This is a genomic window from Bacillus sp. AY3-1, assembly GCF_008368785.1.
GTDB lineage: Bacteria > Bacillota > Bacilli > Bacillales > Bacillaceae_G > Bacillus_A > Bacillus_A wiedmannii.
Map to the genome: position 1 here is coordinate 1 of NZ_QORZ01000021.1, position 57,671 is coordinate 57,671.

59 protein-coding genes and 3 pseudogenes (1 of these 62 running past the window's edge) are annotated in these 57,671 nt (G+C 39.0%); 4 read left to right on the forward strand and 58 right to left on the reverse strand.

What is annotated here, in order from left to right; translation table 11 throughout:
• Nucleotides 1-342: 342 nt before the first annotated feature.
• From DN389_RS22010 to nuoA, 16 genes and pseudogenes are all read right to left on the reverse strand, one after another.
• A pseudogene (locus DN389_RS22010) lies at nt 343-624 on the reverse strand (fatty-acid--CoA ligase); the annotation flags it as partial.
• Between the two features lie 97 nt (nt 625-721).
• Complete coding sequence (gene spoIID, locus DN389_RS22015) at nt 722-1,741, reverse strand: stage II sporulation protein D (RefSeq protein ID WP_087983291.1); 1,020 nt, start codon at nt 1,739-1,741, stop codon at nt 722-724.
• A 207-nt stretch (nt 1,742-1,948) separates the two neighbouring features.
• Nucleotides 1,949-3,253: a UDP-N-acetylglucosamine 1-carboxyvinyltransferase gene (gene murA, locus DN389_RS22020; protein ID WP_000411269.1), complete on the reverse strand. Its 1,305-nt coding sequence runs from the start codon at nt 3,251-3,253 to the stop codon at nt 1,949-1,951.
• 39 nt (nt 3,254-3,292) lie between these two features.
• The gene (locus DN389_RS22025) at nt 3,293-3,997 is read right to left on the reverse strand and encodes a YwmB family TATA-box binding protein (RefSeq protein ID WP_000767922.1); all 705 of its coding nucleotides are present in this window, start codon (nt 3,995-3,997) and stop codon (nt 3,293-3,295) included.
• Nucleotides 3,998-4,048: 51 nt separating this feature from the next.
• On the reverse strand, nt 4,049-4,285 hold the full coding sequence (locus DN389_RS22030; RefSeq protein WP_000940744.1) for a DUF1146 family protein: 237 nt from the start codon (nt 4,283-4,285) through the stop codon (nt 4,049-4,051).
• Nucleotides 4,286-4,497: 212 nt separating this feature from the next.
• Nucleotides 4,498-6,012 (reverse strand): NADH-quinone oxidoreductase subunit NuoN, encoded by a 1,515-nt coding sequence (gene nuoN / locus DN389_RS22035; RefSeq protein ID WP_048566758.1) that lies wholly within the window; start codon nt 6,010-6,012, stop codon nt 4,498-4,500.
• Nucleotides 6,013-6,019: 7 nt separating this feature from the next.
• Nucleotides 6,020-7,522, reverse strand: a complete 1,503-nt coding sequence (locus DN389_RS22040; RefSeq protein ID WP_064470671.1) for an NADH-quinone oxidoreductase subunit M — start codon at nt 7,520-7,522, stop codon at nt 6,020-6,022.
• Nucleotides 7,519-9,381 (reverse strand): NADH-quinone oxidoreductase subunit L, encoded by a 1,863-nt coding sequence (gene nuoL, locus DN389_RS22045; RefSeq protein ID WP_064470670.1) that lies wholly within the window; start codon nt 9,379-9,381, stop codon nt 7,519-7,521. The genes DN389_RS22040 and nuoL overlap by 4 nt, the downstream gene beginning before the upstream one ends.
• A gap of 29 nt (nt 9,382-9,410) precedes the next feature.
• Nucleotides 9,411-9,725 carry an NADH-quinone oxidoreductase subunit NuoK gene (nuoK, locus tag DN389_RS22050; protein WP_000100078.1) on the reverse strand — a complete coding sequence of 105 codons (315 nt, stop codon included), beginning with the start codon at nt 9,723-9,725 and terminating at the stop codon, nt 9,411-9,413.
• Entirely contained in the window at nt 9,718-10,242 is a 525-nt protein-coding gene (locus DN389_RS22055) for an NADH-quinone oxidoreductase subunit J (RefSeq protein WP_001012824.1), read from the reverse strand. The genes nuoK and DN389_RS22055 overlap by 8 nt, the downstream gene beginning before the upstream one ends.
• Complete coding sequence (nuoI, locus tag DN389_RS22060) at nt 10,239-10,658, reverse strand: NADH-quinone oxidoreductase subunit NuoI (RefSeq protein WP_000677191.1); 420 nt, start codon at nt 10,656-10,658, stop codon at nt 10,239-10,241. Before nuoI ends, DN389_RS22055 begins: the two co-directional genes overlap by 4 nt.
• A 25-nt stretch (nt 10,659-10,683) precedes the next feature.
• On the reverse strand, nt 10,684-11,685 hold the full coding sequence (gene nuoH, locus DN389_RS22065; RefSeq protein WP_064470669.1) for an NADH-quinone oxidoreductase subunit NuoH: 1,002 nt from the start codon (nt 11,683-11,685) through the stop codon (nt 10,684-10,686).
• Nucleotides 11,685-12,785, reverse strand: coding sequence for an NADH-quinone oxidoreductase subunit NuoD (gene nuoD / locus DN389_RS22070; RefSeq protein ID WP_000621434.1), 1,101 nt, complete (start codon nt 12,783-12,785; stop codon nt 11,685-11,687). The genes nuoH and nuoD overlap by 1 nt, the downstream gene beginning before the upstream one ends.
• A 3-nt stretch (nt 12,786-12,788) precedes the next feature.
• Nucleotides 12,789-13,923: pseudogene (locus tag DN389_RS28925) on the reverse strand (NADH-quinone oxidoreductase subunit C).
• Nucleotides 13,920-14,438 carry an NADH-quinone oxidoreductase subunit NuoB gene (nuoB, locus tag DN389_RS22085; protein WP_000236331.1) on the reverse strand — a complete coding sequence of 173 codons (519 nt, stop codon included), beginning with the start codon at nt 14,436-14,438 and terminating at the stop codon, nt 13,920-13,922. Before nuoB ends, DN389_RS28925 begins: the two are co-directional and overlap by 4 nt.
• Nucleotides 14,429-14,797 carry an NADH-quinone oxidoreductase subunit NuoA gene (nuoA, locus tag DN389_RS22090; RefSeq protein WP_000179270.1) on the reverse strand — a complete coding sequence of 123 codons (369 nt, stop codon included), beginning with the start codon at nt 14,795-14,797 and terminating at the stop codon, nt 14,429-14,431. Before nuoA ends, nuoB begins: the two co-directional genes overlap by 10 nt.
• 289 nt (nt 14,798-15,086) lie before the next feature.
• Between nuoA and DN389_RS22095 the strand changes: the two genes are divergently transcribed.
• A complete protein-coding gene (locus DN389_RS22095) occupies nt 15,087-17,816 on the forward strand; it encodes a putative bifunctional diguanylate cyclase/phosphodiesterase (protein ID WP_046955512.1) in 2,730 nt (909 codons plus the stop codon).
• Between the two features lie 16 nt (nt 17,817-17,832).
• Here the strand turns inward: DN389_RS22095 and DN389_RS22100 are convergent, their stop codons facing one another.
• The 19 genes from DN389_RS22100 to DN389_RS22190 all read right to left on the reverse strand — a co-directional run bounded on the left by DN389_RS22100 (nt 17,833) and on the right by DN389_RS22190 (nt 32,378).
• Nucleotides 17,833-18,486, reverse strand: coding sequence for a DUF975 family protein (locus DN389_RS22100; RefSeq protein ID WP_060487974.1), 654 nt, complete (start codon nt 18,484-18,486; stop codon nt 17,833-17,835).
• A 47-nt stretch (nt 18,487-18,533) separates the two neighbouring features.
• Nucleotides 18,534-19,316, reverse strand: coding sequence for a DUF975 family protein (locus DN389_RS22105; protein ID WP_060487973.1), 783 nt, complete (start codon nt 19,314-19,316; stop codon nt 18,534-18,536).
• Between the two features lie 131 nt (nt 19,317-19,447).
• A complete protein-coding gene (atpC, locus tag DN389_RS22110) occupies nt 19,448-19,849 on the reverse strand; it encodes a F0F1 ATP synthase subunit epsilon (RefSeq protein WP_060487972.1) in 402 nt (133 codons plus the stop codon).
• A gap of 20 nt (nt 19,850-19,869) precedes the next feature.
• The gene (gene atpD, locus DN389_RS22115) at nt 19,870-21,279 is read right to left on the reverse strand and encodes a F0F1 ATP synthase subunit beta (protein WP_048542681.1); all 1,410 of its coding nucleotides are present in this window, start codon (nt 21,277-21,279) and stop codon (nt 19,870-19,872) included.
• Nucleotides 21,280-21,641: 362 nt separating this feature from the next.
• Entirely contained in the window at nt 21,642-22,502 is an 861-nt protein-coding gene (atpG, locus tag DN389_RS22120) for a F0F1 ATP synthase subunit gamma (protein WP_149237628.1), read from the reverse strand.
• 290 nt (nt 22,503-22,792) lie between these two features.
• Nucleotides 22,793-24,301, reverse strand: coding sequence for a F0F1 ATP synthase subunit alpha (atpA, locus tag DN389_RS22125; RefSeq protein ID WP_000027510.1), 1,509 nt, complete (start codon nt 24,299-24,301; stop codon nt 22,793-22,795).
• An 11-nt stretch (nt 24,302-24,312) separates the two neighbouring features.
• Entirely contained in the window at nt 24,313-24,855 is a 543-nt protein-coding gene (atpH, locus tag DN389_RS22130) for a F0F1 ATP synthase subunit delta (protein WP_000064683.1), read from the reverse strand.
• Complete coding sequence (atpF, locus tag DN389_RS22135; protein ID WP_001142625.1) at nt 24,852-25,358, reverse strand: F0F1 ATP synthase subunit B; 507 nt, start codon at nt 25,356-25,358, stop codon at nt 24,852-24,854. The genes atpH and atpF overlap by 4 nt, the downstream gene beginning before the upstream one ends.
• 129 nt (nt 25,359-25,487) lie before the next feature.
• Nucleotides 25,488-25,706, reverse strand: a complete 219-nt coding sequence (gene atpE, locus DN389_RS22140; RefSeq protein ID WP_000052064.1) for a F0F1 ATP synthase subunit C — start codon at nt 25,704-25,706, stop codon at nt 25,488-25,490.
• 56 nt (nt 25,707-25,762) lie between these two features.
• The gene (gene atpB, locus DN389_RS22145) at nt 25,763-26,482 is read right to left on the reverse strand and encodes a F0F1 ATP synthase subunit A (RefSeq protein ID WP_000399874.1); all 720 of its coding nucleotides are present in this window, start codon (nt 26,480-26,482) and stop codon (nt 25,763-25,765) included.
• 7 nt (nt 26,483-26,489) lie between these two features.
• Nucleotides 26,490-26,882, reverse strand: coding sequence for an ATP synthase subunit I (locus DN389_RS22150; protein ID WP_000567600.1), 393 nt, complete (start codon nt 26,880-26,882; stop codon nt 26,490-26,492).
• Nucleotides 26,882-27,106, reverse strand: coding sequence for an AtpZ/AtpI family protein (locus tag DN389_RS22155; protein WP_001171220.1), 225 nt, complete (start codon nt 27,104-27,106; stop codon nt 26,882-26,884). The genes DN389_RS22150 and DN389_RS22155 overlap by 1 nt, the downstream gene beginning before the upstream one ends.
• Nucleotides 27,107-27,132: 26 nt before the next feature.
• A complete protein-coding gene (locus tag DN389_RS22160) occupies nt 27,133-27,246 on the reverse strand; it encodes a DUF4024 domain-containing protein (RefSeq protein ID WP_000232961.1) in 114 nt (37 codons plus the stop codon).
• Nucleotides 27,247-27,618: 372 nt separating this feature from the next.
• Nucleotides 27,619-28,248 (reverse strand): uracil phosphoribosyltransferase, encoded by a 630-nt coding sequence (gene upp / locus DN389_RS22165; protein WP_000517539.1) that lies wholly within the window; start codon nt 28,246-28,248, stop codon nt 27,619-27,621.
• Between the two features lie 270 nt (nt 28,249-28,518).
• Nucleotides 28,519-29,760: a serine hydroxymethyltransferase gene (gene glyA / locus DN389_RS22170; protein ID WP_000349796.1), complete on the reverse strand. Its 1,242-nt coding sequence runs from the start codon at nt 29,758-29,760 to the stop codon at nt 28,519-28,521.
• A gap of 253 nt (nt 29,761-30,013) precedes the next feature.
• Nucleotides 30,014-30,631, reverse strand: coding sequence for a TIGR01440 family protein (locus DN389_RS22175; RefSeq protein WP_098189310.1), 618 nt, complete (start codon nt 30,629-30,631; stop codon nt 30,014-30,016).
• 21 nt (nt 30,632-30,652) lie between these two features.
• Complete coding sequence (gene rpiB, locus DN389_RS22180; RefSeq protein WP_000869917.1) at nt 30,653-31,096, reverse strand: ribose 5-phosphate isomerase B; 444 nt, start codon at nt 31,094-31,096, stop codon at nt 30,653-30,655.
• A gap of 96 nt (nt 31,097-31,192) precedes the next feature.
• Nucleotides 31,193-31,633 carry a low molecular weight protein arginine phosphatase gene (locus tag DN389_RS22185; RefSeq protein WP_048542685.1) on the reverse strand — a complete coding sequence of 147 codons (441 nt, stop codon included), beginning with the start codon at nt 31,631-31,633 and terminating at the stop codon, nt 31,193-31,195.
• Nucleotides 31,634-31,880: 247 nt separating this feature from the next.
• Nucleotides 31,881-32,378 carry a PTS sugar transporter subunit IIA gene (locus DN389_RS22190; protein ID WP_087985978.1) on the reverse strand — a complete coding sequence of 166 codons (498 nt, stop codon included), beginning with the start codon at nt 32,376-32,378 and terminating at the stop codon, nt 31,881-31,883.
• 386 nt (nt 32,379-32,764) lie between these two features.
• Here DN389_RS22190 and DN389_RS22195 point away from each other — a divergent pair, with 386 nt between their 5' ends.
• The gene (locus DN389_RS22195) at nt 32,765-33,151 is read left to right on the forward strand and encodes a DoxX family protein (protein WP_087985979.1); all 387 of its coding nucleotides are present in this window, start codon (nt 32,765-32,767) and stop codon (nt 33,149-33,151) included.
• 159 nt (nt 33,152-33,310) lie between these two features.
• Nucleotides 33,311-33,922, forward strand: a complete 612-nt coding sequence (locus DN389_RS22200) for a flavin reductase family protein (RefSeq protein WP_000949076.1) — start codon at nt 33,311-33,313, stop codon at nt 33,920-33,922.
• A gap of 69 nt (nt 33,923-33,991) precedes the next feature.
• Here DN389_RS22200 and DN389_RS22205 read toward each other — a convergent pair whose 3' ends face one another.
• From DN389_RS22205 to spo0F, 15 genes are all read right to left on the reverse strand, one after another.
• Nucleotides 33,992-34,270: a DUF3935 domain-containing protein gene (locus DN389_RS22205; RefSeq protein ID WP_000197467.1), complete on the reverse strand. Its 279-nt coding sequence runs from the start codon at nt 34,268-34,270 to the stop codon at nt 33,992-33,994.
• Between the two features lie 81 nt (nt 34,271-34,351).
• Nucleotides 34,352-34,483 (reverse strand): hypothetical protein, encoded by a 132-nt coding sequence (locus DN389_RS28930; RefSeq protein ID WP_001037624.1) that lies wholly within the window; start codon nt 34,481-34,483, stop codon nt 34,352-34,354.
• Nucleotides 34,484-34,502: 19 nt separating this feature from the next.
• Nucleotides 34,503-35,051, reverse strand: coding sequence for a manganese efflux pump MntP (locus tag DN389_RS22210; protein WP_098189309.1), 549 nt, complete (start codon nt 35,049-35,051; stop codon nt 34,503-34,505).
• A 74-nt stretch (nt 35,052-35,125) separates the two neighbouring features.
• The gene (locus tag DN389_RS22215; RefSeq protein WP_098189308.1) at nt 35,126-36,169 is read right to left on the reverse strand and encodes an L-threonylcarbamoyladenylate synthase; all 1,044 of its coding nucleotides are present in this window, start codon (nt 36,167-36,169) and stop codon (nt 35,126-35,128) included.
• A 108-nt stretch (nt 36,170-36,277) separates the two neighbouring features.
• Entirely contained in the window at nt 36,278-36,736 is a 459-nt protein-coding gene (locus tag DN389_RS22220) for a GNAT family N-acetyltransferase (protein ID WP_088608232.1), read from the reverse strand.
• 49 nt (nt 36,737-36,785) lie between these two features.
• Entirely contained in the window at nt 36,786-37,652 is an 867-nt protein-coding gene (gene spoIIR, locus DN389_RS22225; protein WP_098189440.1) for a stage II sporulation protein R, read from the reverse strand.
• 112 nt (nt 37,653-37,764) lie between these two features.
• Complete coding sequence (prmC, locus tag DN389_RS22230) at nt 37,765-38,616, reverse strand: peptide chain release factor N(5)-glutamine methyltransferase (protein ID WP_001267076.1); 852 nt, start codon at nt 38,614-38,616, stop codon at nt 37,765-37,767.
• Nucleotides 38,616-39,683 (reverse strand): peptide chain release factor 1, encoded by a 1,068-nt coding sequence (prfA, locus tag DN389_RS22235; protein ID WP_002096180.1) that lies wholly within the window; start codon nt 39,681-39,683, stop codon nt 38,616-38,618. Before prfA ends, prmC begins: the two co-directional genes overlap by 1 nt.
• Before the next feature lie 191 nt (nt 39,684-39,874).
• Entirely contained in the window at nt 39,875-40,459 is a 585-nt protein-coding gene (locus tag DN389_RS22240; RefSeq protein ID WP_000281084.1) for a thymidine kinase, read from the reverse strand.
• A 110-nt stretch (nt 40,460-40,569) separates the two neighbouring features.
• Nucleotides 40,570-40,815, reverse strand: coding sequence for a type B 50S ribosomal protein L31 (locus tag DN389_RS22245; RefSeq protein ID WP_000643447.1), 246 nt, complete (start codon nt 40,813-40,815; stop codon nt 40,570-40,572).
• 443 nt (nt 40,816-41,258) lie between these two features.
• Nucleotides 41,259-42,530, reverse strand: coding sequence for a transcription termination factor Rho (gene rho, locus DN389_RS22250; protein WP_001053898.1), 1,272 nt, complete (start codon nt 42,528-42,530; stop codon nt 41,259-41,261).
• 516 nt (nt 42,531-43,046) lie between these two features.
• Nucleotides 43,047-44,012, reverse strand: a complete 966-nt coding sequence (glpX, locus tag DN389_RS22255; RefSeq protein WP_000442336.1) for a class II fructose-bisphosphatase — start codon at nt 44,010-44,012, stop codon at nt 43,047-43,049.
• Nucleotides 44,013-44,128: 116 nt separating this feature from the next.
• Nucleotides 44,129-45,418 carry a UDP-N-acetylglucosamine 1-carboxyvinyltransferase gene (murA, locus tag DN389_RS22260; RefSeq protein ID WP_000413258.1) on the reverse strand — a complete coding sequence of 430 codons (1,290 nt, stop codon included), beginning with the start codon at nt 45,416-45,418 and terminating at the stop codon, nt 44,129-44,131.
• A 332-nt stretch (nt 45,419-45,750) separates the two neighbouring features.
• Nucleotides 45,751-46,608, reverse strand: coding sequence for a class II fructose-bisphosphate aldolase (locus DN389_RS22265; RefSeq protein WP_001131858.1), 858 nt, complete (start codon nt 46,606-46,608; stop codon nt 45,751-45,753).
• 211 nt (nt 46,609-46,819) lie between these two features.
• The gene (gene spo0F / locus DN389_RS22270; RefSeq protein WP_000398593.1) at nt 46,820-47,188 is read right to left on the reverse strand and encodes a sporulation initiation phosphotransferase Spo0F; all 369 of its coding nucleotides are present in this window, start codon (nt 47,186-47,188) and stop codon (nt 46,820-46,822) included.
• 202 nt (nt 47,189-47,390) lie between these two features.
• Here spo0F and DN389_RS22275 point away from each other — a divergent pair, with 202 nt between their 5' ends.
• A complete protein-coding gene (locus DN389_RS22275) occupies nt 47,391-47,915 on the forward strand; it encodes a DUF2529 domain-containing protein (protein ID WP_000912405.1) in 525 nt (174 codons plus the stop codon).
• A 32-nt stretch (nt 47,916-47,947) separates the two neighbouring features.
• Here the strand turns inward: DN389_RS22275 and pyrG are convergent, their stop codons facing one another.
• The 8 genes and pseudogenes from pyrG to DN389_RS22315 all read right to left on the reverse strand — a co-directional run.
• The gene (gene pyrG, locus DN389_RS22280; RefSeq protein WP_046958551.1) at nt 47,948-49,555 is read right to left on the reverse strand and encodes a CTP synthase; all 1,608 of its coding nucleotides are present in this window, start codon (nt 49,553-49,555) and stop codon (nt 47,948-47,950) included.
• Between the two features lie 257 nt (nt 49,556-49,812).
• Nucleotides 49,813-50,343, reverse strand: a complete 531-nt coding sequence (gene rpoE / locus DN389_RS22285; RefSeq protein ID WP_048542705.1) for a DNA-directed RNA polymerase subunit delta — start codon at nt 50,341-50,343, stop codon at nt 49,813-49,815.
• A 154-nt stretch (nt 50,344-50,497) separates the two neighbouring features.
• Nucleotides 50,498-51,127 (reverse strand): TetR/AcrR family transcriptional regulator, encoded by a 630-nt coding sequence (locus DN389_RS22290; protein ID WP_048542708.1) that lies wholly within the window; start codon nt 51,125-51,127, stop codon nt 50,498-50,500.
• Nucleotides 51,128-51,193: 66 nt separating this feature from the next.
• Nucleotides 51,194-52,333 (reverse strand): acyl-CoA dehydrogenase AcdA, encoded by a 1,140-nt coding sequence (acdA, locus tag DN389_RS22295; RefSeq protein WP_088064870.1) that lies wholly within the window; start codon nt 52,331-52,333, stop codon nt 51,194-51,196.
• Nucleotides 52,334-52,354: 21 nt separating this feature from the next.
• Nucleotides 52,355-53,485: an acyl-CoA dehydrogenase gene (locus tag DN389_RS22300; protein ID WP_087985984.1), complete on the reverse strand. Its 1,131-nt coding sequence runs from the start codon at nt 53,483-53,485 to the stop codon at nt 52,355-52,357.
• Nucleotides 53,486-53,557: 72 nt separating this feature from the next.
• Nucleotides 53,558-54,409, reverse strand: coding sequence for a 3-hydroxybutyryl-CoA dehydrogenase (locus DN389_RS22305; protein ID WP_149237629.1), 852 nt, complete (start codon nt 54,407-54,409; stop codon nt 53,558-53,560).
• Nucleotides 54,410-54,465: 56 nt separating this feature from the next.
• Nucleotides 54,466-55,750 (reverse strand): annotated as a pseudogene (locus DN389_RS22310) (acetyl-CoA C-acetyltransferase).
• Nucleotides 55,751-55,759: 9 nt separating this feature from the next.
• Nucleotides 55,760-57,671, reverse strand: the 3' portion of a protein-coding gene (locus DN389_RS22315; protein WP_001086763.1) for a (Fe-S)-binding protein. It continues 200 nt past the right edge of the window; the window shows 1,912 of its 2,112 coding nt (coding positions 201-2,112); its start codon lies beyond the right edge, outside the window; its stop codon occupies nt 55,760-55,762.

Sequence of the window (57,671 nt, forward strand, 5' to 3'; positions counted from 1 at the left end):
TTTAGGATTTAACCTTGCACCATCTGATTGATTTTTTCTGCTTTCGCGACATTCACGCTCGCTATTTCTAGCCACGTTGTAGTTCAATCAGCTTTAGGGATTGCCCGCAGTTAACCCTCACTACCAGCCAATCACTTGACTAGCAGGGCTTACTGATATATTTAATTAACTTTCGTTATAATTGGTTAAATAAATCGTAACAGTTAGTTTCCCTAATTGTTTCAACTCCAATAACGCCATTCTGTCTCCCCCAAATACTTTTTATCCTATTATACCAAACAGTTAATGGAAGATTTAGATATTTTATGAAGTACCATAAAAAGAAGGCTATCCAAATGAAAGGATAGCCTTCTTCTCTAATTTTTCATGCGGCACCGCCACAACAGATGCTTCTAACACTTTATCGTGCGACACTAAAGCATTTTCTAAATCTACGGAAGAAATCCATTCACCTCCACTTTTAATCCAGTCTTTCGTACGATCAGCAATCTTAATACATCCTTCCGAATCAACCGTGACAATGTCTCCTGTATAGAGCCAACCGTCTTTCATTGATTCTTCTGTACGTTCATCCTTATAATAGCTTCCAGCGATCCATGGGCCCTTTAAACAGAGTTCTGTCATCGCTAAACATTGACGATTTTTTTAATATATCTATTAACCTATCCACTAACAAAAGAAAACCGTCCCAATATACCTCTTGGAACGGTTTCTTTTCCCCCTACTTCTTCACCATTAACTTTCCTTCATAATCATTCATCGACTTTATTTCGACACCTTTATAATAATGAGCAACGATATCTGTATATTTCTTACCTTCCGCTGCCATGCCATTTGCTCCGTATTGGCTCATGCCAACGCCGTGACCGAATCCCTTCGTTGTAACGACGATTTTATCTCCCTCTTGTTTCCATGTGAAGTCAGAAGAGCGTAAATCTAACTTTTCACGAACTTGCTTTCCTGTTAATGTTTTCCCTTGAAATGCTACATCTTTTACTCGCTTTCCTTCCGTAAGATCTTTAATATTCCCAACCTTCCCGTCTGCCAACACCTTCACACCGAGACGCTTTTGAAAGTCAGCTACTGTAAAGGTTTGCTCGCTCGTAAATTTTGGAGAGGCTTGATCCCACGGACTATCTACGCTCTTTAAGTACGGATAATCATTTCCCCAATAATCAGCTGCATTTTCTGTCCGGCCATTACTCGTTGAGAAGAAGGATGCTGAGATTGGTTTTCCATCATACGTTAAAACTTGTCCTGCGGTTTTCGAAACGGCTTCTTCGATTTTCTTCAAATTATTTTCGTAGTTATTGCCCCATTGTTTCTTCAATTCTTCTTTACTTTTGTACACTTGATCTTTCACCGTATCGGTCACGTCCGCATTGTTTTTCTTACCTCCGCTTAGCATACGCTGTACCACAAATGTTCTCGCTGCTAATGCCTGCGCCTTTAGCGCCTCTATTTCAAAGCTGGCATTCATCTCAGAAGCTACTACACCGGTCACATACTCCTCCATAGGTAATGTTTCTACCTTCTTTTGCTGATCACGATATACAGCAACTTGAACCGCTGTATCCACTTTCCCTGGAGCAGGTATACTTTCTATCGCTGGAGGAGTTTTAGAAGCTGCTTCTTCCCCTACTTTTGCTTTCGCAAACGGAATAACAAGAGCAGCAGGTACAATGATAACGAGCGCTATTAGAAGCGCTACTGTGATAAAAAGTGGCTTTGAAAATTTCATCTTATTTCCCCCAATATCCAAAAGCTTTACTCCATTCATTCTTATGGAACAACTCTTTCTTTTAGAACATACTTAAGGGGAACCAGCTAAAACGAAAATTTTCTAAATATTTTTACTGGTACGTGCATAAGTATAGAATTTATTGACTATAACAGTAATAACCCAAAAAAATAGTCCCTACGTCAAAAGACGTAGAGACTATTTCAATTAAGCATGAAGATCAGAAACTTCTTGTTCTTTCACTTCTTCTACTTTTTCGTTTACACGTTCAATAGTTGCACCTAATGCAGCTAATTTCTTATGGAAATCTACATAACCACGGTCAAGATGCTTTAACTCAGTTACACGAGTGTAACCTTCAGATACTAAACCAGCTAAGATTAATGCAGCAGCAGCACGTAAGTCAGTTGCGCCTACTTCAGCACCTTGTAAGCTATTTGGACCGTTCATAATAACAGAACGACCTTCGATTTTAATATCAGCATTCATACGACGGAATTCTTCAACGTGCATAAAGCGGTTTTCGAATACCGTTTCTGTAATCATACTTGTTCCATCAGCTTGTAGTAATAATGCCATCATTTGTGATTGCATGTCTGTTGGGAAACCTGGGTGAGGCATAGTTTTAATATCAACCGCTTTTAACTTATCTGGGCCGATAACACGTACACCTTCATTTTCCTCAATAACTTTAACACCCATTTCTTCCATTTTCGCTGTAATTGAGCGTAAATGTTCAGGTACAGCATTTTCAATTAAGATGTCTCCACCAGTAATTGCCGCTGCAACCATGAATGTTCCCGCTTCAATACGGTCAGGAATAATAGAGTGGTTTCCACCATATAATTTATCAACGCCTTCGATACGAATCGTTCCAGTTCCAGCTCCGCGTACTTTCGCTCCCATCGCATTTAAGAAGTTAGCTAAGTCAACGATTTCTGGTTCTTTCGCTGCGTTTTCAAGGATTGTTGTCCCTTTTGCTAATGTAGCTGCAGACATAATGTTTTCTGTCGCGCCCACGCTTGGGAAGTCTAAATAAATTTTAGCCCCTTTTAGTTCTCCCTCAACGTATGCCTCAACAAAACCATTACCAACCTGTACTTTTGCTCCCATTGCTTCGAAGCCTTTTAAATGTTGGTCAATTGGACGTGAACCAATTGCACATCCACCAGGAAGTGCAATACGAGCACGGCCGTTACGTGCAAGTAATGGTCCCATTACTTGCACAGATGCACGCATTTTACGTACATATTCAAATGGTGCTTCAATGTTTAGTTCTTTAGAAGCATCGATTGTTACTTGGTTATTTTCAAATACGACTTCAGCATTTAAATGACGTAATACCTCATTAATTGTGTATACATCAGACAAAACTGGTACTTCAGATAGTACATTCTTTCCATCACTCGCTAATAGGGCTGCAGCGATTATAGGTAATACAGCATTTTTTGCGCCCTCAACACGCACTGTGCCGTTTAACCGCTTTCCGCCACGGACGATGATCTTTTCCAAATTATTCCCCTCCGTGTCCTTTTTTCAGTATCTATTCACTCAATACTCAGAAGTTATGATCGGTGTGCCAACCACAATTGTATCTTTGTTGTCTGTAGAACGTATTGCTATTTGCACATTTATTTTCTCTCTATTTGTTGAAAGAGCGTCATCCCACTTTTTATTGTATGCGGAGACTGACACAAATGCTCTTTCTTCTATCTGTTCGATCGCTCTTGCTGAAAGATCTTTCAAAAACTGATTGGTTTTATTTTGCAAAACACCTTCAATCTTATCATTCAGTACACCTTGAACACAAGTGTAAATTATAGGTTTTTCACTAAAAATTTTATTTGTTTTCTGAATGTACTTCGGGTCCCATTTCGCCCCGCTTACTTCAAAAATAATGAAAGTGTTTTCTTTAGTATTTTCCTTACTCCATGTTACTACTACTCGTTCTTCATAAGAAGAAAACTTTTTATAGGATGTAGCTTTATATCCATCTGGAGATTGCTCTAATTCCCACTTTTGAATATTCGCCTTGTCCTTCACATCGTTTAACAACTTTTGAAACATATGTATATTAGAAATTGTTTTTGTTTCTCGTGCTAACCATGACCACTTCTCTACTTTAGCATCATTTTTCTCTAAAGTTGCAATCATGCTCTCCATTTTCTGTTCATCGCTGATCGGTTTCATCTCTCTATATCCAACCAAAAATAAAACAACACTTATCACAACAATAAGAATGGCTTTAAGCTTCAATTTCATCCCCTCCTATCCCCATTGTTAACGGAGATATGAGGTTCTATACACTTACTTTACTAAATACGTTAAACTCTTTGAATAGCCTAAATAATCAAGGAAAAAGTTACTTACAGATGTCCCAATTGCAATTGTAATTAGGATGAGTAACACTCGCGTCTGCATCACCTTTCCAGACTTCATTAAACGCTCAATGTGAACACCTTGTAAGGCCCACCACGTAATGGTAATAAACAATAAATGCGAAACAATGGCAATCAGTGCTTGTTGCCCTAAAAGATGTGCCAAAAAATCGACCCCTTTTTACCCAGCTACTACTTACGAAATACTATAAAAACGATACCATAATAAGTAGGCGCCACACTTTTTCAAATACAAATAAGCATCTTACATTTCACATCATAATTTGCTCTCAAAAAACATATACCTACATGCATTTTCAATTGTAATTCACACAAAATAAAAAGCGCAGAGTAACAACTCCACACCTTTTATTTTCACTATTGTACCACGTTCCCTAAGAAGAAGAAATCCTTCATTAATGGAAAATATTCATAAAAGAAATTGTATCCAATCATCGGCATAATCCCTAGTATTACAATCGAGATTGCACAAAGGCTCATAACAACCTTTATATTCAATGGCAAACGAATTTTCTCTTCCACTCCTCCCGTCCGGAAAAACATTTGCTGTAGAATACGGAAATAATATACGAATGAGATGACTGTCGTCCCCATCATAATAGAAGCTAGTACGTAATGAGCTGGCTCTACATGCAGTGCACCTAAAAAGATGTTAATTTTCCCGATGAAACCAGCTGTTCCTGGTATCCCAGCCAACGATAATATAAAAATCGTCATCACTATCGCTGTAAATGGCGATCGCTTATATAATCCGGTAAAAATGGTAATGTTTTCTTTGTTACTTTGTAAGATTAAGCCGTGAATAATTGCAAATGCGCCTATATTCATAAGCATATACGCAAGCATGTAAAACCACATGCTATCCATCGTAAATGGTGATAATGCTACAAGCGGAACGAGTAAATACCCCGCATGTGCGATTCCCGAATAGGCAAATAGGCGTTTTACGTTATATTGCTTTAACGCTACTACGTTTCCAATAATCATCGTAATACTCGCTAGTACTGCAATGTATATGCTCATACGTCCGTATAAAGATTGCATGTCTCCTTGCACCGATACACTTGCAAAAACCATGAGAAACAGACGAATAATGAGTAAGAATCCAGCAATTTTAGAAATCGTTCCGAGAAAAGCAGTAACAGGTGTAGCCGCTCCCTCATACACATCTGGTGCCCACATATGAAACGGCACTGTCGCAATTTTAAACGAGAGTCCAACGAGTAATAGTAGAAATGCGAGAGCTAACAATAACTGAATACCACCAGCAAGCTCCCCTGCGAATACTTTTTGCATATCCACGATATTAGTTGATCCTGTAATACCGTATAAATAACTCATTCCAAAGAGCGTAATTGCCGTGCCAATACCTCCATTAATGACATATTTCATGGCCGCCTCGTTTGACGCACGGTTCCTTTTTCGTATTCCTACTAAAATATATGAAGAAAGTGAAAGCAATTCTAAACCGACGAAAAGTGTAATGAAGTCGATACTAGAAGCCATAAACATAGCCCCAAGAAGCGCCATTAAAAATAAGTAATAATATTCTCCCTTATCTTCAATTGGATTCTTCTTATCATCGCTCATGGCGGTGCATAAGATGAGGGCCGCTCCGCCTAATAACAACGTTTTAAACCCTTTTGAAAACCCATCTAACACAAACGATCCATTTAAAATATCTCCTGTCGGTTCACCGTATAGCGTGATTAACGACACGATTGCTAATATGACGGCTGCGATTGCACTAAGCGCTACATATCTATGATTCAACTTAAAAAACAAATCACATATGGAAAGAAGGATGGCAGCTCCGAGAATAATGAATTCTGGCACCATGAGATGCCATGATAAGCTAAGTAACGTATTCATATCCATCCTACTTCACCCCCAATGTTTTCAATGTATTTTGAAGCGGATCCCCTAGTATTTCTGGCATTACTCCAATTGCAATAATGCAGAAGATAAGTAGCAATATAGGGACATACTCCCATCCGTGTATATCAGCTTTCGCCTCCCACTCTTTCTTACCAAAAGTTACTTGAAGCGTTGCTCTCAATACGTATACAGCGGTTAAAATGATGCCGAGCACACCGACTGCAGCAATGACTGGCTCCCCTTGGAATAAACCGAGAAAGGCAAGAAACTCGCTAACAAATCCAGACATTCCTGGCAATCCAAGCGATGCCATTCCTCCTGCTAAGAAGAATCCGCTAAGTACCGGGACACTTTTTGCGAGTCCGCCAAGCGCTGTAATATCCGACGTTCCAAAGCGCTGTTCTATAACGCCCAGTAAGAAAAAGAGTAAGGCTGCAATTAAACCGTGAGAGACAACTTGGAATAGTGCCCCTTGTATACCTGGTGCATTTAACGCCGCAAGGCCCATTAATACGATGCCCATATGCGAAATACTAGAGTAAGCAAGCACCTTCCGAAAATCCGTTTGAATGAGCGCTAAGAAGGCTCCGTACAATAAATTGATGACTCCTAAAATCGCAATAAGCGTTGCAAACTCGCGAAAGTATTCCGGGAATAGCCCCTTTCCGAAACGAATCATACCGTATGCCCCAATCTTCAGTAAAACGCCCGCGTGAAGCATAACTACAGCCGGATGCGCTTCAATATGCACATTGACCATCCAGCGATGTAACGGGAAAACGGGTAGTTTAATCGCAAAAGCAATCATTATGGCAAGAAACAATCCGAACTGTAAGCTACTTGAGACAGCCATTCCTCCCCCAGCACCTACGCTCGTTAATATTTCTTTAAGCTCTGTAATATTTGTTGTACCTGTTTTTGCAAATAAAACTGAGAAAACGATGAGTAAAATAGCGGAGCCAATACCGTTATATATTAAATAGCTATAAGCAGCCTTTTCACTCGACAATTTCCCCCACTTTCCAATTAATAAAAACATTGGCGGCAACGTAATTTCAAAGAAGATAAAGAACAACATTAAATTTTGAGCAGCGAAGACGCCGAGCATCCCTATTTCTAATATGAGTAGCAGCATATAAAAGGCTTTCAAGTTTCTTTTAATAGTAAATGCCGCAATTGCTGCAAGCATCGCTAGAAGGGCTGTCAGCACCATCATAACGAGCGATAAACCATCAATGCCGAGCTCGTAATAAATGGAAAACCATCTTTTATCCACCGCTGCAAAATCCCCAAATTTAATCCATTTCACTTTTTCATCGAATAGCGACAAACTCTTTCCAGAAGCATATGTACAAGCGAGGACGATAGCGATTCCAAATGGAAGCGCCGTCCCAAATAAACCAAGTGCTCGCACAGTACGCGATTCTTTTTTTGGCGTTAATACAAGTAAGAGAATTCCTAAAAGCGGGGAAAAAATGAAGAACGTTAATAACAAATCATTCATCGTAAATCCCCTCCCGTATAGAGCAAAATAATGACGAGTACTGCAAGCGAAACAGCTGTTACAGTGCCGTACACTTGTACATTTCCGTTTTGGAGTCTAGAACCGAGTCCGCTTATCCCTTTAACTAGACTCCCTATTAAAACGGCAATTCCTTCGACTACATACACCTCAAATAAGCGAAGCACATGAGCGATTCCCTTCGTAATAGGGAGCACTGTCATATTGTATAGTTCATCCACATAATATTTTTCTTTCAATAGGTTATAAAGAGGTGTTCCATCGCCCCCAGCCCAATCTCTAGAAATAGATTTCTTACCATATATGAAATATGCGAGAGCGATTCCTGCAAATGAAACGATAGTCGCTACGATCATAATCCAAACTGGTCCGTGTGCCTCTCGCACTTTAAATGCTACATCTTTCGTAAGCCAATCCCCGAGAAACGTCCCAAACCACGGTGTATTTATATAACCTGCCACTACTGCAAGGACCCCGAGAACGATCATCGGATACGTCATAACGCGGGGCGATTCATGCACATCTTCCTTTGTCTTTGCTTCCCCAGTAAAGACAAGGAAGTAGAGCCGGAACATGTAGAATGCTGTTAAGAACGCTGCAATTACTGCTAATATGAATAAAACGTAATTGCCATTCATCCAAGTCGCCGCTAAAATTTCATCTTTACTAAAGAAGCCGGAAAGGAGTGGCACACCGCTAATTGCAAGTGTACCGATTAAAAATAGTGCACCCGTTACTTTCATCTTCTTCTGTAAACCGCCCATTTTATTAATGTCTTGCGTATGCACTGCATGAATGACACTTCCTGCCGCCAAAAATAGTAGCGCTTTAAAAAAGGCGTGTGTCGTTAAATGGAAAACACCAGCTACATAACCAGCAGATCCTAATGCGAGCATCATATAACCTAGCTGGCTAACCGTAGAATAAGCGAGCACTCTCTTTATATCCGTTTGTACAAGACCGATAGAAGCCGCAAAGATTGCGGTGAAAGCTCCAACGATTGCCACTGTCTGCATCGCCACCGCACTTGCTGAAAATAGCGGGAACATCGTCGCCACTAAATACACGCCAGCTGCGACCATCGTCGCCGCATGAATAAGTGCCGAAACAGGCGTCGGCCCCTCCATTGCATCTGGTAACCACGTATGAAGCGGGAACTGACCTGACTTCCCCATCGCCCCGATAAAAATTAATATCGCTGTTATTGTAATCATGGTAGGGGTAAGATCACCCGTACGAATCGCCCTAAATATTGCGTCATATTCAAAACTACCCGCGTGCCAAAAAAGTAAGATCATCCCTATAAATAAACCGACATCTCCAATACGAGTCATAATAAAAGCCTTTTTCGCAGCAGCCTTCGCTTCTTCTTTAAAGAAATAAAAACCGATGAGTAAAAATGAACCAAGGCCGACTAACTCCCAAAATATATAAAGCTGTAATAAATTCGGTGATATAACGAGCCCGAGCATCGCAAATGTGAAGAGCCCTAAATAGGCATAAAAGGTTGGTAATCTTTCATCACCTTTCATATAACCTTTCGAATACACATGTACAAGTAAACTCACAAGTGTAACGATAAACAGCATTAAAGCCCCTAATGCAGTCACTTCAAAGCCAAATGATATATCAATATCTCCCGTTCTAAGCCATACCCACTTATGCTTCAATCCTACTTTCGAAAACCGTTCTATTAATACAAGTACCGCAAATATAAAGGAGAGAAAGACGAGGAAAATACTAAGTACACTGCTTCCTTCTCTAATTTTCTTCCCGAATATAAGTAATAAAAAAAACGAAACAAGCGGGAAAAGCGGTATGAGCCATGCATAATCGATCATTGTTTCCTTCCCCCTTTTCGGTCACAATGTTATCCTTTGAGCGTATCCATTTCATCTACATGAACCGTCGTACGATTACGATACAAAGCAATTAAAATGGCGAGTCCTACCGCCGCCTCCGCTGCTGCTACAGCCATCGTAAACAGAGAGAAAATTTGCCCTGTTAAATTTGGGAACAAACCTAATTTACTAAACGCGACTAAATTTAAATTGGCCGCGTTAAGCATTAATTCAATACAAACTAATACAATCACTGTATTTCGCTTCGTTAAAGCTCCAAACAAACCGATGCAAAACAAAATAATCGCAAGCGTTAAATATGCAGAAGCTGGAACGCTACTCATTGGAATCCTCCTCTTTCTCATCCTTCTTCGCAAGTATAATCGCGCCAACAAGTGCTACAAGTAAAATGACTGAGGTTAACTCAAATGGAATAATATATTTCGAATAGAGAAGTGTACCGATTTGAAGTGTGTTTTTTTCATGGAGAGGTAAACTTCCTTGTGTGCTTTCATTTGCAAAATCAATATTGTTAACAGCGAAATACATAACTGCCCCAAATGCTACAACCGCAAAGAAGATAATCCATTTTCGAAGAGTAAGACGCGATTCATTTTCTGCGTTATGTTGCGTTAACATAATGCCAAAAATCATAATAATTGTAATCGCACCGGAGTAAAGTAAAATTTGTGCAACTCCGATAAATTCGGCCGATAAAAGAAAGTACAAACCTGCGATACTAAGAAATGTCAGAACGAGAGCTAGCATCATATGCATGACTTTCGTTAAGTTCAACATAAGAACACCGCCGATAATTGCAGACAAGGATAGTATGAAGAATGCTACAAACTCGCCATTCATGCTTTATTCTCCTTCCTGACGTTTTCGTCGTTTTCGTCAAGCCACTGCAAATTTTTAAATAAATCATCACGTGAATATTCCGCGAGCTCAAAGTTATTTGTCATAACAATCGCCTCTGTCGGGCAAACTTCTGTACATAAATCACACAGAATACAAATTTCAAAATTAATATCGTACGTGTCAATAATTTTTCCTTTTTTCGTAGGATCCGGATGTTTTTTTCCTGTTAACTGAATACAGTCTGTCGGACAAATGTTGGAGCATTGGTTACAAACAATACACTTTTCCGGATAAAACTTTTGAATACCTCGAAAGCGGTCTGGCAACGGCAACGGTTGATTCGGATAATCGTAAGTCACCTTCTTCTTACTCAAATTGCTTAATGTATATTTTAATCCTTTAAATAATCCTTTCATCTCTTACTGGCACCCCCCTCATAGATTAGAAGAATAACTCCTTAATCAATGCCGTTAAGAAAATATTCGCAAGTGCAATTGGCAATAATACTTTCCAGCCAAACTCCATTAACTGGTCACCTCTTATACGCGGAAACGTAACGCGGAACCAAATTAATAGAAAGACTACACTGCTAAATTTCAAAGCAAACCATACAGCTCCTGGGATAAATCCAAGGAACATAACTGGATTCCATCCGCCTAAAAAGAGCACTGTAATTAAAGATGACATTCCGAAGAAATATACGTACTCTGAAAGCATGAAAAACGCCCATCTAAACCCTGAGTATTCCGTATGATATCCAGAAACAAGTTCCGATTCTGCTTCTGGTAAATCAAACGGCGTCCTATTTAACTCTGCTACCGCCGCGATTAAGAAAACGACGAAACCGATTGGCTGCACGAAAATGTACCAAACATTCTCCTGTGCCGCTACAATTTCATTTAAATTCAGGCTACCAGCTAACAAAACGATGCCAATTACACTCATTACGAGCGGAATTTCATAAGAAATCATTTGCGCCGCCGCACGCATCCCTCCTAAAAGGGAATATTTATTATTTGATGCCCATCCTCCGGTTACGACACCAATCGTCGTAATGCCAGAAACAGCAATGTAATACAGTAAGCCTACGCCAATATCCGCGAACTGAAATTTATCAGTAAACGGGATGACTGCAAGCACCATAAATGCCGGTGCGAATGCAATGACAGGCGCTAATATAAACAACGGTTTATCTGCCGCTTTCGGAATACTATCTTCTTTCAATAATAGTTTTAAAACATCAGCTACCGTTTGCAGTAAACCGAACCGGCCCCCAACTTGGTTTGGTCCAATCCGCCCTTGCATAAAACCCATTACTTTCCGTTCTGCCAAAATACCATATGTAACGAAGCCAAGGACTGCAAATAATAGAAGCACCGCTAATCCGAAAAAAATGAAGAAATTCGTCCAGCTTGAAGGTGATTGTAAGAGCGTTTCAATCATTAGCCATCAACCTCCCCAAGTACAATATCAACTCCACCTAAAATCGTAATTAAATTGGCGATGTTTTCACCTTTCAATAACTTCGGTAAAATTTGCAAATTGTAAAAAGACGGCCTGCGAAACTTCAAGCGGTACGGCTCTTTCTTTCCATCACTAGCAATATAGCAACCAATCTCTCCTCTCGGCGATTCTATACGGACGAACGCTTCCCCTTTAGGCGCCTTAATGATTTTCGGCACTTTCGCTAGCACAGCTCCGTCTTTCGGGAACTGCTGGACAGCTTGCTCAACAATTTTTAATGACTCCTCAATCTCTTGCATGCGGCAAACGTAACGATCCCAAGCATCTCCCACACTCCCAACAGGAATATCGAAATCAAAACGATCATAAATGGAGTACGGTTCATCCTTGCGAAGATCCCAGTTTACTCCGGTACACCGCAAATTCGCTCCGCTTAAAGAATACGAAATCGCTTCTTCCGCGCTATATATACCAACGCCTTTTACGCGATTTAAGAAAATCTCATTACCGCTAACGAGATCATGATAACCTGCCAATTGTTCTCGCATATACGGAACAAACTCTTCCACTTTTTCAATCCAACCGTCCGGCGCATCCCACTTTACACCCCCGACTCTCATATAGTTAAAAGTAAGACGGGCACCGCATAATTCGTTTAATAAATTTATAATCATCTCTCGTTCACGAAAAGCGTATAAAAACGGGCTGACCGCTCCTATATCAAGAAGATTTGTCCCCCACCAAACGAGGTGGCTCGCAATCCTTCCAAGCTCCATTGCAAGTACTCGTAAGTATTCGGCCCGCTCCGGGATTTCAAGCCCCATCATCGTCTCTACAGCATGGCAAATGACGTAATTATTCGTCATGGCCGATAAATAGTCCATTCGATCTGTATAAGGGATAATTTGCGTATACTGTAAGCTCTCGGCAATCTTTTCGGTCCCGCGATGCAAATATCCAATAACTGGTGTAGCTTCTTTAATAATTTCCCCGTCAATCTTAATAACAAGCCTGAACACACCATGCGTACTCGGATGCTGAGGCCCTACATTCAAAAGCATTTCTTCCGTACGGATCATAAGCTACACCTCCACATCATACGGTTCATAATCTTTCCGAAGCGGATACCCTATCCAATCATCAGGCATTAAAATACGTGATAAATTCGGATGTCCCTTAAATACAATGCCGAGCAAATCATACGCTTCTCGCTCTGGCCAGTCCGCTCCTTTCCAAAGCGCTGCAACCGACTCTACTTCTGGTGCTTCCCTATCCAACTTCACCTTCGCCGCTACTGACTGTTTCTTTCCATATGAAAATAAATGAACATATACTTCCATATGTGTCACAAAATCCGTCGCATGTAGCTCTGACATATAATCAAAAGCAAGTCCCTCATGGAATCGCAGTAACTCCATTACTTCATAATATTTTGAGGGCTCCACCACAAGAGTTGGCACATCTTTTGAAAGTTTATTAATGTAGGAATCTACTAACGTATCCTCTCCAATTTTCCCCTTAATAACTTCAACATACTGATTTAAATACGGCTGATTCACGGATGGCTCTTCCTGCTTCGGCTCCTCTTCCGCTTTACCTTCAGCGCCCTTTGTCTTCGCCCTTGCTGCCGCTTTTGCCTTCGCTGCTGCAATTGCCTTCGCCTTTTCATCTCCCGATTTCCCATCACCTAGCGAGGACTTCTGCTTCGCTAAAGCCGCTGCCTTTGCCTTTGCTACCGCCACGGCCTTCGCCTTCGCTTTGGCTTTTCTTCTTCTGTTTCGCTAACGCTGCCGCTTTTGCTTTCGCGGCTGCTGCTGCCTTCGCCTTCGCTTTGGCCTTTGCCTTTTCTTCTTCCGTTACCTCTTCGGTTCCTTCTCTTTTTTGCTTTGCTAACGCTGCCGCTTTTGCTTTTGCGGCTGCTGCTGCCTTCGCCTTCGCTTTGGCCCTTTCTTCTTCCGTTACTTCTTCGGTTCCTTCTCTTTTTTGCTTTGCTAACGCTGCCGCTTTTGCTTTTGCGGCTGCTGCTGCACGTCGTTTTACTTCTTCCACAGTCATACCATCACTTTTTGGTAGCGCTTTCTCTTTTTCTCGATTTTCTTCCTCAAGTTTACTTATTTCCGCATCATGTTTCGCAACGAGACGCTTTCTCGCCTCTTCTTTCGCATGCCTAGCCGCTTCTCTTTTCAAATCCTCTAGGTCTTTATTTGGATCACTCATTTATTCGTCACCTGCTTTCCCGTCTTTGCCTCGTAACGAATTTTTTCTTTCAATTTATTAATTCCATAAATTAAAGCAGCAGGATTGGGTGGGCAACCAGGAATATACACATCAACTGGTACAATTTGATCCACACCTTTCACAACAGCGTACGAATTTACATATGGGCCACCTGCTGTCGCACAAGATCCCATTGCAATCACCCATTTTGGTTCAGGCATTTGATCGTATAAACGCCGAACAATAGGAGCCATCTTCTTCGTTACTGTTCCCGACACAATCATAACGTCCGATTGCCTTGGCGATGTCCGAAAAAATGACCCAAATCGATCTAAATCGTAATGTGATGAACCTACTCCCATCATTTCAATTGCACAGCATGCTAGTCCGAATGTCATTGGCCATAAAGAATTGCTTCGTGCCCATCCTTTTAACTGCTCCAATGTAGAAAAAAAGATATTTCGTTCTAATTCCGCCCGCTCATTTGGATGTAATTCCTCAAAATTTATAACCATTGTAACACCTTCTTTTTCCAAGCATACGCTAATCCAACTAGCAACATTACAACAAAGATGAGCATTTCAATCAGTGCAAATAAACCGAGCTTGTCATATGCAACAGCCCATGGATATAAAAATAAAGTTTCTACATCAAAGATGACAAACAATAAAGCAAAAATATAATAACGAGCATGAAACCGAATATTTGCATCATGAAAAGGCTCAATTCCACTCTCATACGTCGTCGCTTTCGCTGCACTTGGTTTGTTTGGACGCAGCATCTTTCCTAATGTAAGAGCCACTACCGGCAGCAATATACCTAATAGCAAGAAAATCAAAACGATCATATAACTATTTTCATATACACTTGCCATTGTGAAACCCTCCCCCCTGAATTAAGAACAAGTTCACTTAGTAAACAATATGTCCTAGTTGCAGTAATTATTATTTTTAAATTTTTCTAAATAATGCAACTATTTTAATCATTATAGCAAACTTCAAATTCCTATGTCGATATATTGGGGACCGAAACGAGAATTATTAAAATCTATTTTTATAACTCGCTAAACCTGTGTAAAATAAGTATAGAAATTATATATATGTTTCAAGAAACAATAAAAAATAAAAAGAGGAATTTATATGTATATACCGTGGGTGAGATAAATGAAAAAACAAACACATGTAAGTATTCTTATAAGCATTATATTGTTATCTATAGCGATTCATTACGTGGCAATGCCTTTTCTATATGAATACTCATTTCCTTTTCAAATATTAATTGGAATGAGTACCTTATTCATTGATATTATCGCTTGTAGTTATATACTTTATTTTTCAAATAGGAAAGAAGGGTTACCTCGTTTATTTTGGACCATTTTATCTGTTGGAACCCTCTCTTATTTCATTGGTGATATGGTCGTTGCCTATCAACGTTTAATTTTAAAGGACTACTATACATTCGTTGATCCGTCCGATTTTTTTTACTTACTTTTTTTAATTAGCTTTGCATTTGCCTTTCTATATGAAATCATCTATAACCGCGATTTATTAGAAAAGCTTTTTATGATATGTGATATTTGTATTATTGTTACAGCACAATTCACTTTAAGTTACTACTTACTTATTGAACGCACCATTCACGTTTCTTCAACATCCTATATCGACATATTTGTTCAACTTACCTATCCAATGGCCGATTTGCTCTTTCTTCTCATAGGAATCAATCTGTTATTCAAGCCATTATCCTTATTATCCAAAAAAGTTGGTGCGCTTCTTGGCAGTGCTTTAATTTTATATGCTACTACAGATGCGATTTATGCTTATATTAAATACTTCACACCCGAGTATTCTATGTTTACAGTTACTCCTCTCTATCAAGTAACTTTAGTACTAGTAGCAATCGCCTGTATTCTGCATACAAAAGAACCTGAAAGACAAGAGCAAGTACTATTAACACCTAAACTTGGGGAATCGATCAGATTGTCATTACCTTATATTTCTGTAGTAATGCTTATTGTTTTTATACTAGTTGAATATGTTTTTGCACCTATTGTAGTAATCGGGCTTATAATAACTTTCTCCTTCGTTCTCATACGCCATAGTTTAGTTCGAAAACAAAATAAAATATTATTACTAGCCCAAATGCAATTCAACTCGGAACTCGAAAAACAAATTGAACTACGTACAGAAGATTTAGTAGAACAAAAGAATGAACTATATCATAACCAACAGATGTTTAAATCTTTATATGAGCATCATCCAGATCCAATCTTCACCTTAGATTTGTACGGTAATTTTCTCAAAGTGAATAACGCTGGTACTACTTTGCTCGGTTATCAAACGAATGAATTATTAAATCAACCTTACTATTCACTTATGTATGAAGAAGATTTGGAAGAAATCATTAGTGCCTTTCATCGGGTAAAAAAGGGGAAATCTATTTCTTTAGAAGTACGGGCATATCATAAAAATAGGGATATTTACTACTTGCATGTTACAGCAGTTCCTATCTTTTTAAAGGATCATATTTCTGGTGTTTATTTAATGATTAAAGATATTACGGAAAGCAAACAACAACAAGAACAAATTAATTTTCTAGCATATCATGATACTTTAACAGAGCTTGCAAATCGCCGTGCATTTCATCAATATGTAGAACAAGCAATTGCTCGATCCGAAATATCAAAAAGGCCTTTTGCTGTTATGTTTCTGGACCTAGACCGCTTTAAGGTTATTAATGATACCCTCGGTCATAGGGTAGGAGACCTTCTATTAATTGCCGTAGCAAAAAGACTAGAAAGACTATCGACACCAAATATGAAGCTCGCCCGGCTAGCTGGGGATGAGTTCACAATCCTTATCGAAAATTATAAAAAAAGACCCGATGTAAAAAAAATGGCTGATACGATTGTGGCAGCCATGAACGAACCATTCGAAATTGAAAGTCAACATTTACAAATCTCACCGAGCATCGGGATTGCAATATATCCTGAAGCAGGTGAAGATCCATTGTCCATTTTACAGCATGCTGATATGGCCATGTACGAAGCAAAAAATAAAGGAAAAAATGGTAGCTCTCTGTACACGAAAGAATTGTATAAAAAAATGGAACGAAAAGCTCGAATTGAAAAAGATTTACCACTTGCTTTAGTAAACGAAGAGTTTTATCTCGTCTATCAACCACAAATTGATATTACGACGAAAAAGATTATTGGTGCTGAAGCATTAATACGCTGGAAACACCCACTCCTAGGTGACATTCCGCCATGTGAGTTCATTCCAATTGTAGAAGAGACGCCTCAAGTCGTTCCGCTCGGTCATTGGGTATTAAAAGAATCTTGTCGCCAGTTAAAAATATGGCATACTTTCGGCTACACAGATTTAAAAATAAGTGTGAACTTATCTGCAAAAGAGTTCCAGCAAGATCATTTAATCGAGAACATTTCACAAATACTAACAGACATTAAAGTCGATCCAAAGCATGTAACACTTGAGCTAACAGAACGAATTGCAATGATCAACGAAAAAGAAACATTATCAAGACTAAAACAATTAAAGGAATATGGTATTCAAACGTCCATTGATGACTTCGGTACCGGCTATTCCTCTCTCGCTTATTTATCAATTTTCCCTATCGATACGTTAAAAGTACCGAGAGAATTTACACAACTAGCCGATCATCGGCCTGAGGAACGAGCTATTGTTTCCACTATCCTTTCCCTTGCAAATACTTTAAACCTCTCTGTCGTTGCTGAAGGAATTGAAACAGAAAAACAACTTAAGTTTCTACAAAAGAACAACTGTAAATATATGCAAGGTTACTATTTCAGTAAACCACTTACTAGTCATCAATTTATAAAATTTCTACAAAAAACACCCAGTATGAACCAATAGCTCATACTGGGTGTTTTTATAGTGTCGGAATTGTTTTCTCGTAATACTCCTCTGCAATTTCTTCATAAAAAGCTGCTGACGTCGTATAAAAATATGGAATTAGCCATAGGAATCCAATCCCGAGCGTAATACAACTTAATATAAACCAACCAATAAAGCTTAAACATAAAATGAAATACTCCATCTTATGTCCATTCATCATACGACGACTTTCTGTAATAGCTTGATTTATGGAATACTCAGGATGATCATTTATTATAAAGTACGTCATCGCATAAGAAAATGATTTAATAATGCCTGGAATAATAAATAGTAAAAACCATAAGAAAATATAAATGTTCACTACTATATATAATAAAAATGACTTTATAAACTTACTTCCTTCTGTAAACCATCTGAATATATGCCCAATACGTGCTTCCTTTTCACGAATGATATGTAGCGCTAAATGATAACCACCTAGCGTTAATGGACCTACCATCAATATTGTAATAACGTCTACTGAAAGTGAGTTATTTACTTCTTTCCAATCCCAAAATTGAGAGAAAATGAAATCAATACTAAAGCTAAAAGCTGAAATAAGAATCGAAATCAGTAATGTTGCCCCGACAGCTAATCCCCATTTCCCTTCTAATGAATCTAACGCTTCTCCTTTTAAATCACTAATCATATTGTTCCTCCTATACGTAATAACTCTATTAGTATAGCATGTTCCTACTACAATTCGTCTTTTGAAAGATAACGATAAAAATGCGCTGTCGTTGTACTCATATACGGGCTAAGCCAAAGAAAACCAATTCCAAGTGTTAAAATCCCTAAAATACCCCATCCTATAAAACTAAGCCATAAAAGAAACAAATCTAACTTATGTCCCTTCATAAGATGCTTACTTTCTTTCATTGCTCGTGACACACTATACTCTGGATTTTCAATCATTACATAGTACGTCATCGCATAAGAAAAATACATCACAATCATAACAACGATTGAAATAGCTAATAGTACAAAGAAAGCGATAGTAAACGACGTATTTCCTTCTTCACCGAAAAATGCGAATAAGGCTACTAGCAACATTGGAATCCATGTACCTGTATATAATAAAATCGCAAGCATTGCCCACATCGTTTTCATCATTCTTTTAAAGCCACGAAATCCTTCGAATAAGTGATCTACTTTAGCACCTTCTCGTTTACTAATCTGTAAAAATACATTTGTATAACCGTATGATGTAATTCCATACGATGCGTTACTCAAAATTATTATGATGCAATAAAAAATACCAAATGTAATACCTGCTCCGATTGATATTGTTTCCTCTTCAAGTGAACCTGTTAAACCAGCAAATAGTAAAAATATAATAACTCCTGGAATTAAAAGTATAAGCATTGCAGCCATTGAAACAACATAACTTAAAATAAAATATAAAATCGTTGATCCAACACCTAGTCCCCATTTTCCCTTTAAAGAGTGCAACGCTTCTCGTTTCATTTCACCGATCATTTATTCATCCCCTTTATAAATTGTTGTACATTCTCTACTTATACAAGCATCAATATAATTATACCATTTTTGTAAAATTATCCATGAACTACAAAAAAAAAATCCGTAAAGGCAAAGCCTTTACGGATTTTTTATTTCATATCGGAAACGTTTAAACGGTTCACAGCACGTTGTAATGCCATTTCTGCACGTTTAAAGTCAACATGTGCTTGTTTATCTTGCATACGTTGCTCAGCGCGACGCTTCGCTTCATTTGCACGATGGATATCGATATGGTTTGCTTCTTCAGCAGATGATGATAATACAGTTACTTTATCTGGACGAACTTCGATAAAGCCACCGCTTACTGCTACATAATCAGTGTGTCCACCATGTTTCAGACGAACTGCACTAATTTTTAACGGTGCAACAGTTGGAATGTGACCTGGTAAGATCCCCATTTCCCCACTCTCTGCTTTTACGCTTACCATTTCTACTTCTTTTTCGTAAACCGGTCCATCAGGAGTTACAATACTGACTGGAAATGTCTTCATACTTCGTCCCTCCTAAGGCCTTACGCCATCATTTTCTTCGCGTTTTCAATAACTTCTTCAATGCCACCAACTAAACGGAATGCATCTTCTGGAAGGTCATCATATTTTCCTTCTAGAATTTCTTTGAAACCACTAACTGTATTTTTTACAGGTACGTAAGAACCTTTTTGACCTGTAAACTGCTCAGCTACGTGGAAGTTTTGAGATAAGAAGAATTGAATTCGACGAGCACGATGTACAACTAACTTATCTTCTTCAGATAACTCATCCATACCTAAGATAGCGATGATATCTTGAAGCTCTTTGTAACGTTGTAAAGTTTGCTGTACTTGACGAGCCACTTCATAATGCTCTTCTCCTACGATTTCTGGCGAAAGTGCACGAGATGTAGATGCCAATGGATCTACGGCTGGGTAAATACCCATTTGTGTTAAACGACGCTCTAAGTTTGTTGTTGCATCTAAGTGAGCGAACGTTGTAGCTGGTGCTGGGTCAGTATAGTCATCGGCTGGTACATATACCGCTTGGATAGACGTGATAGACCCTTTATTTGTAGATGTAATACGCTCTTGTAATTGACCCATTTCTGTTGCAAGTGTTGGTTGGTAACCTACCGCAGATGGCATACGACCAAGAAGGGCAGATACTTCAGAACCTGCTTGCGTGAAACGGAAGATATTATCGATGAACAATAGTACGTCTTGTCCTTGCTCATCACGGAAATGTTCAGCCATTGTTAAACCTGTTAATGCAACACGTTGACGTGCTCCAGGTGGCTCATTCATTTGTCCGAATACCATCGCAGTTTTCTTAATTACGCCAGAATCGCTCATTTCGTGGTATAAATCGTTACCCTCACGAGTACGCTCACCTACACCAGCGAATACAGAGATACCACCGTGTTCTTGTGCGATGTTGTTAATTAATTCCTGAATTAATACAGTTTTACCTACACCGGCACCACCGAATAGACCGATCTTACCACCCTTAATGTAAGGAGCAAGTAAGTCTACTACTTTAATACCAGTTTCAAGAATTTCTACTTTAGTAGATAATTCTTCGAATGCAGGTGCTTGACGGTGAATTGGATCACGACGTACATCCGCAGGAACTTCACCATCTAAGTCAATTGCATCACCTAATACGTTAAATACGCGACCAAGTGTTACATCACCAACTGGTACAGAGATTGCTTTACCAGTATCTTCTACTTCTGTGCCACGAACAAGTCCGTCTGTGGAAGACATTGCAACTGTACGAACTGTATCATCACCTAAATGAAGTGCAACTTCAAATGTTAAGTTAATGCTTGCTCCGTTTTCGTTGCTTTGTTTTACCGTAAGGGCGTTGTAGATTTCTGGTAGCTTTCCGCCATCAAACTTAACGTCTACAACCGGACCCATGATTTGCGTAACGCGCCCTTTATTCATCGGGTTCCCTCCTAGCTTTCTTTTAATTAGCCAACTTTCTACGAGCAGTTAGCTTTTAATTTTTTATTGGTTTATAGCTTACGCGACTCTTTTGAAAGAGCCGCCTACGCTTTTATTGAATCTAGTTCCAGCGGCTAGAACAGTCGGTCATTTCGTGCCTTCCTGCGAGGCAAACTACGCCTCTTCGTCAGGAGCTCCAATGCCCTCTTGTTCTGGACGAGCCGCTTCCACTTTTTACTGAATCTAGCTCCGGCGGTTAGAGTGTTCGGTGGCTTCGCTTTTTCCTGCGAGGCACAAATCGCCTCTACGTCAAAAGCTCCATCCCCCTCTCATTCTGGACGAACCGCCTACGCTTTTTATTACTACTCTAACGCTGCTGCTCCACCAACGATTTCCGTAATTTCTTGCGTAATCGCTGCCTGACGCGCACGGTTGAATGAAAGTGTAAGTGAATCGATAACTTCCATTGCGTTGTCTGTAGCACTCTTCATTGCTGTCATACGCGCTGCGTGTTCACTTGCTTTACCGTCTAGTAATGCACCGTACACTAAGCTTTCTGCGTATTGTGGCAATAGTACTTTTAAAATTTCTTCTTCAGAAGGTTCGAATTCATAAGCTGTCGTCGGTTTCTCAGACGCCACATCAGTAAGCGGTAAAATTTTATTTTCCGTTACTTCTTGTGAAATTTTACTTACGTAATGGTTGTAGTAAATATACAGCTCATCATAAGCACCATCTGCAAACATCGCAATTGCTCGAGAAGCAAGCTCTTTAATATCAGTAAATGATGGGTGGTCAGATAGTCCAACTACTTCATCAATGATGTTAAAGCCGCGACGTTTTAAATAATCACGTCCTAGTCGGCCAAGCACAATAATTGAATATTGGTTTGAATCCATATTATGACGTTCACGAATTACGTTACTTACTGTACGTAATACGTTACTGTTATAACCACCTGCTAGTCCGCGATCAGATGTAATAACGATGTACCCTGTACGCTTTACAGGACGCGCATTTAGCATCGGATGATTAATTCCTTTACTTCCTTGCGCAATGCTCGCTACTACTTCTTGAATCTTTTCCATATACGGAACGAAAGATTTAGCATTTTGCTCTGCACGGTTTAACTTAGATGCAGATACCATCTCCATCGCTTTCGTAATTTGACTCGTTTTCTTTGTCGAGTTAATCTTCGCTTTTATATCGCGTAAAGATGCCACAGGTTTTCACCACCTTTTTTCCGGAAGTTGGCACGATTAGTAAGAATTCTCTTCCTAATCTACGTTGCAAGACATTCTTGCTCATGATTGAAGGAAAAGAATAGGTGCACCTACTCTTTTCCTTTACATAACCGTCAGCAATCTCAAAACTTGAGATGCCTTTTATATATATTATCTAGCTCCAGCGGCTTGAATGTTCGGTGGCTTCACTTCTTCCTACGAGGCAAAGACCGCCTCTTCGTCAGAAGCTCCATCCCCCTCACATTCAGAACGAGCCGCTTCCGCTTTTATTATTCAGAAGCTACGAATACTTTTTTAAATCCATTAATAGCTGCTGCAAATTTGTCGTCATCCGCAAGTTTCTTAGTTGTGCGGATTTCTTCTAATAAGTCAGTCGCATTAGAATCTAACCAAGCATGGAATTCTTCTTCGAAACGAGTGATATCTACTACTGGGATATCATCTAGGAATCCACGTGTTAAAGCGTAAAGAATGATAACTTGTTTCTCTACACGTAATGGTTTGTGTAATCCTTGTTTTAATACCTCAACAGTACGAGCACCACGGTTTAGTTTCGCTTGAGTTGCTTTATCAAGGTCAGAACCGAACTGAGCGAACGCTTCTAACTCACGGTAAGATGCAAGGTCAAGACGAAGTGTACCTGATACTTTACTCATTGCTTTAATCTGAGCAGATCCACCTACACGAGATACAGAAGTACCCGCATCGATTGCTGGACGTACGCCAGAGAAGAATAGGTCAGATTGTAAGAAGATTTGTCCATCCGTAATAGAAATTACGTTTGTTGGGATGTAAGCTGATACGTCCCCTGCTTGTGTTTCGATGAAAGGTAGTGCAGTTAAAGAACCGCCGCCTTTTGCATCACTTAATTTTGCTGCACGCTCTAATAAGCGAGAATGTAAGTAGAACACATCCCCTGGATATGCTTCACGACCTGGAGGACGACGTAATAGTAATGAAAGCTCACGGTAAGCCGCTGCTTGTTTTGATAAGTCATCATATACTACTAATACGTGTTTACCATTGTACATGAACTCTTCACCCATTGTTACACCAGCATAAGCAGCTAAGTATAATAATGGAGCTGGTTGAGAAGCTGATGCAGTTACAACGATTGTGTAATCTAATGCACCGTGCTTACGTAGTGTTTCTACTACGTTACGTACAGTTGATTCTTTTTGTCCGATAGCTACATAGATACAAATCATATCTTCATCTTTTTGGTTAATGATTGTATCAAGTGCAACTGCTGTTTTACCTGTTTGACGGTCACCAATGATTAACTCACGTTGACCACGGCCAATTGGTACAAGAGCATCGATCGCTTTAATACCTGTTTGAAGTGGCTCATGAACAGATTTACGATCCATTACACCTGGTGCTGGACTTTCGATTGGACGAGTGTTTGTTGTATTGATTGGGCCTAAACCATCAACTGGTTGACCTAATGGGTTTACAACACGACCGATTAGTTCTTTTCCTACTGGTACTTGCATGATGCGACCAGTACGACGAACTTCGTCACCTTCACGAATTTCTGTGTAAGGTCCTAAAATAATGATACCTACGTTGTTTTCCTCTAAGTTTTGTGCTAGTCCCATAACGCCGTTAGAGAACTCTACAAGTTCACCAGCCATAACGTTATCAAGACCATGAGCACGCGCAATACCGTCACCAACTTGGATAACTGTACCAACATCACTAACTTCGATTTCAGACTGATAGTTCTCGATTTGTTGCTTTATCAGTGCGCTAATTTCTTCAGCTCTGATGCTCATGTGCTTCACCCCTATCTATTCTTCATTAATTCACGCTGAATACGTGCTAATTTTCCTTGCAAGCTTCCGTCGTAAATGCGATTTCCAATACGTACTTTAATGCCGCCTAGTAAATCTTCATCTACAACATTTTTTACGCGAATTGCATCTTTTCCCGTTCTCTTTGCAAATGCTTCTGCAATGTTAAGCTTCTCTTCTTCTGATAGAAGACGAGTAGAATATACAGTTGCGTCGGCTACGTTACGTTCTTCATTAGCAAGAACAACATATTCATCTGCAATTTCAGGTAAGATATCAATGCGTTTGTTATCAATTAAAATATATAACGTATTTAAAATAGATTCAGAAACAGATCCGAATACGTTCGCAAGAAACGTTTTCTTCTGCTCTTTTGAAATGTTCGGTTGCGTTAAAAAGCTATGTAGTTCTCCGTTCTTTACATAAACGTTTTGTACAAGGCGTAATTCCTCTTCAAACATTTCTAATACGTGTTTTTCTTTTGCAATTTTAAAAAGAGCGACAGCATAACGTTTTGCTACAATCCCATTGCTCATCGCGCTTCTCCTACTTCTTTAATATAATCGCGAATTAACTTAACTTGATCTTCTTCTTTTAACTCTTTTTCAATTACTTTAGAAGCAATTTGAACAGATAAAGAAGCGACTTGTTCTTGTAAAGCAGCAATCGCTTGCTCTTTTTCGCGTTGAATTTCTTGTACAGCAGATGCTTTAATTGATTCTGCTTCTTCTTTCGCAGCAGCAACAATAACATCCTTTTGATCTACAGCTTGTTTTTTCGCTCTTTCGATTAACTCTTGTGCTTCAACACGCGATTGTTTTAACATTTCACGTTGTTCTTCTACTAATTTCTTCGCTTCAGCGTTACTTCTTTCTGCAGCGTCGATTTCATTAGTAACATGCTCTTCACGTTCTTTCATAATTCCCATTAAAGGGCCCCACGCGAATTTGCGTAGCATTACTAATAGAAGTAAGAAAATGAACAATGTATAAGCAATCGTTCCAAATGGAATGGAAGCCCCTAATAATAAAGTTGGCACAAGGATTCACTCCCTTCAAAATATCTAAATTGATCATATGAAAAAAAAAGACATACGTTTCGTTCATAAAGCAATGGCGAAGAAAGTTCGGAAAAACACTCTTCGCCATCTATGTAAGGGGAGTCTCCCTTATTTGTTCATTACGATGAATGCAATAACTACACCGATGATTGGAAGTGCCTCAACTAAAGCAACCCCGATGAACATAATTGTTTGAAGTGCGCCTTTTAATTCTGGTTGACGAGCAACACCTTCGATTGTACGTGATACGATAAGACCGTTACCAATACCTGCACCTAATGCTGATAAACCAATTGCAATTGCAGCTGCGATTACACCTAAACTCATTTAATTTGTCCTCCTTTGTATTATAAAAAAATAAATTTTTTCTTACTTAAATTATATTAATGGTCATGGCTTACTTTATGAGCCATATAAACCATCGTTAACATAACGAAAATAAATGACTGGATTGATCCAACGAATACACTGAATCCCATCCATGCTAACATTGGTACAAGCGCACCTAATGCTCCAAGGAATGATGCCCCGCCTAACTTAGCAAGTAACCCTAATAAGATCTCACCTGCATAAATGTTACCGAATAAACGAAGACCTAACGTTAATGTGTTAGCAAACTCCTCAATAACCTTTAATGGGAATAAGAATTTCATAGGTTGGAAATAACCTTTTACGTATTCTTTCGTACCCTTCATCTTAATTCCATAATAATGGGTGAGGGTAACTACCATCACGGCTAATGTTAATGCAACTGCTGGATCAGACGTTGGTGATCTCCACCATGCAATATGTTCGCCAGCCTCAACTGTTGAATACATGAATGGTAAACCAAGGAAGTTCGATACGATGATAAACATGATAAGCGTAACGCCAAGCGTTAAGAAACGTCCACCTGTTTTCCAATCCATCGTACTATTGATAATCCCTTTCACGAAGTCAAACACCCATTCCATGAAGTTTTGCATCCCGGTTGGGCGAAGGGCTAAACTGCGAGTTCCGATAACAGCGATTAAGAAAACAATAACTGCTGCTACAGTAACCATCATAACTGATGACAAATCGAACGTTAAACCTAGAAATTCAACTAATTTACCGTGTTCCACTAGTAATTCACCTCTCTTCCCTGCTCTTATACTCTAAATAAAGAAAATCTATGATCATGACAAGGTATCCTGTCAACAATCCTACACCTAGGCCCCACATCGCAATTAACTCTTGATATTTGGCTGCAAATAAAATTAATAACCCAATCGTGGCGAATCTCGAATATGTACTTACCGCTGTCGCCTTAAACTTCACGTTTTCTCCATTTGTTACGCGATCCAACAGCTTGTCTGTTCTACGTGCAATGATGCGCAAACTAAGAAAACTGAAAATCGTTCCGATAATCAGTCCAAGAAATACATCCTTGTAAGAGGTGAATCCCCATCCTAGCACTAGAAGCGCAAGCAAGTAGTACATATATTTCTTTTGTCTTTGGACAAGTCCATGTACGTCTATCATCATTGCTCTCCCGAATAGTAATGTCGAATGAGTCGAATCATTGCGTATATCCCTGTTCCTAATCCGAGTAATAACCCTATAATAAGAAACAACGGAAACGTTCCAACCTTACTATCAATCCACTGCCCACCAAAGATTCCAATAAGAATAGAACCGACTAACTGAGCAAGAATACCTGACATTAAAGCATAAGCTTTTATATGGCTGCGATCGTTTTTTTGCAAGGATTCATCCCTCCAATATGTAACCCTCATTCACGATGTGTTAATAATAACTCATTTTTCTGCATAAATCCTATACAAAATAAAAAGTTTACATTTTCGTCACGGAATAGATGTATTTTTGTCACTGAAAGCCCTACCATCTATCCCCGTTGTTAGCATACAATAGGGTATTAACAGTGTCAACGAGAAATCGTAAAAAATCAAAAAATTTGAGTATTAGTCATTTCCTCCCAAAAATGAAAACGTTCCCCTTCTAAATACTGGTTATGGATATGCAATTTCTAGCAGTTTTCTCATTATAATAGAAGGAAATGTTCACAAGTTTGTCACTATTATATTTTTACGATATAACGCTTTCCTTCCATAATATAGTGCTCTTTAGACGTAAGACTTCTATATTATATGTGGTGTGTATTCAACTTATGTTGTATATACTATGTATATTTATCCCCCCTCCCCTACCTCATCAGGGTACAAAAAAACGAGAGGGGAATCCCCTCTCGTCAGTTGTCTTACTTCGTTCCGAATAAACGGTCACCAGCATCACCAAGACCTGGTACTACATATCCGTGATCATTTAATTTCTCATCTAATGCTGCTACATAAATATCAACATCAGGATGTTCTTCTTGTACTACTTTTACTCCTTCAGGAGCTGCAACGATACACATTAATTTAATTTGTTTTGCACCGCGCTTTTTCAGAGAGTTAATTGCTTCAGCTGCAGAACCACCTGTTGCTAGCATCGGATCTAGTACGATAAAGTCACGTTCTTCTACATCCGTTGGAAGTTTCACATAGTATTCTACCGGTTGTAATGTTTTAGGGTCACGGTATAAACCAACGTGTCCTACTTTTGCTGCTGGAATTAATTTCAGAATTCCATCAACCATTCCTAAACCTGCACGTAAAATCGGAATTAAACCAAGCTTTTTACCAGCGATCACTTTTGTTGTCGCTTTGCTTACAGGTGTTTCAATTTCAATGTCTTTAAGTGGAAGATCGCGAGTAATTTCGAAAGCCATTAAACTTGCTACTTCGTCCACTAATTCACGAAAATCTTTCGTACCTGTATTCTTATCGCGAATATATGTAATCTTATGTTGAATTAACGGGTGATCAAATACATACAGTTTTCCCATGTGAATCTCTCCTTTAGATGATATTCATGCGTTTGCACGCTTTTTTACACTATTTACGATTGTAAAGAAAACGCTACTAATATTCAAGGGCAAATTTGGCAAAATCATGATTTTACAATGAATCTATCTAGTATCTTTACCAATTATGGGAGCTGTATCCTTCATTATATCGCCAAAATTTATTCATCATTTGTATACATACTTAAAGAACAATATATGTCCAAAAAAAACTGCCAAAACAATTACGTCTCAGCAGTCTTCTTTAATCTATTATAGGTCTGTGTACATTGGGAATTTGCTCGTTAACGCTTCTACACGCTTACTTGCTTCTTCTAATGCAGCTTCATTTTCATGATTTTTTAATGTGTAAGCAATAAGTGACGCAATTTCATCCATTTCTTCTAAACCGAAACCACGAGATGTTACAGCTGCTGTACCGATACGTACACCGCTTGTTACAAATGGGCTTGCTGTTTCAAATGGAATTGTATTTTTGTTCACTGTAATACCAACTTCATCTAACACGTGCTCTGCTACTTTACCTGTGATTTCTAAGTTACGAACATCAATCAGGATTAAATGATTGTCTGTTCCACCAGAAACAAGTGTAAGTCCTTCTTTTTGAAGACCTTCAGCTAAGCGATTCGCATTATTAATGATATTTTGTGCATATGTTTTAAAATCATCTTGTAGTGTCTCACCAAATGCAACAGCTTTTGCAGCGATTACGTGCATAAGTGGACCACCTTGAATACCAGGGAAGATTGATTTATCAATTTGTTTTGCAAATTGCTCTTCACATAAAATCATACCACCACGTGGACCACGTAATGTTTTATGTGTTGTCGTTGTAACGAAATGCGCGTGTGGTACTGGGTTTGGATGTAAACCAGCAGCTACTAAACCAGCGATATGTGCCATATCAACCATAAAGTATGCACCCACTTCATCTGCAATCTCACGGAATCGTTTGAAATCGATAACACGAGGATATGCACTTGCACCTGCAACGATTAATTTTGGTTTATGTTCTTTCGCTTTTGCTAATACATCATCGTAATTAATACGGTGAGATTCAGCATCCACGCCATATTCTACGAAATTATATTGTACTCCACTGAAGTTAACAGGGCTTCCGTGTGTTAAGTGACCACCATGAGATAAATTCATACCAAGTACTGTATCGCCTTGCTCTAAAATCGTAAAGTATACTGCCATGTTCGCTTGTGCACCAGAATGTGGTTGAACATTTACATGCTCTGCACCAAAAATTTCTTTCGCGCGATCACGTGCGATATCTTCCACTACGTCTACGTGCTCACAGCCACCATAGTAACGTTTTCCAGGGTATCCCTCAGCATACTTATTCGTTAAAACAGAACCTTGCGCCTCCATTACTGCTTCACTTACGAAGTTTTCCGAAGCAATTAACTCAATCTTTGAACGCTGTCTTCCTAGTTCTGCCTCAATTGCAGCAAATACCTTTTCATCTTGACGTTTTAAATGATCCACCAAAATCCCCCTTTTCTGAACGAATTACATCGATTCCCAATAGTTTTTTCTCATTTATTCAGAAAAAACGAAAATTCAGGTTGTAATTCTTTCGAACCTTCATGTTTTCAACTACATTCTAACATGACTTTCTATATCATAAAAGAAAAAAAAGACCGAAAATCGGTCTTTTCTTTCTTCTATTATAAAGTCAGACTACATACCTTTTATCTTTCGATATAAAGCTATTATGCGACTTTATAATTTTTCATGTCTAACGGCAAGTTATAGTCTCTTCCTTCGCCGCATAAACAGCACGTGCTCCACCAATTAGTTTTCCACGTGTCGTTGCCATCGTTACATGCGCACTTCCAATTTCCTTCACACCTGTACGAACCGGAACAGCTACATGCTTTAAATGCATACCAATAAATGTATCACCAATATCCATTCCTGCATCTGCTTTAATAAACTCAATTACTACCGGATCTTTCAAATTGTGATACGCATATGTTGCTAATGCACCACCTGCTGATCTAACAGGCGTAACTGTTACAATTTCAAATTGATATTTCATCGCCAACTCTCTCTCAACTACTAAAGCACGGTTTAAATGCTCGCAACATTGAAACGCCAACTCAATACCTGTTTGTTCTTGAAATTGTTTTAACTCAGAAAAAATCGCCTCTGCTACTTCCATCGTTCCTGATGTCCCAATTCTTTCTCCTAGCACTTCGCTCGTGCTACACCCCACTACAAAAATTTGTCCACTTTGTAATGAAGCTTGTTCTTGGAAATCATCAAGCGAAATTTGTAACTGTTCTCTTACCTTTACGATTTCTGTCATTACGCCTCTTCCTTTCACAGGTTGGTTCACCAAATTATATTTCATACTACTTCTAGTTAGAATCTATTACTTTGTTTCGTATGTTTTAATTTTCCCTACGCGGTTTTCGTGACGACCACCTTCATAGTCAGTTGTTAACCAAATTTTTGCGATGTCACGTGCTAGACCTGCACCAATTACACGCTCGCCCATTGCTAACATGTTCGTATCATTATGCTCTCTCGTTGCTTTCGCACTGAAAGTATCATGAACTAATGCACAACGAATACCATTTACTTTGTTTGCTGCAATTGACATACCGATGCCTGTCCCACAAACTAAAATACCACGATCTACCTCGCCATTCGCTACCATTTCCGCTGCTGGAAACGCAAAATCAGGGTAATCAACAGAACCAGCTTCACATTCACAACCTAAATCAATATATTCAATATTTAACTCTTCTAATAAACTTACAAGTTCTTTACGGATATTCATACCGCCGTGATCAGATGCTACTACTACTTTCATTTTTACCCCTCCAAAGTTTCAATCAATTATCTTCATTTCTCACTCGTTACCTTAACGGAACGAAGTAATCTCCAATATCGTATTATACACGAAACATCAACCTTCTGAATGTTTTTTCAGTAAAGTTTGTACAAGTTTTTCCATCTCTTCTAACGTTTCTTTATAAATAGAAAGTGAACCGCCAAATGGATCTGAAATATCCTTACTTATCCCCTCAGTTACTCCATATAATGTATCCACTTTCTTTTCAACACTCGGATAATGCCCAAGTACAATTTGCTTATGGTTTTCCGTCATTGTTACTACAATATCTGCCCAATCAATCAAAGCTTCATTTATCTGTTGCGAAGCATGATCGATTGTAATTCCCTTTTCAGCTAAAGCTTCCTTTGCATATATCGACGCATCACTTCCAGGATAGGCGAAAACACCAGCAGATTGCACTTCAAACTTCCCTTCTCCATGATGACGAAGTAACGCCTCAGCCATCGGGCTACGGCATGTATTTCCAGTGCAAATAAATAACACTCGTTCCATCCAAACCCACCCCTTTTCTTCTTTTTCCTATCTTTCATCATAACGTACATAAGAATAGAACAAAAGAAATGTGAATATACGAAAGGCGCATTTCTCTTATATTTTTTCTAAGAAAAATGCGCCTTATCCACATATATGTGAAACCCTATTTCCAAGTGCCTAGAGTATTTTAACATACATAGCAAGCGTACTACAAAACAAAAGAAGGAATCCATTTCATATGAAACGGATTCCTCTTATACAATAATTATTTCATTGTAACTTTCATTACTTCTGTTGAACCTTTTGTAGCTGTTACGCCTACAGTTGTTTTAATAGACTCAGCTGCATCTGTGTTTGTAATAACGATTGGAGTAATTGTACTTTTCGCTTTTTCACGGATTAATTCTAAGTCGAATGAGATTAATTTATCTCCAGCTTTTACAGCTTGGCCTTCAGAAACGTGAGCTTCGAAACCTTCGCCTTCCATTTTTACAGTTTCTAATCCAACGTGGATTAAAATTTCTGTACCGTTTTTCGCTTTAATTCCTACAGCATGTTTTGTGTGGAATAATTGTACGATTTCACCATCAACTGGAGATACAACTAGACCCTCAGTAGGATCGATTGCAACACCTTCACCCATCATACGACCAGCGAATACTGGATCTGGTACTTCTTCAATATTTTTCACTGCTCCAGTTAATGGAGCTACGATTGTTTCTTCATTTGTTTTTGAACCAAAACCGAATAATTTTTTAAACATAGGATAGTCCTCCTCATAATTTACCTAAAAGTTTATAGGGCAATCCCTAGTAAAACTCGGGATACATGTAAGACTTCATACTTCGAATATTATACTGTAAAAACGCTTTCGAAATAAATTACGTCATTACTAATAGACTCTTATTGTAGCTCTTTGCAAAATTCCAGTCAATTCTGATTGTCTGAATAACAATAAGAAGTTAACTTCTACTTATATTTTCTCTTTTTTTACCCAACTTGTCTAGAGGTCTTTACTACATTTTGCTTTTTGTCGCTAATTTGTAAAATTATTTTCAAACTTTTTTCGAAATCCACTTGACTAAAGTAAGTAACTATTTTATCATTACTTACATAAGGTAAGTTAATAACTTTTAGGAGGTTTTTGAAATGATGGATATCGGTCTTCTTATTATTCGTCTTATTATAGGTATTACATTCATGGGTCATGGTGCTCAAAAACTATTTGGTTGGTTCGGCGGTTACGGTTTAAAAGGAACAGGCGGCTGGATGGAGTCAATCGGTTTACGTCCTGGTGTATTCATGGCATTTATGGCTGGCGCAACTGAATTATTAGGTGGCTTCTTATTCGCATCAGGTATTTTCACTGCAATTGGTTCATTATTTATCGTTGGAACAATGTTAATGGCAATCTTCACTGTTCACGGAAAAAATGGCTACTGGGTAACACAAAACGGATATGAATACAATTTAATGTTAATCGCTGTTGCTGTCGGAGTAGCTTTAATCGGACCTGGGGCATACGTTTTATTATAATTTTTATCTTGAATTCGAGATTATTTAGACGGAACTTACTTCAATCACAATGAAGTAAGTTCTTTTTATGTAATAAAAATATTATTTTCAGCAGGAGTTTTCCACTAACATCTTGTAAACAAACAATAAGTCGTCATATTTAGAAAGGGGATTTTACGCATGTTATCCATTAATCCAAATGAACAAACGGAAAAAGAGAATTACAAATTATTAACGGGAAGTATCATTCCACGCCCTGTCGCATTCGTTACTTCTGTAACAAAAGACGGCGTATTAAACGGAGCACCGTATAGCTATTTCAATATTGTCGCTGCTAATCCACCACTTATCTCAGTTTCTGTACAACGAAAAGCAGGAACACCGAAAGATACTTCTCGAAACGCAATCGAAAAGGGTGAGTTTGTCGTACATATTTCTGATGAATCTTACGTAGAAGCAATTAACGAAACAGCGGCTAACCTCCCGCCAAATGAAAGCGAAATTGAACTAGCAAAACTAACACCAATTGAAAGTGATGTTATCTCCGTTCCAGGTGTAAAAGAAGCAAATATTCGAATGGAGTGCGTACTAGAACGCGCAATCCCTCTTGGCGGAACAGAAGACTCACCAGCTTGCGATCTACTAATCGGACGCGTCGTTCGTTTCCACGTCGCAGAACACCTATACGAAAACGGCCGCATTCATGCAGAAGGACTAAAACCAGTAAGCCGTCTAGCAGGACACAACTACGCAAAACTAGGAGAACAATTTGAATTGGTGAGGCCTGTTTAAAAGTGGCAGTGGCTCCATTCCTTCCATCACTTAAACATAAAATCCCCTGCTAAATAGCAGGGGATTTTATCATTGTAATTCTTCCTTCTTTTCTTCTAAAGTAGGTACTTTCTCTTTTTTCGGTTTCCCAAGCTTAATTACTAAGAAATATAGGGAAAGCAATGTAATAAGAAAAACGATTATAAACGGATATGGAGAATAAAAGGCACGCGCTGCCTCCGTTTTTCCCGCAACAAACTTCAATGACTCAATATCTAAAAACTCAGCAAACATTTGTACACCGAGCATACTAAACCAAAAAACAAAAAAACTAATAATAATACCAAAAACTTGCTTCAATCTCGTCATTCATCTCATCCTTTCTATATCTATAATTTTTTAGCGCAATCAGTATAGTATAAATAAAACTATGCACAGAAAGGAGCTATCTTACCATTCGCGAATTAACTTCATCCAACCTAAAATTGAAATTTGCAAAATAATACCCCAAATAACAAGCCGTCTTAACCACCTAGGGAAAAAAGTTAAAAATCGAATATACCATTCCAATAATTTATTCATAACTCCCTCCTATTTAAAATTATATAGGAAAAAGGAGATATAATCCAAATCCAACGAGAATGATACCACCTACTATCTCGCCATATGTGCCGAGCATATCTTTTGCATGTCTACCAATTAATAAACCAATCCACGCTAATAACATACTAACAAATCCAAAAAGTAATATCGTAATAATTGTCTGCGCCCCGTAAATACCAAGACTAAGGCCTACTGAAAAACTATCTATACTAACGCCAAATGCAAATACGAATAAACTAATTCCAATAGGGGCCGTTCTAGTCCCTTCATTCTCCAAAATAGATGAATACACAATATAGAATCCTAGTCCAATTAATAAAATAGCACCTGCAAAATGTGCAATGTCTCCATACTGTTCTGATAAAAAACGACCTAATACCATCCCTATAAATGGCATGATAATATGAAATATCCCTATCGTCATACCGATATACAGAATTTGTCTTAACTTTAAGGTCATCATCCCCATACCAAGACTCACCGAGAACGCATCCATCCCTAAAGCGAATGCCATAATTATTAAAGGTATTAGCTGTTCAAACGTCATTCATGTCCCTCCTCGGACGTGCTACTTCAAAATATGCTTATCCGAGGAGAAATATTCGGTTTGCTAATCGTACCTTACGATTCAATAATAACCTGATGGCCTGCCGCTTTCGTTAAGCGATTCATAATGGCATTCCCTATTCCTTCATTCGGGAATGATTCACTAAAAATAACATCCACTTCACTTGCATCAAACGTTCTAAGTACATCATATAATTTAGTCGCAACGCTAGCTAAATCGCTTCGAACACCACAAGATAATACAACATCCGCACTATATACATGCTGATATTCTTCCGTCGTTAATACACCTACTTTAAACCCTTCTTCCTTTTTCTTATCCACAATAAGCTGAATAAATTCACGTGAACCTTCAACAATGCTAAGCGGCGCTTTCGGTGCATAATGTGTATATTTCATTCCAGGTGATTTCGGTTTTTCCTTCTCGTCCTTTAAAGCCGGATCTAAAGAAACAGTACCAATTACCGCTTCTAATTGTTCTTTCGTAATTCCACCTGGGCGTAATATCGTTGGAACCTCGCTTGTACAATCAATTACAGTCGATTCAACACCTACTCCCGTCGCACCACCATCTACAATACCTGCAATTTTCTCATTTAAATCTTCATATACGTGAGAAGCTAGTGTCGGACTTGGGCGCCCAGAGCGATTCGCACTCGGTGCTGCAACAGGTACATTTGCTTCTTCAATAAGAGCAAGCGCTACTGGATGATCAGGCATTCTTACTCCAACCGTATTAAGTCCTGCCGTCACCTTCTCTGAAATCCCTTCTTTTCTAGGTAAAATAATTGTTAACGGGCCTGGCCAAAAATGCTCCATTAACTTCTCTGCAACTGGCGGGATTTCTTTCACAATCCCATCTAACTGTGATTTTGTACCGATGTGGACAATAAGTGGATTATCACTCGGTCTTCCTTTCGCTTCAAAAATTTTCGCGATTGCTTCATCATTCATCGCGTTTGCACCTAGTCCATATACCGTTTCTGTAGGGAAGGCAATCGCCTCGTTTTCCCTTAATAATTTTGCTGCTTCTTGTAACTGTGGATAATATTTTTTTCTTTCCACAACATTATCCACAACCCACATATTTGTATGCATTTTTTCCCACGTCCTTTTCTACCCTGAAATACTTGTCTATTTTTAGTTTACTATGAGATTTATCCAAAAGACAAACAAGGTTTATCCACAAAATGTGGATAAACCTAATTAATCCGTGGATAACTTTGTGAATAGCTGACAATTTAGTATTATTGCATTTGGCTCTTTTATATTTTTACAAAAGTGTTCTAACTGTCGAATTCCCTCTGGTACGTTTTCTTTCTCTATAGTAACAAAGTCAAAAAACTGAAAGATTGTTATAGATTGTGGATGATTTGTTAGTAAGTACAATTGTCGAATATTTTTTTCGTTCATATACTGCAAAAACATTTCAAAAAAATATAAGAAAGTCTGTTTATCCACATTAGGTGTGAATAAACAAGAACGAATCAGTGCGTGTTCTTCACTTTGTTCATATCCGATGACAGCCCGTATTTCTTCCGCCTCTTCCAAAATCATAAATTGCGCGTACAACTCATTTATTTTATCATCTTTTTTATTAGCTTGTCCGAAAAAAGAATGCAATCTTTCCACATCTGTTTTCGTAGCAAAATATACTTTCTTCATAGTAAATCCCTCCTCTTTGTTATATATGAGAAGGGACCTACTAATAGTACTATTTAGAGAATAAAGATGTAAAAGCTTCTACAATAAATAACTTAACTTCTGGCTTTTCTTCTTCCTCCTCTACTTTTACATACTCATTTTGTTTTTCTTGCTTTTGTTCCACAGGTTTCTCCACTTTTTCCACAGTTTTTGTTTCTTCTTTACTTACAGGTTGTTCTTCTACTTTTGTTTCATTTTTTACTACTTTCTTTTCAGAAGCTGTTACTTTTTTTGCGACTTCCTGCTTTACAGCTTTCTTTTCTTTCACCTCATCCTCTTTTTTCTCTTCTGTATTTACTACTTCTTCATCATCTATTTGTTTTACTTGCTCCTCTTCAGGAGATTCAGCCTTCACAACATGTTCTTCTTTCCTTACAGCTGTACCACTTGAAAAATCTAAGAAACACATCGGTGGAAATAATACACACCACCAGTTTGCCCCTTCCCCTTCCCCAATTGTAATCAATACCGCCTCATATTCCCCTGCTGGATAAATAAAATTACCATATACCTTTGTAGGGAACTTTACATTCTTACTAAATTTCACTTGAAATGAATCTTTACTTCCTTCTTTTTTCAACGTATTTGCCACTGTTTTTTCGATTTCTGGAATATGACCTTGAATGACTTTACGTGCCTCTTCAAATGAAGTTAAATCTGCTACCCATCCATCAATTTGTGCTTTTACTTCATCACGCACTTTGCGCTTTAAAGCCTGATCTTTATCTGAATCACTATTTGCTAAAATCCGTAATCGAACGGCCTCTTTCGGAATAACTGAAGGCCCTTTCGCATCAGCTTTCATATATCCAAACTGCACAAGCAACTGTGCACCAATTAATAATAGAAGAAGATAAGCAATAACTTGTTTTTTCATTTCCTCCACCGTCCCTTCTACAAACAGTGTGGACAGACTTTCATCTTTCTAAACTATTAAATTCAAAATCTATATAAATTTTTCCACAAAAAAATAGAGTAAGGTGTGAACCTTACTCCATCTCTGCAAATACCATACGATCTTTTCCATTAATATCAAAAACAACCTCAACATGAGCATGTGGAAAAGCTTGTTGTAACAACCATTTTACATCCTCACCTTGCCCTACTCCAATTTCAAATGCCACAATTGCTTTCTTCTGCAACACATTCGGCAACTCTTCCATAAAACGGCGATAGAAATCTAATCCGTCTTCACCGCCAACAAGCGCTCTCTTTGGCTCATGCTCTTTCACCACAGGAGAAAGGCCACGCCAATCCTCTTCCGGTATATATGGAGGGTTTGAAACAACAACATCTAACTTTTGACCTGTTTTATAAAATGGTGACAATAAATCACCATGATAGAACGTTACTTCTGCGCCTAAAGTTTTTGCATTTTCTTTTGCAACTTCAATCGACTCTTGTGCAATATCTACCGTATACACATGAAGATTTTTATTTTCTAAAGCAAGCGTAATAGAAATCGCTCCACTACCTGTGCCAATGTCCGCCACATGTAGTTTCTCATCGCCAAAATGACGCTCGATTCTTTCTAACACTCCCACTATAAGCTCTTCTGTTTCCGGTCTTGGTATTAATACTTCTTCATTCACAAAGAACGACCGTCCATAAAACATTTCATAACCAATCATATATTGAATAGGAATACCTTCTACATGCTTGTGAATAAACTCCGTAAAACTTGTTTCTTGTTCCACAGTTATTTCTTCACGCATATTCATGAGCATTCCGGTTCTGTTCGTCTTTAATACATGACAAAGGACAAGTTCTCCCGCATTTTCATCTCGTCCATTTTCCTGTAAAAAAGAAGAAGCCCATTTCAGGGCTTCATAGACACGCATTACTCAGCTGCCTCCATCTTTTGAGCCTGATCTTCCATCACTAAGGCATTGATGAAATCATCTAACTTACCTTGTAAGATTTGATCTAGCTTTTGAATCGTTAAACCGATTCGATGGTCTGTAACGCGGTTTTGCGGGAAATTATACGTACGAATACGCTCTGAACGATCACCCGTACCAACAGCTTGTTTACGGTTTTGATCATACTCAGCTTGCGCTTCTTGTCTAAACTTATCATAAACACGTGCGCGTAATACTTTCATCGCTTTTTCTTTATTCTTGATTTGTGATTTCTCATCCTGACACGATACAACTACACCAGTCGGTAAATGCGTTAAACGTACCGCTGACATCGTTGTATTAACACTTTGTCCACCAGGACCACTAGAAGCAAACGTATCAACACGAACATCTTTTTCATGAATACTAATTTCTACTTCTTCTGCCTCTGGTAATACAGCTACAGTTGCTGTAGATGTATGAATACGTCCACCAGATTCCGTTTCAGGAACACGTTGTACACGGTGAGCACCATTCTCGAATTTCAGCTTCGCGAAAGCACCTTTACCGTTAATCATAAAGATAATCTCTTTATATCCACCTAACTCTGTATAGCTCGCTTCGATAATTTCAGTTTTCCAACCTTGTACCTCAGCATAACGGCTATACATACGATATAAATCACCAGCAAATAAAGCCGCCTCGTCACCACCAGCAGCACCACGAACCTCAACGATAACGTTTTTATCATCATTAGGGTCTTTTGGAACAAGTAAAATTTTCAGACGCTCTGACAATTCTTTATCTTGTCCTTCTAATTCAGAAACCTCTTCTTTTACCATGTCACGCATATCAGCGTCTAACTTATCTTCTAACATTGCTTTTGCATCTCTTAATTGCTCACGAACATCTTTATACTCACGGTACACCTCTACCGTTTCCTGCATATCAGATTGTTCCTTTGAATACTCACGAAGCTTATTCGTATCGCTAATAACCTCTGGATCACTTAACAATTCATTTAACTTCTCATAACGATCTTCTACAGCCTGCAAACGATCTAACACACCATTCACCTCTACATCCTAGTATCTAATACAAATAGTATATGGTACTTAATCAAAAAAACGCAAATTATATTTAAAAGCGCAAGCGGCTTGCTCAGCTCTGACTGCCTAAAGTTCTTAGCTGTACGAAGAGCCGGCCACCAATCTTCATCTATTTTCGAAAAAAACCCGCTCTACATAGCGAGTTTCATTTATCTTTGTTTTGTAGGTACTGCATGACAATGACGACAACGTGGTTCATACGATTCTGAAGCCCCAACTAAAATAATTGGATCATCAAATGCCGCTGGTTCTCCATCGATTAAACGTTGCGTACGACTTGCAGGAGATCCGCATGCAGAACACACTGCCTGCAACTTAGTTACATGTTCAGCAATCGCCATCAGCTGAGGAACTTGTCCAAATGGTAGACCACGGAAATCTTGGTCTAATCCAGCTACAATGACACGATAGCCACGATTTGCCAATACTTGCACCACTTCCACAATGTCCCCATCAAAAAATTGTACCTCATCGATTGCAATAACATCCATTTCTTCTGCTACATGGTTAAATATATCTTTTGAAGCTGAAACAGGAACTGCTTTAACCTTTAATCCATTATGTGATACAACATCTTCTTCACTATAACGATTATCAATACATGGTTTAAATACAATCGCATGTTGTTTCGCAAATTGCGTACGGCGTATACGGCGGATGAGCTCTTCTGATTTTCCAGAAAACATACTCCCGCAAATCACTTCAATCCAACCATTTTGATTCATTAAGTACATTGAGCTCTCCTTTCATCTACTTTCCTAATCCAAAGTAGGGTAAAGGTTTAATATTTTTGCAAAAAAAACAGACAAGCGAATACATACACTTGCCTGTTTTATGTTCTTTATTACTTGATACCGTATTTCTTATTGAAGCGGTCAACACGTCCGTCTGCAGTAGCAAACTTCTGACGTCCAGTGTAGAATGGGTGAGAATCAGAACTGATCTCAATTTTTAGTAATGGATAAGTGTTACCATCTTCCCACTCAACAGTTTCGCTAGAGCCTTTAGTAGACCCGCTTAAGAATTTGAAGCCTGTGTTCGTGTCCATAAATACAACTTTATTGTAATTTGGATGGATTCCTGCTTTCATTCTTTTCATCTCCTTCCGCCCTGAATCATTTTCGAAACAGAGTTTTTCATCTTCAGCTGCTTACACAACTATATTGATGAAACACATATGATGAAATTATAACAAGGCTAACTCCATTTTGCAACTACCTGTTTTTGTCTTTTTAAAAATTAAAAGCACAAGCGGCTCGTTCAGAATCGCAGGACATTGGAGCTCTCGACCTTGAAGCGCTTTTTGCTTCGAGTGAGAGAGTGAAATGACCGGAGATTCTAGCCGCTGGAGCTGGATATAATTAAAAGCACAAGCGGCTCGTTCAGAATCCGGGATACTTCAAACTCTCGACCCAAATATGATTTTTATCTCAAAAAACGAAATTTTTCCCATATATTACTCTCTCTAATATTCCCTTAAAAACATAAAAAAACTCGCTTACCACAAAATAAGCGAGTCCCAATCTTTTCCCTTTACTTAGTTGTTACATATCTTTTTGAGTCTGCAACAATGTTTTGTAAAAATTCTTCATTTGTCTTTGTTTGACGAAGTTTACGTAAGAAACCTTCGACAAAGTCTGGTGTATCACGCATTGTTTTACGAATACCCCATAACTTGTCTAAATGTTCTTTCGGAATTAATAGATCTTCTTTACGTGTACCAGAACGGCGAATATCAATTGCCGGGAAGATACGACGCTCAGCTAATGAACGATCTAAGTGAAGTTCCATATTTCCAGTTCCTTTAAATTCTTCGTAAATTACATCGTCCATACGAGATCCTGTATCAACAAGCGCTGTTGCTAAAATCGTTAAGCTACCGCCTTCTTCAATATTACGTGCAGCTCCAAAGAAACGCTTCGGTCTATGGAAGGCAGCTGGGTCGATACCACCCGATAATGTTCTACCACTTGGCGGAATAACAAGGTTGTAAGCTCGCGCTAAACGGGTAATACTATCCATTAAAATGATAACATCTTTTTTGTGCTCTACAAGACGCATTGCACGTTCTAACACAAGTTCCGCTACTTTAATATGATTTTCTGGCACTTCATCAAAAGTAGAGCTTACAACATCTCCTTTAACAGAACGTTCGATGTCTGTTACTTCCTCTGGACGCTCATCAATTAAAAGTACAATTAATTCAGCTTCCGGGTGATTTGTTGTAACACTGTGTGCGATTTCTTTTAATAGACTTGTTTTACCAGCCTTTGGAGGCGCGACAATTAAACCACGTTGTCCAAATCCAACTGGTGCGATTAAATCCATGATGCGTGTCGGTAACTTTTTCGGTTCCGTTTCCAATTTCATTTGGCGATCTGGGTATAATGGTGTTAATGCAGGGAAATGCACACGCTCTTTTGCTGACTCTGGATCATCTCCGTTTACAGCTTCAACTTGTAATAATCCAAAATAGCGTTCATTTTCTTTCGGAGGTCGTACTTTACCAGAAACCTTGTCTCCATTACGTAAATCGAAACGACGAATTTGCGAAGCTGAGATATAAATATCTTCTGAGCTTGGAGAATAGTTGATAGGACGTAGGAATCCAAATCCTTCTGATTGAATAATTTCTAATACGCCTTCCATGAAGAAGAAACCTTCTTTTTCTGCTCGAGCTTTTAGGATAGCGAAGATTAACTCTTTTTTCGTTAATTTGCTATAATACGAAATCTTAAATTCTTTCGCAAGCTCGTATAACTCTTTTAATTTCATGTTTTCTAATGCTGCAATTGACAAATTCATTCAGACACCACACTTTAACGTTATTCTCTTTTCACATGGGTAAAGGGAAAAAATACGGAAGGCAAATAATTAATAATGAAAGGCAATAAGTTCAAGTAGGGTAATATTCACTATTGTAACCCTTTTATCTAGTTTTAATCAATACGTTGAAACACAAATACAAGAAGCGAAGACAAGAAAATTTGTCTTCGCTTTTATTTAACCTAGTTCCAGTAGCTAGAATGGTCCGGAGCTACAATGCCCTGCGATTCTGAACGAGCCACTTACGCTTTTTATTTAATCCAGTTCCAGCGGCTAGAATCTCCGGTCATTTCACTCTCTCGCTCGAAGCAAAAAGCGCTTCAAGGTCGAGAGCTCCAATGCCCTGCGATTCTGAACGAGCCGCTTGCACTTTTTATTCAATCCAGCTTCAGCAGCTAGAATGGTCGGTGGCTTCACTTCTTCCTACGAGGCAAAAAGCGCCTCTACGTCAGAAGCTCCATCCCCCTCCCATTCTGAACGAGCTGCTTACGCTTTTTACTTAATAACCAAGTTTGGTTTTTTATTCAAGCTATGACGTCCGTCTACGAAGCGTACTGTGCCTGATTTTGCACGCATAACAAGGGATTGTGTTGTTCCTACGCTACCTTTAAATTGAACGCCGCGTAATAGTTCTCCGTCTGTTACGCCTGTTGCCGCAAAGATTGCATCGTCACCTTTTACTAAGTCTTCCATACGAAGAATACGATTTATATCTTCAATACCCATTTTTTTACAACGAGCTAATTCAGCTTCATTTTGAGGCAGAAGCTTTCCGTGGATTTCTCCACCTAAACATTTTAATGCAACTGCTGCTAATACACCCTCAGGTGCTCCACCAGAGCCGAATAAAATATCTACACCTGTGCGATCAAATGCGGTGTTAATTGCTCCAGCCACATCTCCATCGTTAATTAATTTAATACGAGCACCAGCTTTACGAATTTCTTCGATAATCGCTTGATGACGTGGACGGTTTAAAACTGTCGCTACAACATCTTCAATATCTTTATTTTTCGCTTTCGCAACCGCACGTAAGTTATCGATAATAGGCGCATCAATATCGACCGCCCCAACCGCTTCTGGGCCAACCGCGATTTTATCCATGTACATGTCAGGAGCATGTAACAAATTACCATGATCTGCAATTGCAATAACAGCAAGAGCATTCCATCCACCAGCTGCTACGATGTTTGTCCCTTCTAAAGGATCAACCGCAACGTCTACACGTGGTCCATATCCTGTACCTAATTTCTCTCCGATATACAGCATTGGTGCTTCGTCCATCTCGCCTTCACCAATTACAACTGTACCTTTCATCGGGATTGTATCAAATACATCACGCATAGCTGATGTTGCTGCACCGTCTGCCTCATCCTTTTTCCCGCGCCCCATCCAACGCGCTGATGATAATGCTGCAGCCTCTGTTACACGTACTAACTCCATAGATAAACTTCTTTCCACGATAATCCCTCTCCTTTAAGTCTTTATATTTCTGCCGTATTTTGTGAACCGTGTTTCTCTACAAAGTATACTTCCGCAAGTAGTGATGCTTCGCTTCCCCCTTGCGGAAGTATCACTTATGCGTTCTTCATCTCTTCAATTTCTTGACTTGTCATTTGTTCTCGCCAAATGTTTGCGCCAAGACCTTTAAGCTTGTCTACTATATTTTCATAACCTCGATCAATATGCTCAAGTCCGGTTACTTCTGTAATTCCATCCGCCATTAACCCTGCAATAACAAGGGCCGCTCCAGCTCGCAAATCACTCGCTTTCACTTTTGCACCTTGTAATAAAACAGGACCAGTTACAATTGCCGAACGACCTTCCACTTTAATTTGTGCATTCATACGACGTAATTCATCAATGTGTTTAAAGCGTGCGCCGTAAATCGTATCCGTTACAACACCCGTTCCGTGCGCCTTTGTTAAAAGCGTTGTAAATGGTTGTTGTAAATCTGTTGGGAATCCTGGATATACAAGCGTTTTTATATCAACTACTTTTAACCTTCTATTACCGTTCACTGTAATTTGGTCATCGTTCGTTTCAACTTGGACACCAGCTTCTCTTAACTTCGCTGTAACTGACTCTAAATGCTGAGGAATCACATTATCAACCGTTATTTCTCCTCCTGATGCAGCTCCTAAAATCATATACGTACCCGCTTCAATACGATCCGGAATGATCGTATGGTGACAACCGTGCAGTGAATCCACACCATCAATTCGGATTACATCTGTGCCCGCACCTTTAATGCGTGCACCCATGCTTGTTAACAATGTAGCTACATCAATAATCTCTGGTTCTTTCGCTGCGTTTTCAATAACAGTTCTACCTTTCGCTCGCACAGCTGCTAGCATAATATTAATTGTAGCTCCTACACTAACAACATCTAAATAAATACGTGCCCCGCGCAATTCATCTGCTCTTAAATAAATCGCACCCTGTTCATTCGTAACATGTGCACCTAACGCTTCAAATCCTTTAATATGCTGATCAATAGGCCTCGGTCCTAAATGACATCCACCTGGAAGCCCAATAACAGCTTTTTTAAAACGGCCAAGCATCGCACCCATTAAATAATAAGAAGCACGCAATTTTTTCACTTTTCCATTCGGTAAAGGCATTGCAACCATGTTAGAAGGATCGACTATCATCTCTTCCTCCTGTCCATAAGCTACTCTTCCTCCAATTTCCTCTAGCAAGTCTCCTAACATTTTCACGTCCGAAATATTAGGGACACCACCAATAGTTACTGGAGTATCTGCTAAAATTGTCGCTGGAATTAGTGCAACGGCGCTGTTCTTTGCACCACTCACTCGAATTGTTCCATTTAAAGCTCTTCCGCCTTCAATTAGCAATTTTTCCATATTGAGCTCCCTTCTTGTGAATGTATTTACTTTCTATATATTTATAGAAAGCTCCCCTTAAGAATCTCAATCACTCTTTCCACCCTAACACTCAATAAATAGGAAACCATTATCTTCATTTCTCCCGTAGTACGAATAGATAAAGATGAACTATTCATCGAATTTACTTTATCAATTTAGATACATTATCACATTTATTAATAGGACTATGCACATTATTTTCTATTTCAAAAACAAAATGATAAAAATCTTTAGACTTGTTCACGCTTTCATTATACAACGAAAGGAAACCGTCTAAAAGACTAGACGGTTTCCAAAACGGAATTTTATTCTTACGCTTTACCGTTAGAACCGAATTCACGCATTTTACCAGCAACAGTTGCTTTAATAGCGTCGCGGCCAGGTCCAATATATTTACGAGGATCGTAAACTTCTTGGTCTTTGCTTAATGCTTCACGAACAGCTTTTGTAAACTCAATTTGGTTCTCAGTGTTTACGTTAATTTTTGAAGTACCTAAAGAAATAGCTTTTACGATATCAGCAGTTGGGATACCAGTACCACCGTGTAATACTAAAGGTACGCCAGTGAAGTCACGAACTTGTTCCATTTCAGCGAATCCTAAGTTAGGCTCACCTTTGTAAGGACCGTGTACAGAACCTAAAGCTGGAGCTAGGCAATCGATACCTGTTGCTTCAACAAGGTGCTTACACTCTGCTGGATCAGCGTAAATTACGCCTTCAGCGATGATGTCGTCTTCTTGTCCGCCAACTGTTCCAAGCTCAGCTTCAACAGATACGTTACGAGCGTGTGCGTATTCTACTACTTTTTTAGTAGTTTCAACGTTTTCTTCGAATGGGTGGTGAGAAGCGTCGATCATTACAGATGTGAAACCTGCATCGATTGCTTCTTTACATTTTTCGAAGCTTGAACCATGGTCAAGGTGAATCGCTACAGGAACAGTGATGTTCATTTCTTCGATTAAAGCTTTAACCATAGCTACAACTGTTTTGAAACCAGTCATATGACGAGCTGCACCCTCAGATACACCTAGGATTACAGGAGACTTTTCTTCTTCCGCAGCAGCTAAGATAGCTTGAGTCCACTCTAAGTTGTTCATGTTGAATTGACCAACTGCGTATTTTCCTTCTAGTGCTGTGTTTAGCATTTCTTTCATAGAAACTAAAGGCATGGTGAATCCTCCTAAAAAACGTTTTTTGTATCCGATAAGTTCTTATCGCTGGTAGTATGACCAGAATAAGGTAAAATATGTATATTTACATACCGGACTTTTTTCTACACTCAATAGGATAACAACTTGTACTCAAAAACTCAACCGTATTCACCTGCTCATTAGTCCATGTAAACGCTTTTTTCCATATTTTTTATAAAAAATTCATTTTTTACGCCTCTACAGCAAGCTGTTCTCTCACCGCTTGACGAATCTCATCAATATCAAACGGTTTAGCAAAGTGCATTAAAGCTCCTAAATCTTTCGCTTCTTGGATCATATCAAGCTCTCCATAAGCAGTCATTAAAATTACTTTAATACTCTCATCAATTTCCTTTACATGTTTTAAAATCTCTATACCATCCATACCTGGAATTTTCATATCTAACACTACTAAATCTGGATTATCTTTTTTCACGATATCTAAAGCTTGAAATCCATTCGCTGCTTGGAATGTCTGATAACCTTCTTTTTGGAACACTTCATGTAATAACACACGAATGCCATATTGATCATCAACGATTAAAATTTTACCTTCCATAACTCCCAACCTTTCTGTATAAATACAAGATTTAAAGCTTCTTATATCTTAACGATTAATTTTCGCTATTCTTTGGCAAATCCCTTCCTATTCTTTCTTATTTTACCGTTTCCTATTTTGTTATGCTACCCTTCGATTTCACCTTTCTAAAAAAATAAACTATAATGAAAGCCGGTAAACACGTACGAAAGGGAGTAACATTATGTTAAAAATTTTTTCAACTCAATTAAGTGGTTATTTCTCCAGAGTTTCTCAAAAAGAAGAAATGAATATAGAAGATAGCGCCCGTCTACTTGCTCAAGCATTAGTTGGCGACGGTTTCATTTATTTACATGGTACGAATGAAATGGAGGGCGTTGTTGCTGAAGCATTATTCGGTGCTGAGCCAATGAAGCAAGCAAAACGATTATTTGAAAATGGTAAAGAAGTAGAAGTAACTTCTGCAGACCGCGTACTTCTTATTAGCCGTTTTTCAACAGATGAAGAAGTTGTAGCAATGGCAAAAAAACTTCAAGCTGATGGACACTCTATTGTCGGCATCTCTGCTATTCAAGAAGGTACTGAATCACTAGAACAATATACAGATGTACATATTGATACTAAGCTGTTAAAAGGCCTTATTCCAGACGATGAAGGCAATCGCTACGGATTCCCAAGTTTAATGATAGCTTTATTTGCATATCATGGAATCAAATTTACAATCGATGAAATGTTAAATGAATATTAAAAAAAGCGCCCTATTTCAGGCGCTTTTTTTTATTACTTGCTCTCTTTATTCGTAATAGAAGCACTTACGAAGTCATGGAACAATGGTTGTGGACGGTTTGGACGAGATACAAGTTCTGGATGGAACTGTGCTGCCACGAACCAAGGGTGGTCTTTTAATTCAATGATTTCAACTAGACGACCGTCTGGGCTTGTACCAGAGAATACAAATCCTGCTTTTTCCATATCCGGACGGAATTGATTGTTGAACTCATAACGATGACGATGACGCTCATATACAACCGGCTCATTGTAAGCATTGTAAGCATTTGTTTCTTCAGCAAGCTTACATGGGTATAGGCCAAGACGAAGTGTACCACCTAAGTCTTCTACATCTTTTTGTTCTGGTAATAAGTCAATGATTGCATAAGGTGTGTCAGGATTAATTTCAGAAGAGTTAGCTCCTTCTAATCCTAATACGTTACGTGCAAATTCGATTGATGCAAGTTGCATACCTAAGCAAATTCCTAAGAATGGTACTTTGTTTTCACGAGCATATTGAATTGCAACGATTTTACCTTCTACACCACGATCGCCGAATCCACCAGGTACAAGGATACCATCTGTGTCACCAACTAATTCTTGTACGTTCTCTAGTGTTACGTGCTCAGCGTTTACCCATTTCACTTCTACATCTGTGTCGAATGAATAACCCGCATGACGAAGTGCTTCTACAACAGAAATGTATGCATCTTGAAGCTCTACGTATTTACCAACAAGAGCAATTTTTGTTTTCTTAGAAAGGTTACGTACTTTATTAACTAGCGCAGTCCACTCTGTCATATCTGCAGCTGGATTGTCTAATTTTAAGTGATCGCAAACGATTTGGTCCATATTTTGCTCTTGAAGAGATAATGGAACCGCATATAAAGTATCTGCATCGCGTGCTTCGATAACTGCTTTTGTATCAATGTCACAGAATAATGCAAGCTTGTCTTTCATATCTTGAGAAACAGGCAATTCTGTACGAACAACGATAATATTTGGTTGAATACCTAAGCTGCGAAGCTCTTTAACGCTATGTTGCGTTGGTTTTGTTTTCATTTCACCCGCTGCTTTTAAGTACGGGATTAACGTACAGTGAATGTACATTACATTGTCACGACCGATGTCGCTCTTAATTTGACGGATTGCTTCTAAGAATGGTAGAGACTCGATGTCACCAACAGTTCCACCAATTTCTGTAATAACAACGTCCGCGTTTGTTTCGCGACCAGAACGGTATACACGCTCTTTAATTTCGTTAGTAATGTGAGGAATAACCTGAACTGTTCCTCCTAGGTATTCACCACGACGCTCTTTTTGAAGAACTGAAGAGTAAATTTTACCTGTTGTTACGTTGCTGTATTTGTTTAAGTTGATGTCGATGAAACGCTCATAGTGACCAAGGTCTAAATCAGTTTCTGCACCATCATCTGTTACGAATACCTCACCGTGTTGGTATGGGCTCATAGTCCCTGGGTCTACGTTAATGTATGGATCAAACTTTTGAATCGTTACGTTTAAACCACGATTTTTTAAAAGTCTTCCAAGAGATGCTGCTGTAATACCTTTTCCTAAAGACGATACTACACCGCCTGTTACAAAAATATACTTAGTCATGAAAAAGCTCCCTCCTATTTTGCTGTTATATAATCACCGTTGCAAAGCGCAACGTATGTAGATAACACTGTATCCATCTTATTGTTAGACTCTTTTTATTTTCTAAACAAAAAACAAAAAAGAAAATTGCTCCCCTCATCACATAAAGTAATAAGTAGGGAGCAATTTTCTTTTATATTTACACTTTAAAAGTATTATCGTCCTTTTTTAAAGAGCCCAAAAATGATTCTACATGGACGATAATGAAAAGTCAAGAACTACAGTTCTTCCTCTTCTTCTTCTTCAGCTTCAGCTTCATCGTACTCAAGTTCTTCTTCGGCGAAGTCATCGTCATCATCTTCATCTAAATCATCAAGATCATCGTCGTCTCCGTCTTCTTCTTCAAGAACCTTGTCCAAATCTTCTACCTCTTCTTCATTTGCGTCTGCATCGTCGAAGTCTTCATCTTCTTCAATGTAGTCGTCAAAACCGTCCTCTTCAACTTTACGTTTCTTCTTCGGTTTTGGCTGAGGTAAGATTTCTTCATCAATTTGCTCATATGGGTACCAGCTACGTAGTCCCCAACGATTTTCTCCTAAATTAATGAAACGTCCATCGATGTTTAAATCTGTATAAAATTGTGCGAGTTTCGCATTAACTTGCTCTTGAGATAGTCCCAGCACTTGAGCGATTTCTCGAACCAACTCGTTGAATGTCGTTGCTTGTCTTTTATCCCCTAAAACGCTATGTACAACTTCAATCATTGAACATTCTTTTAGCTCTTCTGGTGAATATTGCTTAAAATTCACTTATGCGGCACTTCCTTTCTTCAAATATAACCTTATATATAACGGTCTGCTTAAAAAAATCCATACTATTCATTATAAACAAAAGTCGCACAAATATGCTACAAAAAAAACGGGAAACTTTAATATGATAATAAAATTATAATTTGTCTATTCCTTATTTCGGAAACATATGCGCTCCTTGCAGTACATACCTAATTTGCATTTCTGTATATTCTTCAAGCGTATACAGTTTTTGCAGGGCCCAACGTCTAAATCCCCACATTTGTCCTTGTATGAAAATGTTATGTGCAAGAAGCTGTATCTCTTTTTTATTTAATGTAAATGTCCCATTTTCTGTACACTGCTCTAAAATATTCTCAAACATTCCGACCATTTGAAACTCTTTTTCTAATACATATGGGAGTGATTCTTTCGGTAAAAAACGTACCTCTTGATACATAATTAATACTTCTTCTTGCAATTCATCCATCACTTTAAAATAATTCTTTATCGCTATCTTTAAACTTTCTATACTTCCCTTCTCTGTACACACTACTTCCTCTAATCTTTCTTTTACATGTTCATAAATACTATCACAAACTAAATATAAAACATCATCTTTTGTACGAATATACTCATAAAGTGTTCCAATACTAAACCCAGCCGCCTTCGCAATCTCTCTCGTTGTTGTACGTGGGAACCCTTTTTGCTTAAACAATTGCACCGCACCTTTAATCATTTGTTCACGTCTTAACGCAACTAATTTTTCATCTTTCACGGACGCATGTACATTATGTTTAACCATCCCCTTCACCTCTCTCTATTATTTTTTGGAAGGAAAAAGCGTAGGAAAATACCTACGCCTTTGCTCCTACTTCGTTAACATACGAGAAATTACAAGCCTTTGAATCTCTTGTGTTCCCTCATATATTTGTGTAATCTTTGCATCGCGCATATAACGCTCTACTGGATAATCTTTCGTATAACCGTAACCACCAAATACTTGTACCGCTTCAGTCGTCACCTTCATCGCTGTATCGCCTGCAAATACTTTTGACATCGCTGACTCTTTCCCATACGGAAGCCCTTCCGATTCAAGCCAAGCCGCTTGGTATGTTAGAAGACGTGCCGCCTCCACATCCGTTGCCATATCTGCAAGTTTAAAGCCAATTCCTTGCTGCGCCGCAATTGGTTTCCCAAACTGATGACGCTCTCTTGCATACTCTACAGAAGCATCTAAAGCCCCTTGCGCAATACCGACTGCTTGCGCGGCAATACCATTACGGCCGCCATCTAATGTTTGCATCGCAACTTTAAATCCTTGCCCCTCTTCCCCTAGTAGGTTCTCTACAGGAATACGGCAATCTTCGAACATAATTTCAGTTGTTGGTGAAGAGCGAATCCCTAACTTGCTTTCCTTCTTCCCAACTGAAAATCCTGGTGTATCACTTTCCACAATAAACGCGCTCGTACCACGCTGCTTCGATTCGGGATCAGTTAACGCAAAAACAACATAAATATCAGCAATACCGCCATTTGTAATAAAGATTTTCGATCCATTTAAAATGTAATGGTCTCCATCTCGTTTCGCAGTTGTCCTCATTCCGCCAGCATCTGAACCAGAACTTGGTTCCGTTAAACCGTATGCGCCAATTTTCGCTCCTTCTGCCATCGGTCGTAAAAACTTTTGCTTTTGTTCTTCCGTTCCAAATTTAAAAATTGGCCAACCAGCAAGTGAAGTGTGTGCAGACAGCGTTACACCTGTTGAAGCACAAACACGAGATAATTCTTCGATAGCAATTACATACGCTAAGTAATCGCTTCCAATTCCGCCGTATTCTTCAGGCCACGGAATGCCGGTTAAACCAAGCTCTGCCATTTGATCAAATAGTGCACGATCAAATCTCTCTTCTTCATCACGCTCAGCTGCCGTCGGTGCTACTTCGTTCTTAGCAAAATCCCGAACCATTTTTCTTATCATTTCATGTTCTTCTGATAGTTTAAAATGCATTCCCGTCTCCCCCTTGTCCTTTTATAAAGCTCGACTAATAACAAGTTTCTGTATCTCACTCGTTCCTTCATATATTTGCGTGATTTTAGCATCACGGAAAAATCGTTCTACTGGATAGTCTTTCGTATAACCATAACCGCCAAATACTTGCACCGCTTCAATCGCAACTTCAACAGCCGTCTTAGAAGCGAATAATTTCGCAATAGAAGCTTCTTTACCGCATGGTAATCCTTGCGCTCTTAGCGATGCCGCTCTGTATACAAGTAATCGCGCTGCTTCTACACTAGTCGCCATATCTGCAAGTTTGAATCCGATTCCTTGCTGCGCCGCAATTGGCTTGCCGAATTGCTCACGCTCTTTCGCATAATCAATCGCACATGCAAGCGCCGCTTCCGCGATTCCTAATGCCTGCGCTCCGATTCCAATTCGTCCAACATCTAAATTCGCCATTGCCACCTTAAATCCTTGTCCTTCTTCACCAAGTAAATTCTCGGCCGGCACTTTCATATCTTCAAACGTAAGTTGTACCGTGCGAGAACCAAGAAGTCCCATTTTATGCTCATCTTTGCCGATAACTAAGCCTGGTGTATCTTTCTCTACTATAAATGCAGAAATCCCACTTTTTCCTGCCTCTGGATTTGTAGAAGCGAATACAATGTATGTACTTGCTTCACCGCCATTTGTAATAAATACTTTCGATCCATTAATAATGTAGTGATCGCCTTTCTTTACAGCTCTTGATTTCAAACTCCCTGCATCTGATCCTGCATTTGGTTCTGTTAATGCAAATGCACCTAAATATTCACCAGTCGCAAGTTTAGAAACATATTTCTGCTTCTGTTCTTCTGTTCCAAAATATAAAATCGGGTTCATTCCAACTGACGTATGTACAGCTAAAATTACACCAACCGTTGCACTTACCTTTGAAATTTCCTCAATTGCTAAAATGTAAGAAATAAAATCCATTTCTGCCCCGCCATATTTTGCAGGCGCTGGAATACCCATTAGTCCAAGCTCACCCATCTTCTGCAAAATCTCTTTTGGGAACACCCCTTGTTCCATACTAGGAACAAAGGGAGCTATTTCCTTCTGCGCAAAATCTCGAACCATTTTCCTCATCATTTGTTGCTCTTCAGTAAAATGAAAATTCATGTACTCCGCCTCCGTTTGCTATATATCTTTTTAATAATTTGGTAAGACCACTATTTTAATAAAAGGAGGACTTTATTCGTAAACGTAGAAACCACGGCCTGTTTTACGTCCTAACCATCCTGCGTTCACATACTTGCGTAATAATGGACATGGGCGATATTTACTATCTCCTAATCCTTCATGCAACACTTCCATAATGTATAAACATGTATCTAAACCGATAAAATCAGCTAATGTAAGTGGTCCCATCGGATGATTCATACCTAGTTTCATTACTTCATCAATCGCTTCTTTCGTCGCTACACCTTCATATAACGTATAAATCGCTTCGTTAATCATCGGTAATAAAATACGGTTCGATACAAATCCTGGGAAATCATTTACTTCAACTGGCACTTTCCCGATTTTTTTCGTAATATCTTCAATTGTTTCGTACACCTCATCATCTGTAGCCAAACCACGAATAATTTCAACAAGCTTCATAACCGGAACGGGATTCATAAAGTGCATACCGATTACTTTCTCCGGACGTTTCGTTACCGCTGCAATTTCTGTAATTGGTAGAGATGACGTATTCGTCCCTAAAATTGCGTGATCTGGAGCAATTTCATCTAAATTCGCAAAGATTTTCTTTTTTATATCCATTTTCTCAACAGCCGCTTCAATAACAAGATCCGCTTCCTTCACACAATCTAAATCAAGCGTTACTGTAAGGCGATTTAACGTCGCTTCCTTCTCTTCTTCCTTCATGCGTCCTTTTTCTACTTGGCGCGCTAAGTTTTTCGTAATAATAGCCAATCCTCTGTCTAATTGCTCTTGTTTTAAATCTTGTACCTTCACATCATATCCTGCCATTGCACATACTTGTGCGATTCCCGAACCCATTTGTCCTGCACCAATTACAACTATTTTTTGTACACCCATTCTTTCTTCCCCCTCAATATAAATTGTTAATAAATCAAAAATCACCTACACGTAAATTAACGAACTTCAATCATAATTGCGTCACCTTGACCGCCACCGCTACAAATAGAAGCAATTCCAATTCCGCCGCCGCGCTGCTTCAGTGCGTGGATAAGTGTAACGATAATACGCGCTCCACTTGCTCCAATTGGATGTCCCATTGCCACTGCGCCGCCATTTACATTCAATTTGTCTGGGTCAATTCCTGCAATCTCTGTACTTGCAATTGCTACCGCTGCAAATGCTTCATTAATCTCGAATAAATCGATATCTTCAATTGTCTTGCCTGTTTTTTTCAACAATTCGTTAATTGCATAACCTGGCGTTCTTGGGAAATCTTTAGACTCCACTGCAATTGCTGTATGTGCCAAAATTGTCGCTAATGGCTTTCTTCCTTCTTGCTTCGCTCTGTCTTCGCTCATTAATACGAGCGCAGCACCGCCATCATTTAGTCCAGGAGCATTACCCGCTGTCACTGCCGACGTCTTATCAAATACAGGTTTTAATTTCGCTAATTTTTCAATCGTTGTATCCGCGCGTGGCGCCTCATCTTTTGCAACGACGATAGGATCGCCTTTTCTTTGCGGAATCGTTACTGGCACGATTTCCTCTTCAAAACGTCCTTCTTTATGCGCTGAAACCGCACGCTGATGGCTACGATATGCCCATTCATCTTGCGCTTCGCGAGAGATTCCATCTTCCTTCGCAACTTCTCCACCATAAACACCCATGTGTATACCTGAAAATGCGCATGTCAAGCCGTCAGCAACGTTTAAATCGATGATTTCGTTGTTACCCATTCTGTATCCCCATCTTGCGCCTCGTAAAATGTAAGGACTGTTACTCATTGACTCCATACCGCCAGCTACAATTAGTGATTGATCGCCAGTACGAATAATTTGATCCGCTAACGTAACCGCACGAAGCCCTGATGCACAAACTTTATTCACTGTTTCCGTCTGTACTTCCCAAGGGATTCCAGCAGCCCTCGCAGCTTGGCGCGATGGAATTTGCCCCTGTCCCCCTTGAATAACTGTTCCAAATATAACTTCCTCAACATCACTAGCAGAAACATTTGCTCTCTCAAGTGCTGCTTTAATTGCAATTCCCCCAAGTTCTGTCGCCTTCACGTCTTTTAAAGATCCTCCAAATTTCCCAACCGGTGTTCTTGCAGCACTTAAAATAACTGTTTTACTCATATCTATTTCCCCCATCTCTTTTTTTTAGGACCGAGCGCTCGCTCGGTGTTCTTACGTTGAGAAGAGGTGCAATGATTGCACCTCTCTCTAAAGTTGTATTCATTCCTACAAATTACATCGCTTCTTTCTTCTGTCCGATAACAGAGCGTTCTAAAATCTCTGTTACATCAAGAGTTTGAACCTTCTCTTCTACTTCTTTCGCTTTCGTCCCATCGCTAATCATCGTTAAGCAATATGGACAACCTGTACCGATAATGGATGGTTGCACAGCTAGTGCTTGTTCTGTACGAGCAACGTTAATACGTGAACCTGCTGTCTCTTCCATCCACATTAAGCCACCACCTGCGCCACAGCACATTCCAGTTTCACGGTTACGTGCCATTTCTACAAGATTCACACCAGGAATTGCTTTCAAAATATCGCGTGGCGCTTCGTATACTTCGTTGTATCTTCCTAAGTAACAGGAATCATGGTACGTAACTGTTTCCTCAATAGCGTGAACAGGTTTTAAGCGTCCTTCTTTCACCCACTGAGCTAACAATTCTGTATGATGATAGACTTCTGCTTGCAAGCCAAAGTCTGGATACTCATTTTTAAATGTGTTATAAGCGTGAGGATCAATCGTAACGATTTTCTTCACTCCTGCTTTTTCAAATTCCTCGATATTCTTTGTCGCCATCTCTTGGAAGACAAATTCATTTCCAAGACGTCGCGGTGTATCTCCAGAATTCTTTTCTTTATTACCAAGTATCGCGAATGAAATGCCTGCTTCGTTCATTAACTTCGCAAACGATATCGCAATCTTCTGACTACGATTATCATATGATCCCATTGAACCAACCCAGAATAAATATTCGAACTCCTCGCCAGCTTTCGATTTTTCTTTTACAGTTGGAACCGTTACTTCATCATCACCTTGGCGCCAAGTTTCACGCTCTTTACGGTTCAGTCCCCACGGATTCCCTTGACGCTCGATATTTGTCATCGCACGCTGCGCTTCCGCGTCCATCTTTCCTTCTGTTAGAACGAGATAGCGGCGTAAATCAATGATTTTGTCAACATGCTCATTCATAACCGGACACTGATCTTCACAGTTACGGCACGTTGTACAAGCCCAAATCTCTTCCTCTGTAATAACATCTCCGATTAAACTCGGATCGTAAGCAAGCGTTGTAGCTGCTGATTCTTGTTGCCCTTTCCCAGCTGCCATCATCGCTAACTGATTTCCTTGTGTATTATTAAAAGCAACTACTGGAACCCACGGTGCTTTTGATGTCACTGCTGCTCCTTTATCAGTTAAATGATCGCGAAGTTTTAAAATTAAATCCATCGGCGATAACATTTTCCCTGTCCCTGTTGCCGGGCACATATTTGTACAGCGACCACACTCTACGCAAGCGTATAAATCAATAAGCTGATTTTGTCTAAAGTCTTCGATTTTACCAACACCAAATGTTTCTTGCGTTTCATCTTCAAAGTCAATCTTTTCAAGTTTCCCTGGATTTGAAAGACGTCCGAAGAAAACGTTAACTGGTCCCGCAATTAAATGCGCGTGTTTTGATTGTGGAACATACACTAAAAACGTTAACAAAATTAGTAGATGCACCCACCAAGAGAAATAGAACACAGAAATAGCTGCGGTTTCATTTATTCCCGAGAAAACGTAAGCGATTGCAGAAGCGATCGGTTCACTCCATGAAAGCTCCTCGCCGTGCCATATAATTCCCATCCCATTACCGAGTAGCACAGAAATCATTAAGCCACCAATAAAGATAAGAACAAGGCCTGATTTGAAATTACGTTTTAAACGAACTAGCTTCTCAACATAACGTCTATGAAAAGCCCAAAAGACTGCAATTAAAATAACAAGTGTGACAATTTCCTGGAAGAATGTAAATGCAGGGTATAGTGGTCCAAGTGGAAGATGTGATCCTGGTGCGAGTCCTTTCCAAACGAAGTCAATTGCTCCAAATTGGACAAGAATAAATCCGTAAAAGAACATAACGTGAATAATGCCGCTCTTC

What these genes read in the sequence shown, in the direction of transcription:
- spoIID (WP_087983291.1), bottom strand. Translation starts at nt 1,741, where the DNA reads ATGAAATTTTCAAAGCCACTTTTTATCACAGTAGCGCTTCTAATAGCG.
- nuoN (WP_048566758.1), bottom strand. Translation starts at nt 6,012, where the DNA reads ATGAATACGTTACTTAGCTTATCATGGCATCTCATGGTGCCAGAATTC.
- DN389_RS22040 (WP_064470671.1), bottom strand. Translation starts at nt 7,522, where the DNA reads ATGAATGATTTGTTATTAACGTTCTTCATTTTTTCCCCGCTTTTAGGA.
- nuoL (WP_064470670.1), bottom strand. Translation starts at nt 9,381, where the DNA reads ATGATCGATTATGCATGGCTCATACCGCTTTTCCCGCTTGTTTCGTTT.
- nuoK (WP_000100078.1), bottom strand. Translation starts at nt 9,725, where the DNA reads ATGAGTAGCGTTCCAGCTTCTGCATATTTAACGCTTGCGATTATTTTG.
- DN389_RS22055 (WP_001012824.1), bottom strand. Translation starts at nt 10,242, where the DNA reads ATGAATGGCGAGTTTGTAGCATTCTTCATACTATCCTTGTCTGCAATT.
- nuoI (WP_000677191.1), bottom strand. Translation starts at nt 10,658, where the DNA reads ATGAAAGGATTATTTAAAGGATTAAAATATACATTAAGCAATTTGAGT.
- nuoH (WP_064470669.1), bottom strand. Translation starts at nt 11,685, where the DNA reads ATGATTGAAACGCTCTTACAATCACCTTCAAGCTGGACGAATTTCTTC.
- nuoD (WP_000621434.1), bottom strand. Translation starts at nt 12,785, where the DNA reads ATGATCCGTACGGAAGAAATGCTTTTGAATGTAGGGCCTCAGCATCCG.
- nuoB (WP_000236331.1), bottom strand. Translation starts at nt 14,438, where the DNA reads ATGGTTATAAATTTTGAGGAATTACATCCAAATGAGCGGGCGGAATTA.
- nuoA (WP_000179270.1), bottom strand. Translation starts at nt 14,797, where the DNA reads ATGGCAAGTGTATATGAAAATAGTTATATGATCGTTTTGATTTTCTTG.
- DN389_RS22095 (WP_046955512.1), top strand. Translation starts at nt 15,087, where the DNA reads ATGAAAAAACAAACACATGTAAGTATTCTTATAAGCATTATATTGTTA.
- DN389_RS22100 (WP_060487974.1), bottom strand. Translation starts at nt 18,486, where the DNA reads ATGATTAGTGATTTAAAAGGAGAAGCGTTAGATTCATTAGAAGGGAAA.
- DN389_RS22105 (WP_060487973.1), bottom strand. Translation starts at nt 19,316, where the DNA reads ATGATCGGTGAAATGAAACGAGAAGCGTTGCACTCTTTAAAGGGAAAA.
- atpC (WP_060487972.1), bottom strand. Translation starts at nt 19,849, where the DNA reads ATGAAGACATTTCCAGTCAGTATTGTAACTCCTGATGGACCGGTTTAC.
- atpD (WP_048542681.1), bottom strand. Translation starts at nt 21,279, where the DNA reads ATGAATAAAGGGCGCGTTACGCAAATCATGGGTCCGGTTGTAGACGTT.
- atpA (WP_000027510.1), bottom strand. Translation starts at nt 24,301, where the DNA reads ATGAGCATCAGAGCTGAAGAAATTAGCGCACTGATAAAGCAACAAATC.
- atpH (WP_000064683.1), bottom strand. Translation starts at nt 24,855, where the DNA reads ATGAGCAATGGGATTGTAGCAAAACGTTATGCTGTCGCTCTTTTTAAA.
- atpE (WP_000052064.1), bottom strand. Translation starts at nt 25,706, where the DNA reads ATGAGTTTAGGTGTAATCGCAGCTGCAATTGCAATTGGTTTATCAGCA.
- DN389_RS22150 (WP_000567600.1), bottom strand. Translation starts at nt 26,882, where the DNA reads ATGATAGACGTACATGGACTTGTCCAAAGACAAAAGAAATATATGTAC.
- DN389_RS22160 (WP_000232961.1), bottom strand. Translation starts at nt 27,246, where the DNA reads ATGGTAGGGCTTTCAGTGACAAAAATACATCTATTCCGTGACGAAAAT.
- upp (WP_000517539.1), bottom strand. Translation starts at nt 28,248, where the DNA reads ATGGGAAAACTGTATGTATTTGATCACCCGTTAATTCAACATAAGATT.
- DN389_RS22175 (WP_098189310.1), bottom strand. Translation starts at nt 30,631, where the DNA reads ATGAAATATAATTTGGTGAACCAACCTGTGAAAGGAAGAGGCGTAATG.
- rpiB (WP_000869917.1), bottom strand. Translation starts at nt 31,096, where the DNA reads ATGAAAGTAGTAGTAGCATCTGATCACGGCGGTATGAATATCCGTAAA.
- DN389_RS22185 (WP_048542685.1), bottom strand. Translation starts at nt 31,633, where the DNA reads ATGGAACGAGTGTTATTTATTTGCACTGGAAATACATGCCGTAGCCCG.
- DN389_RS22190 (WP_087985978.1), bottom strand. Translation starts at nt 32,378, where the DNA reads ATGTTTAAAAAATTATTCGGTTTTGGTTCAAAAACAAATGAAGAAACA.
- DN389_RS22195 (WP_087985979.1), top strand. Translation starts at nt 32,765, where the DNA reads ATGATGGATATCGGTCTTCTTATTATTCGTCTTATTATAGGTATTACA.
- DN389_RS22200 (WP_000949076.1), top strand. Translation starts at nt 33,311, where the DNA reads ATGTTATCCATTAATCCAAATGAACAAACGGAAAAAGAGAATTACAAA.
- DN389_RS22205 (WP_000197467.1), bottom strand. Translation starts at nt 34,270, where the DNA reads ATGACGAGATTGAAGCAAGTTTTTGGTATTATTATTAGTTTTTTTGTT.
- DN389_RS28930 (WP_001037624.1), bottom strand. Translation starts at nt 34,483, where the DNA reads ATGAATAAATTATTGGAATGGTATATTCGATTTTTAACTTTTTTCCCT.
- DN389_RS22210 (WP_098189309.1), bottom strand. Translation starts at nt 35,051, where the DNA reads ATGACGTTTGAACAGCTAATACCTTTAATAATTATGGCATTCGCTTTA.
- DN389_RS22215 (WP_098189308.1), bottom strand. Translation starts at nt 36,169, where the DNA reads ATGCATACAAATATGTGGGTTGTGGATAATGTTGTGGAAAGAAAAAAA.
- DN389_RS22220 (WP_088608232.1), bottom strand. Translation starts at nt 36,736, where the DNA reads ATGAAGAAAGTATATTTTGCTACGAAAACAGATGTGGAAAGATTGCAT.
- spoIIR (WP_098189440.1), bottom strand. Translation starts at nt 37,652, where the DNA reads ATGAAAAAACAAGTTATTGCTTATCTTCTTCTATTATTAATTGGTGCA.
- prmC (WP_001267076.1), bottom strand. Translation starts at nt 38,616, where the DNA reads ATGCGTGTCTATGAAGCCCTGAAATGGGCTTCTTCTTTTTTACAGGAA.
- DN389_RS22240 (WP_000281084.1), bottom strand. Translation starts at nt 40,459, where the DNA reads ATGTACTTAATGAATCAAAATGGTTGGATTGAAGTGATTTGCGGGAGT.
- DN389_RS22245 (WP_000643447.1), bottom strand. Translation starts at nt 40,815, where the DNA reads ATGAAAGCAGGAATCCATCCAAATTACAATAAAGTTGTATTTATGGAC.
- rho (WP_001053898.1), bottom strand. Translation starts at nt 42,530, where the DNA reads ATGAATTTGTCAATTGCAGCATTAGAAAACATGAAATTAAAAGAGTTA.
- murA (WP_000413258.1), bottom strand. Translation starts at nt 45,418, where the DNA reads ATGGAAAAATTGCTAATTGAAGGCGGAAGAGCTTTAAATGGAACAATT.
- DN389_RS22265 (WP_001131858.1), bottom strand. Translation starts at nt 46,608, where the DNA reads ATGCCTTTAGTTTCTATGAAAGAAATGCTAAACACAGCACTAGAAGGA.
- spo0F (WP_000398593.1), bottom strand. Translation starts at nt 47,188, where the DNA reads ATGGAAGGTAAAATTTTAATCGTTGATGATCAATATGGCATTCGTGTG.
- DN389_RS22275 (WP_000912405.1), top strand. Translation starts at nt 47,391, where the DNA reads ATGTTAAAAATTTTTTCAACTCAATTAAGTGGTTATTTCTCCAGAGTT.
- pyrG (WP_046958551.1), bottom strand. Translation starts at nt 49,555, where the DNA reads ATGACTAAGTATATTTTTGTAACAGGCGGTGTAGTATCGTCTTTAGGA.
- DN389_RS22290 (WP_048542708.1), bottom strand. Translation starts at nt 51,127, where the DNA reads ATGGTTAAACATAATGTACATGCGTCCGTGAAAGATGAAAAATTAGTT.
- acdA (WP_088064870.1), bottom strand. Translation starts at nt 52,333, where the DNA reads ATGCATTTTAAACTATCAGAAGAACATGAAATGATAAGAAAAATGGTT.
- DN389_RS22300 (WP_087985984.1), bottom strand. Translation starts at nt 53,485, where the DNA reads ATGAATTTTCATTTTACTGAAGAGCAACAAATGATGAGGAAAATGGTT.
- DN389_RS22305 (WP_149237629.1), bottom strand. Translation starts at nt 54,409, where the DNA reads ATGGGTGTACAAAAAATAGTTGTAATTGGTGCAGGACAAATGGGTTCG.